Raw genomic sequence first — 57,671 nt, 5'->3', positions numbered from 1 at the left:
GTCTAAACCATTTATTATTCATGTTTTACGCCAGTGACCACAGTCCCAGAGCCTAGGTTTGAAGGAGCCATAACATATGTCTTTACCTTCCTATGTTTCTTTCTATGCTCCAACCATTCTGAAGCAAATATCCCTGCTATAACGAATAATGCTCCAAAATGGCCTTGTAGTGTTAATCGTTCACCTGCAAAGCTAAAAGCAAATATTGCAGCAAATAACGGCTCTAAGGCGTACATAATCCCAAGCTGAACAGGCTTAATATATTGTAATGCTATAGCTTGAGCGATAAAGCAAAACGCACCACATATGACACTGAGTGCGAATATAGCCACCCAGCCATCCATTGTCTGAGGTAAGGTTGGAGACTCAAAGAGCAATGAGAAGATAAGTCCGTATATCGCTGTAAAGCCTAATGATAAAAGTCCTACAGAGATTGAATCTACCTTTTTCACCATTTCCCCCGATACTAAAATATACAGCGCATTAAGGATCCCACCAGCCATACATAAAATATCACCTGGATGCATGCTTAACTCATTGTTTAAGGTAAGTAGCGCAATGCCAACAATGGCTAATAAACAACCAAATAGTTTACTTTGCTCTAATTTCTTATGAAACATAATCCTATTTAACAGTGGTGTAAAAATAACGGTAAGACCGACTAGAAAACCTGCATTAGAAGTGCTGGTCGTCTTTAAACCAAATAAAATAGACGCTACGACGCCAAACAAGATCATCCCTAGTAATGCGCTAAACCCAAGCATTTGCTTGTTAAAATGTAGCCTGAGACGTTTCAAGAAAAAAGCGCCAGCAATTAGAAAAGCAAGACTAAAACGTAAAGCAATGAGGTTAAATTCACCAATAGATTCTAGTCCCATCTTCATAAATAAGTAGGACGATCCCCATCCAAGTGTTACGAGCAAAACAAGTAAACTAGCTTTGTTAGCATTCAACTTTCATACGCATCCTTTAAGCAATAGAGTGTGTGGAAGTGTAGAGTGATAAGATGCGCTCTTCATTTTCCTTAAACAGTATACTTTAATTTTCTTCACCTGAATATTGAATTTTTTAGGTTATTTCGCTTTACAATATCAATATACTAGTGTACTATTTAACTATAACAGTAATACTAATGAGGTGAAGGTATGAAAAAACAGTTAGAGTTTGGGAAGTTATCAAGTGATTCAAACCATCTGAAGCTTGTGAATAATGTCAACGATGTGCATCAAAATGGTGCTATTAATGTAAATAATACAAATGATCATCATTTTGCTAATCATGCAGATATCGTGCTTGAAGTCGATCAGTTGTCGAAGCAAATTGGAAAACGTAAAATCGTAGATCGGTTGTCTTTTAACATTAAGAAGGGGCAAATTGTTGGTTTGCTAGGTCCAAATGGGGCTGGGAAAACAACGACGATTCGGATGATGGCTGGTCTAATTGGGATGACCGAAGGGGATGTACGCATTCATGGTCATAGTGTACGTCACTCGTTTTTAAAAGCAATTTCTTATGTTGGTGGAATTATTGAAAATCCTGAGTTTTATAGCTATATGTCAGGGTATGATAATTTGAAGCAATATCAGCGCATGAGTCCAGGGGTGACAGAGTCAAGAATTAAGGAAGTTTTGAGATTAATGGGACTTGAGGATGCGATGCATAAGAAAGTAAAGACCTACTCCTTAGGAATGCGCCAACGGTTAGGGATTGCCCAAGCTTTGCTCCATAAACCTTCTATTCTTATTTTAGATGAACCTACCAATGGATTAGATCCTGCTGGTATTCGTGAAATGAGAGATTATTTGAAAAAGGCCGCAAAAGAAGAAGGGCTTGCCGTGTTAGTATCCAGTCACCTTTTGTCCGAAATTGAGTTGATGTGTAATGAGGTTGTCGTGATACAGCAAGGGAAGCTGGTTACGGTGAAGCAGTTAGGTGAAGCGGCTCAAGTAAGGGAAGATGTTAAGCTAAGCTTACGTGTAGATCAGTTAGTAAACACAAAAACATTAATTGATTGTGCTCAAAATATGACAGTATTACATGTTGACCCAGAGCATGGAGAGTTAATAATTCAAATGCAAGATGCTGAGATTCCAAAGCTTGTACATTTGTTGGCAGCGCAAGGGATTGGTATTTATCGGATTCAAGAAAGTCGGGAAACGCTGGAAGATGAGTTCCTAAAATGGACTGGAGGTGAGATGCATGTCTAATTTTAATAACTTAGTCATTAATGAATGGCTCAAATTATTTAAAAAGCGTAGCTTTTTTATTCCATATGCCATAGTGACTGTGATCGTAGCCATTGTGTCATATTTTATAGTGGGCAGACAAATTGATTTTAATTTTTATATGAGTAATGCATTTTCAAAACAGACCTTTGTCACCTTTTTAACGATGTTAACTATTATTGGGACTGCAGGTATTGTGGCCTCAGAATATAGCTCTGGCACGATTAAATTTTTATTAATTCGCACACAAAGCCGTACTAAAATTTTAGCCTCTAAATATGTTACTGTGTTGCTTTACATGTTTTCTATATACGTATTTACCTTTGGCTTAACACTGGCTTCAGCACTACTATTTACAAACTATAATGCAAGCTCGATACAATGGGGTGCACTTGGAAGTACACTAGGTTATGCGTTAGTTTATACATTAGCTTATACGACAATCGCCTTTATGGTTGGCATTTTAACACGCTCATCAGCAGCTACGATAGGGTTAGGCATTTCGTTAATTGCTTTTGAAGGTTTGTTTTTATTCCTATTTTCTAAATATGAAATCTCTAAATATTTTATCCTGACGAACTTAGATTTAAGTATGTATAAAGAAGGCGCCAGACCCGTTTTCGCTGGGATGACACTGAATTTCTCCTTATTAATAATTTTTGTGTATCTTGTCTTGTTTCTTGCTACAAGCTTTGTTACGTTTAAAAAACGTGATGTTTCGTGATGGGAGCATTACACAAGGAAAGGAGCAAGCTGCATTGTGAGTATGGAATTCGATAATAACCTACCGATTTATTTGCAAATTATGAACAAAATTAAACGAGATATTGTAACGGGCACCTTAAAAGCTGGAGATAAAATTCCTTCTGTTAGAGAGCTGGCAGTAGAGCTGCAAATTAATCCAAATACGATTCAGCGTACATTTCAGGAGTTGGAGCGTGAGCAAATTGTGGAGACACGAAGAGGATTAGGAAGATATGTGACAAGTGAGGAAGCTAAAATTATGAATATTAAAAAAGAAATGGCGAGTGAGTTGCTAGAGGGCTTTATTCATGGCATGAAGGATTTGGGCTTTTCGGAGCAAGAGATTGTGAAGCTTGTGTCAGAAAGTGCGACCGACAAACGCTAAGAGAAGATAGTGTCGCAACAGATAGATAGTGTATAGATTGCTCCAAACAGAAATGCGAGAGAAATTCGGAACGATTCATCTATTGAAGAACTGAACTCTTGAAATATTGAAACAAATGAAAAAATTGAGAAATGAAGGATTGGGGGATAAAGATGGCAGAGCATTTGTTAGAGCTAAAAAATATAACTAAAAAGTATCGGGGCAAAACCGCCTTGTCTGACGTGAGCTTAGGCATTGGAGCAGGTAAAATTGTTGGACTGCTTGGTACGAATGGCAGCGGTAAAAGTACGCTTATGAAAATAGTAGCAGGTCTGATTCAACCTTCCAACGGTTTGGCTTATGCAAATGGAGTTAAGGTAGGTCTGGAAACGAAATCAAGCATTTCATTTATGCCAGACCACCCGTTAACAGAACCATGGATGAGGGTAAAGGATGCGATCGCATTTTACGAGGATTTTTATGAGGATTTTAATAAAGAAAAGGCAGCTAACATGCTTGCTTTCATGAATTTAAATCTAATGGATAAGGTGAGTACATTATCTAAAGGGATGAATGAACGTCTACAACTCACATTGGCAATGTCTAGAGATGCGAAGCTATATTTGCTTGATGAACCCATTGGAGGCGTTGATCCGATCGCTAGAGACAAAATATTGGATGCGATCCTTGAGTTTTATAACGAAGATAGTAGCATGATTATTTCCACACATTTAGTGAAGGATATTGAGCGGATTTTTGATGAGGTTGTATTTATTCGTGAAGGCAGTATTGTCATGCAAGAGGAAGTAGAGAGCTTACGACTTAAGCATGGTAAAAGTGTGGATGATATGTTCAAGGAGGTATTTGCATAAAATGCTTAAGCTATTGAAATATGACCTTAAACGTAATCTAAATACATTTGCAAGTCTATTTGCATTACTTATCATTTTGCAGGGTGCTGTAACCATCATCGGAAACACACGTCATTGGGATGATGTGATTATCGTATTTCTTATCCTAATGTTATATGCGCTAACTGGGGCGATGCTAGGAATTATGAGTGTAAATACGTACCGCAAAAACATTAAGTCATATAGTCGAAGACTTGTGCCCAAAAGACCGATCTGGCATGTGATATCTAGCTTGATATTAGGACTTGCTGCTGAGTTTGTATTGCTAATTATTATGCTTGTCCATACTCTAATATATTTAAGCTATGTTGGTGACTTAAACCGAGTGTTTAACTCCATTTCTATCTCATTTTCGGGTGGCGTATCGATCGTTGTGCAATTTGTTTTATTTTTCACTTTTATGTATTGCGCTATTGTATTGTCAACTACGATCGCAGCAAGTATAAAAGGAAAAGTAGGCGTATGGGTGGGGATTGGTTCGTATTTTGTAATTCAAATTATTTTATGGAAAGTAGAAACGATGATTCTTTCTGTCCTAGGATTTGATAGTGACTCCCCATTCCTTTTTATAAGAGAGTCTGAAGTAGTAGGTACTACCAGTCGTGCTGTTTTTAGTATTAATGGTCAATTAAGTGGAAGCGTAGCTTCGGTTATTATAGAATTCTTCTTTATAGCTTGCATGTTGTATGCGACATCCTGGTTACTTCGCCATAAGGAGCAGGTGTAATCAGGAACGTTGCGGTGAGAAACAGAAAAGGAGATTATTAAATTATGATAATTAGTAATTCCAAATGGATAAGTAGTAAAATCATCGTTTGCTCAATTTTAAGTATGTCATTACTGTCAGCGCCTTTAGTGGTGTCGGCAAGCCCCGGAGATCAGCTACAAGCATCACAAGCCCAAGGCAAAGCCACATCAGAATGGTGGCAAAAAAATGCACATCCCATTCCAATAACTGAGGGTAACGAAGCGGTTGATTTTAGTTTTCTTAAGCCGATTTTGCAAAATAAAAGGGTTGTGAGCTTAGGAGAGAACTTTCATCGTGTGAAGGAATATAGCAGTGTGAAGGTGGCAATGATTAAGTACCTCCATGAGGAGCTTGGTTATGATGTCATTGCATTTGAATCGGGCATGGCAGATGCTGCGGTTGTATCTGAAAATGCCACTCAGCTAGATGCAGATGTAATGATGGGGAGCTCTATTTTTCCTGTATGGCATTCAGAAGAAACTTTGGAGTTATTCCAGTATATCAAGGAGCAAGCTAAAGGCGATCATCCGTTGTACTTAGCAGGCTATGATATGCAATTTACTAGTTACGTTTTAACTAATGTCATTAGTATGACCTTAGCTAAGGTGGATGAACAGCAAGCAAAAAGCTTCAAGGATACAGACTTGCAGGCTATACAAGAGCTATATGCCATTCTTAATAAAAACGGTACGCTAGAGCAAAGTTCAAATAAGCAAGCTTACATTAAGGAAGCTAAAAAGTTAATTAACAAATATGTACCAGAGTACAAAAAGAGTATCAAATTTATGAAGGATCACCACAAGCAGTTATCTGCCTTATATCCCGATAATCCACATATGATTAATATTATGATTCGATCGATGTATGACCGTATTTCCTTTTTACGTATGATCACCTTAGAAGATAAGGCATCTTATGAGTTCCGTGATCAATTCATGTTCAACAATCTCCAATATTTAATGAATACCGTTTATAAGGACAAAAAATTTATACTATGGGCACATAACGATCATTTATCTAAAAATACATCTAAAAGCGAAATATTGGAGCAAGGGAAATGGAACACTAGCTTTAACAGTTTGGGAGAACGATTGCATCATCAACTTCAAGATCAATTGTATGTGGTTGGGCTTTTTATGAATCAGGGAGCTAGCGTTGCAATTACTTCCATGACGCCATTTAAGATTGAACCTCGTCCTGCGGGTAGTCTTGAACATACGATTATGCAAAGTGGGTATGACAATACATTTGTAGATTTGTCTGCACATAAGCAAAAGGATGAACTTAATGCTTGGATGTTTGAGCCGATTTATGCATCTGAGGATGGGTTAACGGCTGAGGTCATTAGTTCAAATGTGATGCGATTTGTACCAAAGGAACAATTTGATGGGATTATTGTTGTAAATCAGGTTTCAGCACCTACCTCGCTTAAAGAACATACTGAAGGTGAAAGTGACCATAAATAGGTAGATAATATAGATAAAAATAAAGAAATAGAAAATAGAAATAAATATAAAATAGATATGAAAAGTTTAGATCTTAGATATTGGATATTCCACTATTAAAAATATTGTGTTATAATTGGACCAATTGGTCTAGTTATGGGGGCGTATGTATGAACCGAGTACGTTCAGATGGGGAAGAAACAAAGCGAAGAATTTTGGATAAAACTTCTCAGTTAGTTATTCAAAAGGGCTATAGTATCTTTACGATGAATGAAGTATGTGAAGCTGCAAAGGTCAGCAAGGGGAGTCTATATCACCATTTTCCAAGCAAAGAGGAATTATTCCTTTATGTCATTAAGGATGACACAATGCGTTGGCTTGATGAGTGGAATCAAATGAAAACCAGCTTTACAAATATTGAAGAAAAGTGGTATGGATTTGCCGGGTATTATGCTAGTGATTTTCAAAATCCTTTGCTTCGTGAAATTGAAAATTTCGAACGTGGACGAGAAATAAGTGAAGATGTTAAACAACGTTTATTCGAAATTTGTTATTTAGGTTCACAGGCTTGTCGTGAGCTTGTGGTGGAAGCGCTGGAGCAAAATTATTTTCCGCCTAACGAGGTTGAGTATTATGTCGTATTAATTACTGCGATGCTTGAAGGGATTGGTAAGGTAAACGAAATGACAAGGGCTAATATGTCGCTTTCTCAATTGCAGCAGCAATATAGGCAAGCATTGTCTGTATTATTAAATGGAATTCGCGCCGGAGCTTCTTAACGGCGTTTCTTTTTAAGTTTAAGTAGACCGTCTAGTCAGTCCAATTAGCAATTTATTAATGGGGGAATACAAATTTATGTCTTTACTTCGTAGAAATCGAGGCGCATTATTGCTCCTCATGCTTAACATTTTTATCGCATTTATGGGAATAGGGTTAGTGATTCCGATTATGCCAAGCTTTATGAATGAGCTTCACATTAGTGGTCAAATTGTTGGCTTGCTAGTTGCGGCCTTTTCATTAACACAATTTTTAGTGTCCCCATGGTCTGGGCGATTATCTGACCAAATTGGTCGTAAAAAGATGATGATTATCGGTTTACTTATTTTTGCACTTTCAGAATTTGTGTTTGGATTAGCGAATGATGCTTGGTTATTGTTTATAGCGAGGTTCCTTGGAGGAGCTGGAGCGGCATTTATTATGCCCGCGGTTATGGCTTATGTTGCGGATATAACGACTGGAGAAGAGCGTGCCCAAGGCATGGGCTTTATTAATGCTGCAATTACAACTGGATTTATTATTGGTCCTGGGATTGGTGGATATATTGCGGAGTTTGGTATTCGTGTTCCGTTTTATTTTGCGGGTGTAGCGGGTATTGTGGCTGCTTTAATTACGATTTTTATTTTGCCCGAATCACTCACTGCGGAAAAAAGAGAGGAAATTAGAACCAATTCAAATTCAGCTCGTGAAAGCTTGTTTTCTCAGTTAATACGTTCTTACCGTGAACCTTATTTTATTAGCCTTGTGATCGTTTTTGTCATGGCGTTTGGCTTGGCTGAATATGAAACGGTGTTCGGATTGTTTGTGGATCATAAATTTGGCTTTACCCCTACAGATATTGCGTTTGTCATCACGTTTGGCTCAATCAGTGGTGCGGTGGTGCAGCTTACCATATTTAGTTGGTTACTTAATAAGTTCGGAGAACACAAGGTAATTGCAACCTGCCTACTCGTGGCTGGCTTATTTATTTGCTTAACTTTATTTGTAAGTGGTTTTTGGATGATTGTCGCTGTGACGTTTACCGTATTTTTAGCGATCGATATTTTAAGACCTGCTGTGGGAACACAAATGTCAAGAATGGCGGGGGAAAATCAAGGTTTTGTTGCGGGCATGAATTCAGCGTATACGAGCCTAGGTAACATTATTGGACCGATTATCGCTGGAGGTTTATTTGATATCGATATTAATTTACCTTACGTTGTAGCGGCTTCAATCCTTTTGTTATGCTTTGTGTTGGCATTATACAGTCGTAAAGTGATGGTTAAGCTTCAGTCTGGCGTGAAAAACGGTTAATAGAGAAATCAGACCGGTTAAGGGACTTAAATAAAACCCCTAGCTACTATAAATTCTGAAAAGAGTTTGCAGTAGCTAGTTTTTTTTTGAATATATTTATTTGAAACGGAAAAAAACTCGAAAGCCTCCAAGTCCTATAAGGAATACGATGAGACAAGTCCATGGTGTAAGGGTAAAGGTTGGTAACCAAGCTGATAAATAATACCCCAGGCCAGCAAAAATGACCGCTATTCCAATGTAGGCTCCTAACGCTTTTAGATCAAATGGCTTTATTGCTGGAGTCTGAGCAAGCTCACCCTCTTCATTTTCTTCCACAGGTTGCTCCAAAAATTTTGTAACCACTAATATAAGCAAGACTGAAATCCCACAAATCATAAATAAAAATGAAGTGCTAATCGAGATTAAACCTCCATCATTTCGCCATTTATTTAAAAAGCCCATCCCAGTATACATTGCAAATAAAATAGTTAATGCTGCCCAAGGAATCATTAAATAAAATTTGATTTTATCTTTTAGTGTACGTGGCTTTCGTTGTTCAACGTCTGCTAGTAATGTTTTAGCAAATTGCTCAAAATGAGTGCCGTATAAATCTGAGGCTAATTTGCCCTTGGCTTGATATTTTACGATTTCTTTGCCGATGCTTAAAATTAAACTCTCACGGCGTTGCGGTGTAACGCTGCTGTCTGTGTTCCGAATATGTTCAGAAATCGTATTAAAATGTTCCACATTTTCTGGTGACATTTTTTCTGTGATTAATGTGATCGCTTCTTGAATCGATATAGATTGAGACATATAGGCTTCGCTCCTAATTGACTGAATTATGGCTTATTGCACTAGCAGTAGTATAATGCAGGGGTTATATCATTACAAGGGAATACATGATTGATCGAACCAGGTAACAATGTGATATGAGCAAGGGTAGATCGCAAAGGAAAGAATAAAAACATTAATTTACTCCAACACTAAGAAGAGACTGGAGTGAAGGATTATGCAGTTTCTTTAACTTAGAAAGGAGCAAATAAAATGGAGCAACCAAGCAATGAAGCCACTCGTCGCTTTTTGTTAAATAGTCATTGCCGAGGTGAAGTTGAGCAATTAGTTTCTCAAGAGGAAGAGATTGAAACTGAGAGTGATACTGAGTTTAGTGGGGACTTAGGGGAAGATGGAAAAGAAGAGGTAGGCTTAACGAAGCAATACTTTTTGGAATATTATGAGTGAATTGACACCTCCCTATACAGGATGATAAACTACTTATAACTAATTCACATTAAATTCATCGGATTAATTATAATAGAGTCCTGTTAGGGAGGAAAAAAGTATGGAACGGCATATTGTGATTGGACATAAGGAGGAACAAATTACAGCTAGTATTCATTATCCTACTAACAAGAGACATACTGAAAGACGGTGTAAGGAACGTGTACCTCTCGTTATTATTTGCCATGGCTTTGTAGGGAGTCGAATTGGTGTAAATCGTCTGTTTGTCGAGTCAGCAAGAAGTCTAGCGGCAGAGGGAAGCTTGGTTGTTCGCTTTGATTACATTGGTTGTGGCGAAAGCAGTGGCTCCTACGGGGAGCATAGTGTGGATTCAATGATTGCGCAAACTAAATCGGTCATCGATTATGGATTAGGGATTGATGATATCGATCCTACACAGGTTTCTCTAATTGGTCATAGTCTTGGAGGAATGATTGCCTTACTCACAGCGGCACGAGATAAACGTGTTAAAAACTTAGTGCTGTGGTCGTCCGTTGGGTATCCGTTTAACGATATTGTTAAAATCACAGGCAGAGATGTGTATGATCAAGCCATAAAAAAAGGCAGTGCAGATTATTTAGGGTATCATTTGACTCCTACTTTTTTTGAATCTTTAGGGATGTATCAGCCGCTACAAGAAGCGCTAAAGTTTGCTGGAGATGTATTGGTTGTGCATGGCACATCAGATGAGGATATCCCTGTGGATTATGCATTTTTATATCAAAAAGTATTATGGATGCGTCAAGAGGGACGCTGTGATAAAGAGATCATCTTTCAGGGTGATCATACCTATTCCGTTGCAGAGCATCGGGCGCAACTGATTAATAAAACAAAATCGTGGTTAGGTGGGCTGGAGTCGGTGCAGAGTGAGTGGCAAAATTGGATGATTTAGTTTAGGGGCTAAATGCAGATAGTTCGTGGTTGACAACGTTGGGGATGGTTGCTACGAAACAGAGGGTTGCTCCGAGCGCTGTTAAAGTCCAATTGTTTAGAATTAACTTTATGTAGGTTGCAATTGGACTTTAAAGGCGCCCATTTCATTTCTCCGCAATCCCTCTGTTTCTGCGCTAGTCTGGGCTGGTTGTCAACCACTAACTTTAAAATCTAGAGCCTAAACTGAGGTAGGGCAGTAGTTTAGGCTGAGTTAGTGCTTTGGTGAGCGAAGGAGTGCTACAGTCCAAGAGGGTTGCTCCGAGCGCTGTTAAATTCCGATTCCTTTGAATAAATATAGAGGTGTTGTAATCGGACTTTAAAGGCGCCCATTTCATTTCTCCACAATCCCCCTTGTCCTTTCGCAACTCTCTGCTTTATCGCACTAACTTAGGTAGTTAATTGAGTCATGTAAGTTGGTGAGGCTCAGATAGTTTAAAGCTAGAGCCTAAACTGAAGTTGGGCACTAGTCTAGGCTTAAGAAGTTATCCTAATTCCTCTATTCTTTGTTAGAGTGTTAGGATAAGAAAACACCTTAAAAGGCTTTGTGAAAATTCAAAAAAATTTTAAAAAACATGCGCAAGTTAGTTAACTTGTGTTTTTTTGCGTGGAAAATAGGGCAAAACATCGTATAATGGAACAAATATGTCAATAATGGAGGATTATGATATTGAAATGGTTTAAGGGAAAAGGATGTATTTTGTTAATGCTGATGGTCTGTGTTGTGCTTTTATCTGCTTGCAGTAGCAAAGAAAAGGCCCAGCCCGTTACTCCAACACCTAATAATACGAACGAAGAGTCACAGATTAACGTACCTGAGCCTCCACCGCCAACTACATATACTGCCCCTTTAACGGGGTTACCCATCACGGAGCCATCTAATCGTCGTGCAATTACAGTTATGGTGAATAATGCCCCTCAGGCTAGACCACAAGCTGGCTTAAATGAGGCTGATATTATTTACGAAGTATTAGCGGAAGGTGGACTTACAAGATTAATAGCGATTTATCAAAGTGCGGATGTCGTCACTAAAATTGGGCCGGTGCGTAGCATTCGTCCCTATATGATTGAGCTTGGTGAAAGCTATCATGGTGTGCTTGCTCATGCGGGAGGAAGTACAGATGCGTATGCGATTTTGCAGCGGCAAAAGAAAGCTGATCTTGATGAAATCTATAATGCCAGCAAATTTTTTTGGCGTGATAAATCACGAAAGGCCCCGCATAATTTGTACACTAGCCTGGAAAAGCTGATAGAAGGAGCAAATTATCGAAAATACGATATGGACGATCAGGAAATCCCCACATATAAATTTCAAGATGAGGCTGTGGAAATTCAAGGCGAATATGCAAAACAATTTGATGTTAAATTTCAATTGAAAAAATATGTAGTTAGCTATAGCTATGATGAAGCAAGTAAAACGTATAAGCGATCTATTAATAATGCCCCACACGAAGACGCAGATACGAAGGAGCAGTTAAGTGCGACCAATGTTATCGTCTTAGGTGCAGATCATAAAACGTTGGATGATGTAGGAAGACTAAGTATAAACCTGGATTTAGGTGGGGATGCTATGTTATTCCAACATGGAAAGGTGATCAAAGGAACTTGGATACACAAAGCAGATGATGTTATTCGTTTTGTAAAAGACAATACTGAGTTGCCGCTTTACCCTGGGAAAACACATTTCCTAATCGTGCCGAACAATCCTGATTTTAACAGTCATATTAAAATCCAATAATTACTTAAATATAAAAATATTGTATTATTTTGTTATTTTGTAGTATGTTTTGTATAGTGCTAGCGTAAAATTTGCCAAAATGAAGTGAAATATTTACGACATTATGTCTTTATGTAAACTAGATGTGTTAAGATAATCAAGGTTATGTTAACAGCAGATGTTAGCATACACAATTAAGTAGAGGATGCACAGTGCTGTTGTGGCCACATCCTCAAATGTAAAGGGGTTAGCCAGATGCGAGCAAAGAAGAAGGACATTTTCTTTCAAACATTAGAAAATATGGCGGATACGATTGTACAGGCTGCAGATTATTTCGCGCAACAAGTATCTGATTTTTCTGATGTAAAGCAATTTGCCAAGCAAATGAAGGAGTTTGAATCTACATGTGATAGCTATACGCACACAATTATTGTCGAATTAAATAAGACATTTATTACGCCAATTGAGCGTGATGATATTATGAATTTGACAACGACGCTAGATGATGTCATTGACGGACTTGAGGCGACAACTACACGTTTTGTTATGTATCATTTGGACCAGCCTGATGAATATATTGCAAAATTTGCTGAGATTATGCGTATTTCTGCTTATGAGATCCAAAAAGCAATTCACTTATTGTCTCAAAAGAAATTGCTAGCGATCCGTGAATATACAATCCGCTTGAACGATCTTGAAAACCAAGGTGATGAGCTATTAAGACTGTGCATTACGGAATTATTCGCTAAAGTAACAGATCCAATTTTGTTGATTAAGAAAAAAGAGATTTATGAAAGATTGGAAACAACAACCGACGCATGTGAGCATGTGGCAAATATGCTTGAGTCCATCATCATGCGCAATTCTTAATTATTTGGGAGGTATAGAATTGCGCGGATAATTTTATAGAGAGAAAAAATCTGTGCAAATAGTTATGGATAGTACATTTATTATACTGTTGGTTATTACGTTGGCGCTTGGTTTTGACTTTATTAATGGTTTTCATGATACAGCAAATGCAATTGCAACCTCAGTTTCAACTAGAGCACTGAAGCCTCGGCGTGCAATTATGCTAGCAGCAGTGATGAACTTTTTAGGGGCGATCATGTTTACAGGTGTGGCTGAAACGATTGGTGGAAGTATCGCTGATCCTACAAAGCTTGATAATGGATTAGAGATTCTTATTGCAACTTTGACAGCCGCAATTATTTGGAATTTGGTCACATGGTGGTTTGGAATTCCTTCCTCTTCTTCTCATGCACTGATTGGTGCATTGGCAGGGGCTGTATACGTAGGCGCTGGAGTAGAAAAACTAAATTTAAGCGGTTTTACTTCAATCATTGAAGCACTACTTATTTCACCAGTTCTAGCGTTTGGGATTGGTTATATTGTGATGACCATACTCAAATGGATATTTGCATCTCGTAGTCCGCATACTGTAAATAAAGGCTTTCGTTCCATGCAAATTGTAACGGCCGCACTTCAATCGTTTACACATGGTACAAATGATGCACAAAAAGCGATGGGGATTATTACGTTTGCATTAGTGACTGCAAATTATCAGCAAACGATGCATGTTCCTTTGTGGGTTAAGCTAGCTGCTGCAACAGCGATGGCGTTAGGGACCTCCATTGGTGGTTGGAAAATCATTAAAACAATGGGAACTAAAATCTTTAAGATTGAACCGATTAACGGTTTTGCAGCGGATCTCTCAGCAGCATCTGTCATTTTTGGTGCTACGTTGATTCATTTGCCAGTTAGTACAACACATGCAATCACTTCATCTATTTTGGGCGTAGGTGCTGCAAAACGTTTCTCCGCAGTTCGTTGGTCTGTCGCAGGTCGTATTGTTATTGCATGGGTGATTACGATTCCAATTGTTGCTTTATTAGCAGGTGGAATTTACATGTTATTATTCTAAAATAGAGTTAAGAACCCATAGGGAAAGCCAATTGACTAGCGATTGGCTTTTTTTGAATGTAATCTGAATTAAATTTGAATTAAATTTTTGAACTGAATTGCCTGAGGAGGAGCAAGCGTGATCTCAATTTTGTCGATGAATCATAAGCATGAGCTTGAAATGGATGTACCGATTGAAGATATTCATGATACAACACGATACTTATGGAGCTGGATTGACTTTAGTGAGCCTACCCCGTCAGAGTCAGCTCTATTGTCTGATTTTTTTAATTTTCACCCTTTAGCCATTGAAGATTGCTTATATGTTTTGCAGAGACCTAAAATTGATTATTACGATGACTACCAATTCCTCGTCCTCCATGCCATTCGACCGGATTCATTAGCCAATATTGAGGTGAATTTGTTTATTGGTCACAACTTTATTGTGTCATATCACCATGCTCCTGTGAAGGAGGTCAATGAGGCATGGAATGAAATGATGAAGCGAGCACACGATAAAAAGCTTCATACTCATGGACCCTTTACCATAGCCTATACAATTATAGATGCACTGGTCGATCAATATTTTCCTTGTGTATATGGAATAGAAGATGAACTGGATGAGCTTGAAAAATGGGGCGCACATGAGTCTGTTGAAGTGTTAATGAAGCAGGTTTTTGAACTACGCGGGCGACTGTTAAAGCTCCGCAGAACGATTGTGCCTATGCGTGATATGATGTATCGAATATTAAATTCACAGCATGTCCAAAATGAGAAGGAGCAACGAGCCTATTTTTCAGACATTTACGATCATTTGCTGAAGTTATCTGAGATGATTGATAGTGATCGCGAAATGACAGCAGACCTAAGGGATTCCTATATCTCCTTAAACTCAAACCGAATGAACTCGATTATGAAAACACTCACTGTAATTACAACGATCTTTATGCCTTTGACGCTAATCGCTGGAATTTACGGGATGAACTTTTACAATATGCCTGAGCTTACGTGGAAGTATGGCTATATCAGTGTGCTTGCCATCATGGGGGGGCTTACGATTTGGATGATTACGTGGTTTATTCGCCGTGGATGGTTTAAATAGACTGAAAATGAGGTAGGGACTACCGTTCTTAAAGATTGAGCGGCGTCCCTATTCTCGTTTGAATATAAATTTTAAAAAACGAAGGGGTTAGATTTCTAACGCTTCTTTTTTGTTGGAGTAGTCCGTTTTTTGCGTTTTACTGGTGTCTTAGATTTCACTCCTTTTTTCGTTTTTTTACGTTTCCGACGTGGCTTGTATTCTGAGTAATCACTTTCATCGTCAGCGGCAGAACCTTTGCTACCGCCAGGTAATAAACCCGTAAGCATTTTTGCCATCGGAGCAAATTGTTGTACGGTTTGCATTACTTTTTGAACCTTTCCCATCGTTGCAATGATTCCTTCAACCCCACCCATACGTTCAATAAAGCCTTTAATGTCATTGATGTTTGGCATGGAGAAGCCACCGCTTTTTCCAGCGTTTGGTGCACTGCTTGGCGGGGTAAAGCTGCTTCCATACACTTGAGGTGAATAAGGTGTTATAGATGAAGCTTGAGCCTTCATCTCGAATCCTACATCAGGCTGATTAATACCAGGATATTGACCTGATGGATAGGATGAAGGTGTTGCGCCGCGATAGGGCGTATTATAATGTGGCATTTTATCACAGTCCTTTTCCTATAGAATAGGCGTTTGTATATTACACTGTATGTTGGAGCAGTGATAAACGTATGGACGAATGACCCGGTTTTGTTAGGCAGATGCGGATTTGGGCAGTTATTCTTTACAGCGTGAAATCGTTAATGCTTGAAATTGGGGATGCTGCTCAGGTACAATGGAGGTATAGTACTAGTTATTTATAGGGGATGATTATCCAGTGCAGCTAAAGAAGCTAAATGATAAAAGTATCGATCAATTATTTGAAGCCATTTTAACCTTAAAGGATATTGAAGAGTGTTATACATTTTTTGATGATTTGTGTACCGTAAATGAAATTCAATCCTTATCCCAACGCTTAGAGGTTGCACGTATGCTTGGTAAGGGCAATACCTACAACCAGATTGAGGCAGAAACAGGTGCAAGTACAGCAACGATCTCTCGTGTAAAGCGTTGCCTTAATTATGGAAATGATGGGTACAAGATGACGTTGGAGCGTTTGGGACGTTAAGGACGTTAAGGGCAAGCAGGAAATAAGAAGTAAGATAGAGATAAGTTAAGCCAAAGGGTATAAACATAACACACCTAAGTATAAAAGGGATTTTCCTACTTACTGCTGAGGTGTGTTTGCTTTGTTTTCTGCGTTCTGTATTCTCTCTTTGTTTTATCATATTTTAATATTTTTATTGCTGATCATGTCTCAAAATAGCTAGGAGTGGTTAACAATACTAATGGAGATAAAAAAAGAGTTTGATTTAATTGATTTCTTATTAATTAGTAATGTGACTGGATGTTCGTACGATTATTTCATATAATGAAATCATTGATATTTTGAAAACAGGTGGCGTGCATGATATGGATATGAAAAGAGCTAGGTTGATTTATAACCCAACCTCAGGAAAAGAAGAAATGAGACGGATCTTACCAGATATTCTTGAGAAGTTGGATCAAGCTGGAATTGAAACATCTTGTCATGCAACGACAAGTGAAGGCGATGCGACACGAGAAGCAGAGCTTGCGGTTGAGCGTGGTTATGATATTATCATCGCCGCGGGTGGAGATGGAACGCTAAATGAAGTCGTTAATGGGTTAGCAGGTAAAGAGAACCCACCTCCACTAGGCATATTTCCGTTAGGCACAACAAACGATTTTGCTAGAGCATTAGGAATCCCGAAAAAATGGGAGGATTTTTGTGACTTAATTATTAACAACAATACAAAGCCGATCGACATTGGTAAAGCCAATGATCGCTATTTTATAAATATTGCTGGTGGTGGCTCATTAACCCAGCTTAGCTATGAAGTGCCAAGTCGTTTGAAAACGATGATTGGACAACATGCCTATTACATGAAAGGCATTGAGAAGATGGTTAATTTATCACCTATTGATTTAACCATTAAGGCAGAAGGTTATGATGAGATGTCAGGTGAATTTATGCTCTTCTTAATTGCCAATAGTAACTCCGTTGGTGGGTTTGAGAAGCTTGCGCCAAACGCTTCCATTGATGATGGTTATTTTGATGTCATCGCCGTGAAAAAATGTAATTTAGCAGAGTTTATTCGCCTTGTCACCTTGGTTGTGCGTGGAGATCATTTTAATGACCATCGTGTCATTTATCTCAAAACAAATCGGATGGAGGTTTCCTCCCCTAATAAGGTGGAAATTAACGTAGATGGTGAATTAGGTGGAGAGTTGCCGGCTGTATTTGAAGTGTTGCCTAGGCATTTAAGCATTTTTATGTAAGGTTGAATGAAATTGAATGAATAAGATGAAACCTTGAAAGTCTATACGGTAAAGTAAAACAATCGAATTATAGTATAGATGTGTAAATGTGTAGTTGATAGAAGAAATATGACATGTTCCCCTGTCAGGATTGACGGGGGTTTTGTATGTAATAAATTTAAGGAAAGAAGTGAACGGTTTTTCATGAATAAGCGCCGGGGAAATGAAGCAGGAAATAGAGGGAAATCAGAGAACTCAGGAAATTCTAGAAACGAAAAAAACGCTGGAAATGCAGGAAATGCAGGAAACGAAAGAAAAGTAGGAAATGCAGAAAAGGCAGGAAATGCTACGAAAAGACAGGGACAAGATTCCAAACAAAGTTTGAAGGCTAAATCTAAAGTAGAATCTAAGGCAGATACTAGGGAAAAAACTAAGGCAAATGGTAAAGTAAAAGATAAAGTTAAAACTAAAGGGAAGACTCAAGGGAAAGCTCAAGTAAAAAATAAGGCTAAAACGATGAAAAGCCACGTTTTTAACAATTCTAAAATTTCTGATACTGTATTTGCTGATTTACCGGTTGCTAAAAATGATACCTGCGTTATTGAAATTATTGGGATGAACCATGATGGTGAAGGTGTAGGGCGTGTAGAGGGTTACACGTTATTTGTATCAGGTGCACTACCCGGTGAGCAGGTGGAGGTTAAGGTCCTTAAAACGAAAAAGCAATATGGTTATGCCAAGCTCCTTAACGTACTGCAAGCAAGCCCTGAACGGGTGACTCCACCTTGTGACATCTATGAGCAATGTGGAGGCTGTCAGCTTCAGCATTTAAGTTATCAAGGGCAGCTAGACTGGAAACGCCAGCATGTGATTGATGCGTTAGAGCGAATTGGGAAGTTATCTGTGGCAAAGGATTTGGATACAGATTTAGCTACAGGTAAAGGTGAAGATACAGATACGGGCTTAACTTTAAGTGTCACCGCATCATTAGAAGCATCATTAGTAGACGGAGTTTCAGAAGGGATAGTAGGGTTAGAGGGGATAAAAGTGCTTCCTACACTAGGGATGGCAGAGCCTTGGCGTTATCGCAACAAAGCACAGGTTCCGATTGGCGTTGCTCCAGAGCGTAGTTCGCGTAGTACTCATAGTACTCATAGCTCTCTAGAAAACTCTCTTATCGGTGGTTTTTACGCTAAAGGTTCGCACCGCATCATTGATATGGAGACGTGTCTCATTCAACATGAGCAAAACGATGATGTGATCGCTCATATTAAAGAGATTGGTAGAAGCCTAGGTATCGCTCCTTATAACGAAGAAACAGGACAAGGACTGTTGCGCCATGTCGTTGTACGGATTGGGCGGACGACAGGTGAGATTATGGTGGTGCTTGTGACAAATGGGGATCGGATTCCTAAGGTTGAGGAATGGATACAGGCGATAACTTCTCAAATCCCGCAGGTGATAAGTGTATGTCAAAACGTGAATACACGTCGTACAAACGTCATTTTTGGTGATGTGACAAGAGTTTTATGGGGACGTGAAGTCATCTATGATTATATTGGCAACGTGAAGTTTGCCATCTCCGCTCGCTCCTTTTATCAGGTTAACCCTGAACAGACAGAAGTGTTATATCAGAAGACGGTTGAGTATGCTGGTTTAACTGGCAATGAAACGGTGATTGATGCGTATTGCGGGATCGGGACAATCTCTCTCTTTTTAGCCCAACATGCGAAGAAGGTATATGGGGTTGAAATTGTACCAGAGGCGATTGAGGATGCTCGTGTGAATGCGGAGTTAAATGATATGAGCCATGTTCAATTTGAGGTAGGAGCATCTGAGGATGTTATCCCTCGTTGGAGGGAGCAAGGCGTTGAAGCCGATGTGATTGTGGTTGATCCACCTCGCAAGGGCTGTGATGCGAAGCTCCTTGAGACGATTCTGGAAATGAAGCCAAAGCGAGTGGTTTATGTGAGTTGTAATCCTGCTACGCTAGCACGGGATTTGCGTGTGTTGGAGGATGGGGGATATAAGGCGGTTGAGGCGCAGCCTGTGGATATGTTTCCGCATACGACGCATGTGGAGTGCGTGGTGAGGTTGGTTAGGAACTAATAAGTCATAAATTACACTGTTTATTTCTTGTTCGGAACGACATGAATATATGTTAAACACAAAAAAGCAAAAACTCCTTATTCTTTTATTACCCTACTTTGTAACAGACTCGACTATATTGTGCACTGATTGTCGTATGGAAAAACGCACCCTTTGATAATATCGATGATGAAAGGAGGTTATTCAATGGATTCTTTAAAAAGTATGAACCATGCATTGGCATATATTGAAGAGCACTTAACAGAAGAAATTGATTATAGTGAAGTATCAAAAATGGCTTACTGTTCAGAGTATCATTTTAAGCGGATGTTTTCTTTTTTAGCAGGCATAAGTTTATCAGAATATATTCGGAGAAGAAGACTGTCGTTGGCTGCACTTGATTTGAAAGATAGGGATTTGAGAATAATTGATGTGGCTATCAAATATGGCTATAATTCGGCTGATTCATTTTCCCGTGCATTTCATGCCCTGCATGGTATCCTCCCTTCTGAGGCAAGGAGTGAGCATATACAATTAAAAGCTTATCCTCGAATGACCTTTCAATTATCAATTAAAGGGAGATGCGAAATGAACTATCGTATCGTTGAGAAAGGATCTTTTAAGATAGTAGGATTTAAGAAGAGAATTCCAATTATTTTTGAAGGTGTCAATCCAGAGATTGCAAAAATGACTAAACTTTTAACACCGGAGGTTATTACACAATTAAAAGCAATTTCAAATGTAGAGCCAACAGGTATTATTAGTGCTTCTGCTAATTTCTCGGAAGGAAGGATGGAGGAAAAAGGAGAATTAGATCATTATATTGGAGTAGCAACATCAAATAATGAAACTATAGATTTTGATATATTAAAAGTTGATGCTAGTGCCTGGGCAGTGTTTGAAGCTATTGGACCATTCCCAGAAACACTTCAAAATGTGTGGAGTAGAATATACTCAGAGTGGTTTCCGTCTTCAGGATATGAGGTAGTTGAAGGGCCTGAAATTTTGTGGAACGAGAGTCCAGACACTAAAAATCCAAAGTATCGAAGTGAAATCTGGATTCCAGTAAAGAAAAAAGACTATTAATTACATCAATGTTAATGATTGAGGGCGCTCCTAGTAAGAGTGCCCTTTTCTTAAGCAGTAAGATTTGTGAATATGTTCCCGAGAACGGACATACGCAAATGAGCTTAATTGAACAATGTCCTCTTATGATAGGGTTTTTAGGAAGTATGCTTTTCTATAATACCTTACTTAATGAGAAATCAGGAAAGCTTTATCTCCAGCTCCTTCAACACTTTATTGAATAGAAGAGGTTGTATTTCAGGATAAGTCAATTGTGAAGGTAAATGGTTGAATACACGTAATTCTCCTATTTCACTATTTGGCAGTTTGCCAAGCTCGGACACTTCCGAATAAAACAGCATCCCAAAGGATTCCTCCTTCAAATCATGTTGTACAGAATAAATACACACGGGAGTAATTGTAAAGGAGGTTGCTCCTGTTTCTTCAAAAAGCTCGCGTTCGGCTGTCTTGTCAATTCCTTCATAGGGATCACGCTTCCCGCCAGGTATTTCCCAAGTTGTACGTTTTTTATGTTTTACCAAAATCCACTCTCCCTTAAATCGGGACACAACTACAGCGTATTTTAAACTTTCATCCTTAACAGAATCTAATTGAAAAAAATGAACCTTCATACAATCACCTCTCTATAAAGTTATTTATCTCGGGCTTCCATATTTTATTAATTATAAAATAGTCGAAAAGTTAAAAACTATGATTTTTTTGGTATCTTCTATGACCAGTGGGTGATTAGATCACATACAGCAGTAGAGCTGTCCGTTATAATAAAAATGTCAGGTTGGAACACATCGTCGCCAGTGTCAAGGGATTTTAAAAGGCTTGACTTTGACTTCGTTTCGCATTTTATAATCTGAGTAAGAGGGGAGGCCCCGGGATGAGCAATTTAAAGCAGTTCGTTATGATAAAAAGCCAAAGAATAGAAAAATACTCCTACAGGTCTAAGGTGTTATTGTATGGTTAACTTAGCTTCTCTTTATCAACCGCTAACAGCTCAGGCAACTACGTTTAATGGATATACTCCCTGTGATCCTCTAAAACCTTATATTGCGAATTATTGGGGAACAGGAGTTTCTCGGGATGAACAAAGTTTGGAACCTTTGCTAGTCATTCCAGATACCTGCATGGATGTTATTTTTGATATTAACCACACAACTGGTTTTGTAAATGGTCAATTATGCGGCATGGGTGAAACGGCTTTTACATTTATTCCTGTACAAACAACAGATGTTACGTCGCGTTTTGCAATACGATTCTACTTTTGGAGCATTCATGCTTACTGCGATTTTCATCTGCGCGAAACAGTTCATAGCTATAATGACATTGACTTGTATTTTAAGGATTGGAAACCATTTTTTACTGAAATGCTGCTCGACACACTTACGATGAAGGAAAGAGTTATAAAAGCAGATCGTTTTCTCCTGTCAAAACTGGATTTATCCAAGCAAAATAGTTGTGTTATGAATGCACTGTACTATATATTGAAAAGTCGAGGCTCATCTGGTGTGAAAGACGCCTGTGCTTATGCTTGCACTAGTCAGAGACAGCTTGAACGCCTCTTTCAGGAATACATAGGAACTACCATTAAGAAAACGTCCAACCTCGTGCGCTATCAGAATCTATGGCACGATATTGTTTTTCAAAAGCATTTTGATGCGCAGGAAGCTGTACTCAAATACGGTTATACCGATCAGTCACATTTAATAAATTCTTTTAAAAGCTACCATACGATGACACCTTTAGAAGCTCTGAAGAAAATTCATTGAGGGTATAATTTTATGTCGATTTTTTACAATACACAATATTTAAGCAGTGATAAGATATTCCTGTAAAAATTATATAGTCGGAGCATATGCGATGAAGACAGACTGACGCTTATGGCTTATGGTTGATATACATATTAATTTTGATTAACCTAAGCAAACTGCGTAAAGTATATGACTTTCCGCGAAAAGGAGTAGAAGATGGAATTCATTAATCCCCCAATGGAGTCCCCGGAAAATGTAATACATCAAACATATTACAGTCAGTTTATGGCTAGGGATATTGGCTACAATATTTATTTACCACCTGGTTACAAAGAGAATAGTGAAAAATACTCAGTTTCATATCATTTACATGGATGGACCGGTAATGAATCATCTGAAGTGTGGACAATGGAAAAAATATATAAAAACAAATCGGAAATTACAGTGTTTCCAAACACTTCACCGGTTATCGAAAAATATGAGAAATTGCCTATTGAGTTCATGTTTATTAACGAGTTGTTACCGCATATCGAAAGCGAATACAAAACGAAGACAGCCCGTAGTGGTAGGTCAATTTCTGGTTTTTCGATGGGCGCAGGTATGGCATTTAATTATGCCGTTAAATATCCTGAATTATTTTCTACGGTAACAGCTTACGCAGGTACATATCACCATTATTATCACAAAGATTCTGGTACAGTGGGGGCTGATCCGAAGAAGGCCAATGAGCTGTATACAGATATGATGACAGAAGAAAGATATTTTGAGGATGGCAATATTTTGTGCTCGATAAGACAAAATGCAGAAAAAATCCGAGGCAGCCTCGATATAAATTTGCATATTGGAACGGACGATATATTGTTCTGTGATAATGAGATTTTGCATTTGTACTTAGATTCATTACACATTCCGCACAAGTACAACATATTTGAGGGCGCGGGACATGAACTGAAGCAAATTCTATAAATAAAGTATGAAGTATGAGTTGGCTTGCCAACTGGTTATGTGTCTCTGTGCTGCTATTTCAAAGCTACAAGCTCACTTGTATGGCTTTATAAAATCTGATTAATGAAGGAATATACAGGATGAAACTAGGAGCAACCTTATATATAAAAAATACCATTGAAGCTGTGGCGCTTTACACAGAAGCTTTTGGACTAAACTTGGGACACCATGAGAAATTTCCAGATGGCACATACATGCATGCATCATTACTTAGAAACGGACAAGAAATATTTGCTGTTAGCGAATCACATAATGATAACTTGGTTAATCTCATGCTCGCCTCATCATTAGAAGGATCACGCCCTACTATGAGCTATGGGATTAACTTTGAGAGTGAACAGGAAGTAAAAAGGGCATATGAGATGTTAGCGAAGGATGGAAAGGTGCTATTAGAGATGGGGTCCCTTCCATGGAGTTCCTGCTGTGCTGAAGTCGTTGATAAGTACGGGGTATACTGGTATATTGCAGTTTAGAAAAATACCAACCAATGATACTTCCTCGTTTTCTTAAATAGAAAAGTTTTACGAATTAGGCATAGCTAAATAAAAATTTGCTTCCCATCTTGTAAATGAACTGCTAGCTATTCATGTTGAAATGAATACGACCTGAATATTGGACCGCCCATCACCAGCTTTTTGTTGCTGGCTATAGGCGGTTATGTGATATCGTCAATGAGAAGCTGAATTTTTCCTCCATGACCAGGCCACCATCGGAATAAGCAGCAAGGACATCAAACCTCCGGCTAGAGAAAGCATGGAATAGCCAACGTCAGCCATGACCATACCAGATAAAGCGCCACCGGACGCACCGGCCAGCGCAATCAGCACATCGACTGTGCCTTGTGTCTTCGCGCGAACCTTCGGCGTTGTGGAGTCGATAATGGCCGCCGTTCCGCTAATCAGGCCAAAGTTCCAGCCTAAGCCGAGAAGCGCCAACGCCACAATAAGCAAGGTCATAGATTCGCCTGGTGCAAAAGCCGCGGTCAAACCCGCTAGTAGCAGCGTTACACCTGACGCATAAGACATAAAGGTGCGGCCAAGCTTATCCACCAGCACGCCAGTCAACAGGGAAGGCAAATACATGCACGCGATATGGATACCGATCACCAGACCTGCATCACCAAGACTATGACCATGCTGCTTCATATGAATAGGAGTCATGACCATAATGCCTACCATTACGATTTGGGTCAGCACCATCACCGTTGCTCCCACAATAAGTCCTGTTCGGTTATGGGCCATCTCAGGGTGGCTTGCTTCTCCCTTAGCCTGAAGATTTTTGCCGCCTTTCACCTGCGACTCTTTATTCAATCTTTCCCCTTCGTCAATCGCCTTGGCAACGATAAACGGATCAGGGTGAAGAAACAGTAGTAGCACGAGACCTGCTATCAAATAGGCAGCTGCCGCTAGAATAAACGGCCCCGACAAAGCAGGAAGACCGATGAAGACCGCCATGCGGCCAGTCGGCTCTACCAGATTGGGACCTGCCACTGCACCAATCGTCGTAAACACCAGTGCTGTACTAATTGCTTTAGCCCGCTGATGTGGCAGTGCCAGATCCGTACCCGCATATCTAGCTTGCAGATTGGTTGCCGTGCCCGCTCCATAAATCAACAGGGAAACAAACAACAGTGCTATTTGTTCCCAAAGCGCGGCAAACACAACGCCAGCTGCTCCGACTCCACCCGCTATAAATCCTGCAGCCAGCCCGATTCTGCGCCCAAATCGCTGTGATAACCTTCCCACGATAAACGCCGCTGCCGCGGAGCCCAGCGTAAACAATGCTGCGGGGAGGCCAGAAAGGCTGTCGTTGCCCAGCATGTCCTGTGCTAGTAGCGCTCCGACCGTAAGCCCAGCAGCCAGCCCCGCTCCTCCGAATATTTGTGAGACAACAACAAGCCATAATGTTTTTTTATACAGCTTTTTCTGCTTCTTAGGCGATTTTACATACTCATTTACTATATCAGAGCGGACTTTTTGCCGTTTCGGAGCTATTGATGTTTGGTTATTCATATGCATTCTCCTTTTCGGCATCCCTGCCGCTAATTATAATCTCAATCCAATATCTGAATTATAATCATATAAGCCAAACCTCTTCAATCCCTCAAAGTTGGGATAGTTATTCCAGGCTGATCTACAACAGATGAACAGATGCATCTAAAGGAGAACCGACTGGTCAACAAAGAAAAACGACACCAGTTCCGATATCGTGAATAATGATAATTCTTATATTGGCATTAATCCATTTTAGTACGCTTCAAAATTAGAAAAAATGAATTTTGAATTTTATCATAATAGCGATAAAATAATGATATGTAAAGGAGGGGGCGGTATGCCGCTAATAAGGCCTGTATCTGATCTGCGAAATAATTTTATAAGATATTAAAAATCGTTTATGAGAGCCGTGAGCTAGTTTTTATTACAAAAAATGGATATCACGAAAAAATACTTTGATAATAAATAAAACCTAAAAGGTTACCTCATTTTAAACAAGATTATGAAAGTGCCTTTGACCATTATTGATCGACTCTGTGTTATGTTCTAATCAGTCGTTTCTTTAGTTCAATCTATATAGGAGTGACTTCCATGATTATTAGAAAAGCCGAGATCATTGACTTACTACAAATTTTGCAGTTATACGCCCAGCCTGATATGGATAACGGAAAGATATTGTCTGTGGAAGAGGCGAAGATAATTTTTGAGCAAATGAAATTATATCCGGATTATAGTATCTATGTTGCTGAATTGGATAACAAGATTGTTGGAACCTTTGCGCTTGCGATTATGGACAATTTAGCACATATGGGCTCAAAAACCGGATTGATTGAGGATGTGATTGTATCATCTGAGCTTCAAGGCAAAGGGCTTGGTACTAAAATGATGCAATATGCCATCGAGATATGCAAGGAAAAATCTTGTTATAAAGTTAGCTTATCAAGCAATATAAAGCGTGAAAGTGCTCATGAGTTTTATAAAAATATTGGGTTTAAAATTCATGGGTATAGTTTCTTAACTGAAATCGAATAGGATACTTTGTGGAGTGTCTATCATTTCTGATTTAGGTATCTTTTTATTTGAGACGGATTGTAAAACTTGGCTTGACAATCCGTCTGATAAAGAAGTTGTGCCAATGGGCTTTTGTTTATAAATTCATATCACACATGTAGTTGCCCAATCAGTCCACTTTGCATTTGGCTTATTCTATCTGTCATGATGCATTTGTCCGTTTTCTCTCTTAAGCTCATAAGCTACCTGTTAAATTGCCAGATAAGGTTGTATTATCCGGCAGTGTGAGTTCATACATAATTGGACCACTGAACAAAGTGCCTGTCAGCCTACCAACTTTAGGTGTGTAAAAAAAGGCATCCAGCATGGCATCAAACAGGCATACTGCCGCAACTCCTCCTGCAAAGGCTCCAACCAGTCCTCCTAATATACCACCTATAACAGCTCCAAGATCCTCCATGATCCAGCCAAATAAGAAAGTACCTCCCACCTCTCCTAAAAGGCCTCCTCCTAAAGCGCCTCCCACACTTACAAGAATCTCCGCTCCTGCTCGTATTTTATCCTGTTTTTCCACTAATTGCCAAGTGATCACTCCTAGTGTGAAGACAATTAGAGCAGTACCAAAATAACGCATATATGATAAAAGCTTTAGTTTATCCTTACCTGCATACCTCACTACATACGATTCCAGGTTATATTCCTTGCCTTCAATAAAATTATTAAATGTTTTTTCCTTGTATGCAGCCGCATTTCCCCAAACATCTGATGTTTTCTTCGCCCACTCTTGGATAGATTTATTAATCATATCATAGAGGTCCTCTTCTGGATCGAGAATATCAGCAAAATGGGTATTTCTAAATCTCCCAGTTTCAGGATGGTAATCAAATAATTTAATTGAATTACTTATTTTATTTAGATATTCCGCCCTAAGTTTAAAATTCTTAATAGTTTCATAGGAGAATACAACTCCTGCTCTAGCCGCCTTCCATATATCCTGTACCAGTGTGTCCTGTTTGTCTTGGCTCTCCCCGGACTGTTGCTTCTCCATCTGCAGCAGATTGTTAGCTTCTTCATAGGCCTTAGCACAATTCTGTAAATCATTAATCTGGGCCTGTGGTTTGTTATAGCGGAACCGTTCTATGGTATTCACTTCATTGATATATAGAGCATCAATCAGTGCTTGAGTGTCATCAAAATCTAAGGTATAGTTCATCTTCGTTCCATTCCTTTCTTATTATCTATTATCTATAAGCGCAAATTACTCCTGTATAAATGGACCTTAGTTTAAGAAAGGTTCTGCTATTCCTCAGTTAAGAAATAGCAGGTCTTTCGCTGCCTCGATAGAATTAAATTAGGCCTTTCTAGTAACAGTATATTGGGCGATGGGAGACGTAGCCAACCCTATCATCGAGTTAACAACAAACGTGCCGTTATCAGTATTAGAACTAATTCCTGATGATGTCAGCTTGCTCTCCACATCACTCCATCGTTGTACACCTGGCCAGTAATCTTTGCTTTTAACATCAACATAAGAACTATTGTCTCCGATATAAGGATTGTCCCAAGCGAACAAGAAGTCTGAGCCTGAATCTCCTCTAAAAACCACGCAGCCCACTGAGCCAGTAAAGATTCCTGACTTTACATGCAAAAATACGCTGTATTCTCCATTAGCTATTGTTAGATCAAAGGGATATTTTTCCGTCTCGCCTGACCAGTCCTTATTGGCCTGATATCTTAGTGTCTCTCCGCTGGCATTAAATATCATTACCAATGTGCTGGCTCCTTGCCCATATTCATTTTTCATTGCATTGACAGCCTTTATAGCTGCCATCTGGAGCGAATCTCCTCTGGAATCTGTTGCCGTTAACTGCTGCATGGCTACCTTGGATAAAATGAGCGGTGTTATATTTGCTTCTTTTACATATTGCGGATAACTTTTTACTACATCGCTATTAACTTCATTTCCAATTATCATTTGTATCCCCCTTGATTTTTGATAATATAAATTATGCTATACTAGTCCCAGTGGTGTATTAAATGGACACTTTGGAGTACAAGTATGTAAAAATCTCGGGCTGCCACTTTACTGGCTACTCGAGATTTTTACATTAACTATTCTGATTTTGGGGGGCACATCATGGCTAAAAACGATAATATGCTGGCAATTTTGTGGATGCTCAATTCAGGCGTTAAAATGACTGCAAAACAGATTTCCGAAAAGTTAGAGATCAATATTAGAACAGTTTATCGGCATATTGATGCACTATGTGCCAGTGGAGTGCCTATCATATCCGACCCGGGTCATAATGGCGGGTATAGTTTGCTAAATAATTTTATTAGAGCCCCTCTGCTGTTTGATATGGAGGAAAAAAAGGCACTGCTGCAAGCGGCTGTTTTTGCAAAAGAAGCTGGATACCCTTTGAGTGAAGCATTAGATCAAGCAACTACAAAGCTGAAAATGTACTCAAATGAGGCACAAGTAAGTTTGCTTAACCATCATTTAGAAGGATTTGAAGTTATAAATCATGCGGTAAATGCTTCTATTCAGCCAGTGCTGACAGAATTAGAGCAGGCTGTTGAAAAGGAATTGTCGGTAGAAATTGATTATCGCACAGGCCGTGATGAGCAACTAAAAAATCGGAGGATAGACCCCTATGGAATGGTTTACTGGAACGACAAATGGTATACAGTTGCATATTGCCACCTAAGGAATGGAATACGAAGCTTTCGCGTAGATCGGATTTTATCAATCAAATGTTCGCAAAACATATTTACACGTCCCGAAGCTTTTTCGTCCCGACAATTTTTTATGAACAACCTATTACCTGATTTAGTGAGTAAGCAGGGGTTAGTCTCTTTAATTATTGAAGGCAAGCCAGATGCGTTGAATGAATTAGGTTTGCATTGGTTTTTAGGTCATCATTTGAAGGAGCGAACTTCTGATCAAGCTATCTTTTTGTTTGAGGAAAAATCAATTCATGATCAGGTTCCTTATTTTCTCTTATCCTATGGTAAATCCATTAAAGTTATCGAACCACAGAGCGTGAGAGAAAGACTTGTTGCTATTGCATCAGAGTTAATGGAATATTATCAACTTTAATAACTTCACTGACAGCAGGTGTCAGTGAAGTTGTTTTATATTTAGGATAGTCATTGATTATCGACTGAGGGTTGATATACCTTGATAAATAGATAATGGGGAGAAATAACAAAATGAATGAATTAATGAATGAAACAATCAATGGAAAAATGAATAATACAGTATATCTTTATGTATTTGACACCATGTCAGACTGGGAAATTGGCTACTTAACTGCCGAACTGAACTTAGGACGATATTATAAAAAGGGACTTGCTCCATTAAAAGTAGTGACGGTTGGAATTGAAAAGACGCCTGTAACCACAATGGGTGGATTGAAAATTTTGCCTGACATTAAACTGGATGAGTGTAATATTGAAAGTATAGATGTATTGATTTTACCTGGTGGCAATACATGGACAGAAGCCATACACCAACCCGTTTTAAATATCGCCGAGAAGTGTCTAAAGGAAGGGATATTGGTTGCAGCGATTTGTGGGGCTACAATGGGGCTTGCTCAGTCAGGCTTGTTAAATTCACATTGGCATACAAGCAATGACCTGGAATATCTTAAAATGATCTGCCCTAATTATGAGGGTGAGAAGTATTACAAAATGGAGTCAGCAGTAACAGATGGGAATCTGATTACCGCATCTGGGATAGCTCCGTTGGAATTTTGTATGCACGTCTTGAAAGTGCTGGACGTGTTTTCATCAAACACATTAGATGCTTGGTATAAGCTTAATAAGACGCATGAATCCAAATACTTTTATGAGCTGATGAGTTCAATTCAATAAAGAGTTAAGTTTTTTCTGCCTTAGAGGAGCAAAAGTAAAAGCACCTTCGTTCACATATGTGGGCGAGGGTGCTTTAGTATTATCATGGAAACAGAACCAGGAGGGATTCCTTTAGGTGTGGATTTTCTGATAAGAACAATATAATATTTAATAAACATAAACAAACAAACCAGCCAAACTGTATTTTTAAAATTTTTAAATAGTTTAGGTTAAGGAGTCGTTCTATTTGAAAAGAAAAAGAAAATATATAAAGATAACCAAATTAATTCTAATAGGTATTATTCTACTTCTGTTAGTCGGATTGGTGTTTCCAACATGGACACCTCGAATTGCGGGAGAGCATAGCGTAAGTATTTTAAAGCAGATCAAGATTAATGGCACTGATCATGAAGTCATGATTAGAGGAGAGGACAGACGGAATCCCATTGTTATTTTTGTTCATGGTGGTCCTGGTAGCTCTGAAATTCCTTATGTACGTAAATATCAAGATTTACTAGAAAAAAACTTTACAATTGTGCACTATGATCAACGTGGAAGCGGGAAGTCGTATCACTTTTTTGAGGATTACTCTAACTTGTCTACAGACTTGCTTGTGGATGACTTATTGGTTTTAACAGATTATGTTACGAAGAAATTTGAACAAGAAAAGGTATTACTGATAGGTCATTCTTTTGGAACGTATATTGGGTTACAGGCAGTTGAAAAATCACCTGACAAGTTTTCGGCTTATATTGGGATTGGACAGGTTTCCGATCATCAAAAAAGCGAGTTAGATAGCTTGAATTATTCTATTGAACAAGCAAAGCTAGCAGGGAATTTAAAAGATGCAGAACAACTAGAAAAGCTTCGAAGTTCTATCCAAAAAGGGGAGCAACTTACACCAAGAGATATGGTTAGAAAATATGGCGGAGCAGCGAGACTCATTGATGATAATATGGATTATTATCAAGGGTTTCTCTTAAATCCCGAGTATAATTTGCTTGATGTTATTCGCTATTTAAAAGGCGTTTCATTATCTCAGAAGATTTTGTTAGTTGAAGAATCAAAAAATAACATTACCAAAATTGTTGATAAAGTAGATATACCTGTTTATTTTGTGATGGGCCAATATGATTATATGACATCTGTTAACTTAGCAAAAGAGTACTTTGACGTACTACAAGCGCCGAAAAAGGAGTTTGTCATTTTTAAAAACTCTGCTCATTATCCACAGTTCGAGGAGAAGGAGCAATTTGCCCAATGGTTACAACAAACATGGAACCAACAATGATATTAACCTACCATACTGCTAGCCAAATAATTTAACTATGGGTAAAAATCTTGAGTGATTGGAGTTTAGAATTATATGAAAATAAATGTATACACATTAAATGCTTTTGCTAAAACAAAAGAAGGGGGAAACCCCGCAGGTGTTGTGATGAATGCAGATTTCTTATCTGAGGATCAAATGAGAAAAATTGCTGCTGTTCTTGGATTTAGTGAGACTGCTTTTGTAATGCAATCCAACGTGGCAGATTTTAAAGTGAGATTCTTCACACCAAATGAAGAGGTAGACTTATGTGGTCATGCTACGATTGCTACCTTTTATGCAATGTCTAGCCTGAATTTGTTAAAGCAAGGTAAATATGAGCAGGAAACTAAAGCAGGGATACTTGGGATTGAAATTCATAACGAAAATTTTGTGATGATGAATCAATCTATACCTGTATTTTCCGAAGTTTTAGATAAAGATGAAGTAGCTGATTCCTTGAATATTAGTCAATCCCAAATTTCAGAAGACTTGTTAGTTCAAGTTGTGTCAACGGGACTTCGGGATATTATGGTTCCTGTAAAAAGCATTGAAATTTTAGATGCGATCAGACCAGATATGAACAAAATAAAAGAAGTCAGCCAGAAGTACAATGCTGTTGGATACCATGTTTTTTCTTTGGAATCTTTACATGGGGCTAATGCTTATTGTAGAAACTTTGCTCCCTTATATGGTATTCCCGAGGAATCTGCCACAGGAACATCAAGTGGTGCACTTGGCTGTTATTTGTACCATCATGGGAAAATCAACGAGAAGCAAGCTGCAAACATTATTTTTGAACAAGGTTATTCTATGAAAAAGCCATCTGAAATCAGAGTTTCCTTAGCTATAAAAGAAAATAAAATTTTCGAAGTTAAAGTCGGAGGGAAAGCGATGAATTTGAACTTAACGGAGATCGAATTATAGAAATAGTTAGGGATATTCCTTCAAACCCACAAGCCCGTGTGAGTGGTATTATTTTTTGTATTTAGGGCACATAACCGAACTATTTTTCGAAGTTTCAATTTTGAATTTCGTAATAGTTCGGTTGAGTTATTGTCCTAGCCTCTTGTGAATCAAGTATTTAATGCGTCAATACCTTTAAGCAGCACCTCAAAGGTATGTTCAAATGTGGGCCGGAGTCGCTCCATTAGTTGGTCTACTGTTTCTTCAGAGCTGGCGTAGGTGGAAATGATCCCATTAAGTGTGAAGAAGTATATCCTCGAATACATTAGTGAGCGTTCTGATAAGGGGTCATTATTCAGATAAGCTGCAATAACATTTCTGAGTTTGGAGAACAAGTTGTTACGTAATTGATTTAGCTCCATTTCTGGTGAAGGATGATCTACTCTTATTGACTTCACATTAAAAAATAAACTGTACATATTACGGTGAGTTAAACAGAATTCAATCATTAATAGGCTCATCGTTTTTAATTGGGCTTCAGGATATGGCTCTGTTGCAAGTAATTGATCCATACGCGCCATGAGAGACAATAATGGAGGCATAGATAGCTGATGGAGCAAAACCTCCTTGTCTTTAAAGTAAATATATATCGTTGTATGTGAACAGCCTGCTTCCTTGGCGATTTCCCGCATGGTAACCGCATCATAGCCCTTAGTAGAGAAAAGCCTTCCCGCTGCTTGCAAAATATTTTTTTTGGTTTCGGCTGATCGAATTTCTTGCTTGGAAGCCATCGATCATGGCACCCCCTTAAAATAAATCAATTGCACTTGAAATCAACGTTACCATAAGAACAGTCCCCAGCACAACCGAAGAGAGCAAGGCAGTTGTTTTTCTTTGTCCTGTAGATGTACTTTTGGATGTACTTTTCAGAGCAAAACGGAAATGCATAATAATCCCTACAAGGATGAATAGAAACTCTAACAAAAAGGACAACCAAGCAAATCTCCAGACGCCGAAGCCAAGAAAAGGCAGGTTTCCTAAATTCCCTGGCAGCAGAACCATGTCTGCTCGATGGACCACAACATCAAGAATCCAATGACTGAATACCACGCCACTCAAAACAATTCCCGCCTTTATCCCCCAACGCCACCGACCAAACCATCCTGCCAAGAACGATAATAAAAGAGCTACAACTAGTGAATGTGAATAATCTGCATGAATAATCAACTTCCCGTAACCACTACCATGAATAGTCTGATCCATCGTCTCAATATCGCTTAGTAAAAGAGGCATAAAGGCTAAATCAAGAAGTTGTGTCCCTACCATCAAAGCCCATAGCGGTACCTCAGGCGCCTTCGCTTTTACAGCAGCTGCTAATCCAAAATGTCCAGCAAACATCGCTTCACTCTCCTGTGTATATATTATAACCAATGGTTACTAACCGTTGGTTATAATATATGGGATAGGATTAGCAGTTGTCAATATAAAAAATATAATTTGGTGTTAAACCGTATAGCTGTTGGCTTGTTGTGTGATTAAGGATATAGGGAAAATAATACGATGGGTGAAGAGCTCCTCTTTTTTTATTGACAAAGAAAATAAACTGTAACATAATGTACTTATACAATAAGTACACTAAGTACATTAAAGTTCGATAAGGTGGTTTATGTGGAGATAATAATTAGCAGCAATACAAGCAAGCCTATTTATGAACAAATAACCTCGCAAATTAAAGCCATGATTATGAATGGGGAGCTAAAGACTGGTGATCCAATTCCGTCTATGCGTTCACTTGCCAAATCCATTCATGTCAGTGTTATTACAGTACAAAAAGCGTATGAAGATTTGCAGCGGGATGGATTTATAGAAACAACGGTTGGGCGGGGGAGCTTTGTAGCGGCAAGGAATAAGGAGTTTATTCAGGAGGAGCTACAAAAAAAGGTTGAAGAATATTTAAATCTGGCGGCGGGAACGGCTCGAACTGGGGGTATTCCATTGCCAAAATTGATCGAATTGCTAACTATATTTTATACGGAGGAGTAGTTATGACCTACAGTTTAGAAATTAAAAATCTAACCAAAACATATCCAAATTCAGATTATCGTCTGGATCATGTTTCGTTTGCAATTCCTCGTGGAACGATTATGGGCTTTGTAGGCGAAAATGGAGCGGGAAAAACAACAACGATGAATGCTATTTTGAATACGATTAAAAAGGATAGCGGGACTATAAAAATCTTCGGTCGAGAAATGGACGACAAGGATAAGGAGATTCGGGAGCAAGTGGGTGTTGTGTTTGATGCAGACAATTTCCCCGAATTATTAACACCACTTCAGCTGTCTAAGGTGATGGCGGGCACTTATACGCAGTGGGATCAGCTCTTTTTTCTGGAAACTGCAAAGCGATTTAATTTGAATACAAGAAAAAAGATTAAACAATTTTCGCGGGGAATGAAAATAAAGCTGGCCCTTACGGTAGCTCTATCGCACCGACCTCAGCTCCTCATTTTGGATGAAGCGACCTCCGGTTTGGACCCAATTGTCAGGGACGAAATTTTAGGGGTATTTCTGGAGTTTGTCGAAGACGAAAATCATTCTATTCTAATGTCTTCCCACATCACGAGCGATTTGGAGAAAATTGCCGACTATATCACGTTTATTCATCAAGGGAAGGTACTTTTAACCGAGAATAAAGATGTGTTGCTTTATGAATATGGAATTGCCCGTTGCAAAGCTGAACAGTTTCAGCTCATTGATCGTGCGGACATGATGGCCTATAAAAAAAGGGATTATCAAATCGATGTACTAGTAAAGGACAGAAAGGCCTTCGGACAAAAATACAGTGGGATTATTGTAGATACAGGAAGCATTGATGAAATTATGCTTTTACTAATAAAGGGGGAGCATTAAAATGAAAGGTTTGCTAGCAAACAACTTTTATTCTACGCAGGAAAATATCAGGCTGTCACTCATTATCGCTTTAGTTGTGGCGATCGCAGCACTTTTTCTAAAGGAGGCTTCCTTTATTCCTATGATTATTGCAATTCAGATCTTTGTTTTTGCCACTAATCTGGGTGCATCGCTGAAGATGGATGCAGCTTCTAAATGGAACAAGTTTGAAATTACCTTGCCGGTTACAAGAAGAAACATTATAACTGCCAAATATATATCATTTCTATTTTTGATTTTAATTGGGGTTGCGACAAGCCTGATTACAGTGGCGTTTCAAGGTTTGTGGGGCGAACTCAATTCTAAAATGATAATCTCAGGCTATGGATATGGACTGCAGCTGTCCTTTTCGACCATTGCAATTGTTTATCCACTTATTTTGAAGCTGGGAGCGGAAAAAAGCGAAACCTTGCTGTTTGCTGCAGCCGGATTATCTGTTGGTCTGCGGCTACTAGTCTGGTACCTCTTATTTTTGTCCGACAAGACTACCAATTTTAAAAGCTCAATTATCGTGGATTATGTCTCTTTAGCTTTGGCATTACTTATGTTTGTATTATCCTATTTCCTATCTGTACGAATCCATCGAAACAAGGAATTTTAGAATAAACAAAACGATACTCCGAAAGGATTGAGGCTTGAAATGAAATTTGGCATAAAAATACAATTAGAAAAATTAACGGTGTTGTTTTTAAGCTTTATTTTGTTGTTTGTATTGTCGACAGGTGGCGCGCCAGCGCAGGCAGCAGCATCCTCTGTGTATCTTGCGCTTGGAGATAAAGAAATCGCCTTTGATCAGGGACAGCCATATATTGAACAGGCCACTACGATGGTTCCGGCTAAAGTCTTATTGGAAGGACTGGACTATGAACTGAGCTGGGACGCGGCGACCTCTACTCTACATGCATCGAAAGGGAAGCTTTCTTTTGAACTGAAGCGTGGTCAAAAGCAGGCTATGGCAAATGGCGAAGGTTATGTGCTGAATGTTGCCCCAAAAATCGTGGACGGCATTTTGTATGCGCCACTCCGCTTCCTGGCTGAAAATGCCGGTTATCGCGTTGGTTGGGATGCCGCAAATCGTGCCGTGTATCTTGAACGGATGGACAGCAAGGGCTTTTTTTGGAAGGTGGAAAAGGACGGGTCGGAGCTGTATTTGCTTGGTTCTATTCATGTTGGCAACGATTTATTACACCCAATGCGCCCGGAAATAAATGCGGCGTTTGCCAAGTCCAATAACCTGGTTGTTGAAATAAACATGGATGCTCCATTGAACGAGCAGGAGTTAGAAAAGATTAAAAATCTAAAGAATTATCCCGTTAACACCAACTTGGCTAATCATATTGATGCTGATACGTATGTAAAGCTTCAACAGATTTTTAAGGAAAATGGAATACCAGAGAGTGAATATGGTTCTTCTAAGGCATGGTGGATATATATTCAGCTATATGGACTCAAAATGATATCTGATGGTTATGAAACTGGCCTTAGCATTGATAATTATTTCTTGCAAAAAGCGAAAGTAAACGATAAGTCTGTGCTTGAACTGGAATCACATTATTCTCAATATGCAATGTTGAGCAACTTCTCGGATGAGCTTGCAGCTTCCTTGTTGAAGCAGAGAGTTGAATCCTTTTATCAACCAGACAATGACATTAAGCCTATGATAGATGCATGGGTTAATGGAGACGATAAATTTCTGGTGGAGGATTTGGTAAAAATGATGGCCGTTCCTGAATATTATAAGGGCGTGATCCAAGACCGTAATGTCGGAATGATTGATAAAATTGTAGGTTATCTGGAAGATGGTAGTAAGAACACCTACTTTATTGTTGTTGGTGCAAGTCATATGCTGGGTCAGGATGGAATAGTAACCAAACTGAAGGAAAAAGGTTACACTGTTACTCGCTTGTAGGTTTTGATACAGTAATATTTTTTGCATTATAGTAATCCATTATAGCCTCAGTTGCCTGCTCCTATAGAGAGTATGAATGGATATCTAGCGATTTTTGTTTATTTCGTTCTCTATAAATTGTTTTGCAACAAACATAGCTTGAATGATGGGTTCATGGCGGTTAAATTGTGAAGTTCCTTTTTCATATTTACTTTGTGCTTTAGTAGTCTTATTGATGATGGAAACCACAGGAGGTAAAGCCTCTCTCACATCTTTATTTGTATATTGTATTTTTGTATCTGTATTATCTCCTAGAATAAGCGCTTTGGAAATACAAAGTGCTTTAATTCTATTTTTTAGGAGCGAATCTTGAGAGGTTCCCTCTAAAAACTTAATTTGCATTTTTTCGCATTTAGTAATGGTAGTAGAGATTAAATCAACTGCATTTTCCAGTTGTTCTTGGTTAAATGTTTTCATGAAACCTCCTTATCAGATTATTGTGATTTGTTTGTATAGAATATTGTGTATCTTGGTCTTTTATTATCATTATATAATAAATACAATGCTATTCCATCATCTTTCCACAAGGAATAATCAGATATTGACTTCAAGAAAATTGAATATAGTGCGATGAACAGACTCGTCTTTTTATAGAAGAGGGTCTATTTATTCTGATCCGATTAAGCTCATAAAATAGGGTTAAGAAATATGCTTGAAAACTTCGTCCATATACTCTACGATTCGTGGGTGTGATTTTATAAATAATTCAAATATAATTTTCTAAGGAAAGGAGGCGTTGGCTTGGATCAAGTTAAAATCGGAAGATTTATTGCAAAATTGAGAAAAGAGAAAAATTTAACTCAGTATGAATTTGCTGATATTCTTAGAATTAGCAATAAAACCGTAAGTAAATGGGAATGTGGAAACGGTATGCCTGAATTATCCCTCATGATGCCGATTTGTGAAATTCTCAATATCAATCTTAATGAGTTATTTTCAGGAGAGAAGCTGACTGATGCTGACTACAAACAGAAAGCTGAGGAAAATATGATGAAGCTGATAGAAGAAGCGGAGAACATCAAAAAGAACATTGTTGGTGGTGAAGTTTTAGGTAAAGTCGCTAATGTTGATATGAATGTGAGTGAAGCCCATAAAACGAATATTGAGTTTTGGGATACAATTGGGAGTGAGTTTTTGGGTGTAACGGCGTTACCGAACTGGGGAGGTTATTTACCATCTGAGGAGAAATTGAACCTACTTGGAGATTTATCACATAAACGTGTGCTTGAAATTGGCTGTGGCAATGGTCGCTCCTTAAAATATGCTGCTGATTTAGGGGCAAAGGAATTATGGGGACTCGATATATCTGCAAATCAAATTGATAGAACAGATCAGTATCTTCAGACCCAAAGCATTAGTGCCAAGCTCATTTGTTCACCTATGGAGGATGAATGTGGGTTGCCAGTTGATTATTTTGATTTAGTTTACTCTGTATATGGCATTGGTTGGACAACAGACTTAGATCTAACGTTTAAGCGTATATATTCTTATTTAAAAAAAGATGGAGTCTTCGTTTTTGGGTGGTCACATCCGATTCATAAATGTGTGTCAGTTGAAGAGGGGAAGCTTGTTTTTAGTAATTCTTATTTTAATGAAGAATGGTATTGTGCTGAAATGAGCGATAAGGAGATTATGCTTTCTAATCGTATGTTGAGTACATATATTAACGCTTTGGCTAGAAATGGTTTTGCTGTTGAAGCACTTATCGAAGAAACGGACAAAGAAAAAGCAATGGCATCCCATCATGATTTTGGCAGAAAGGCTTTAATGTTACCAACGGCATTTGTCATTAAGGTAAGAAAAATGTAGGCTTTAGTGATCGAAACTGGACAGTTTTATTTATAAATCAAGTATTGCTTATGGTACAGTTCAGCATATTGAAGGAGTAAAATTATATTTTTCGAGGAGCGCGAATTGAAAAAAGTAATGGTTATAATTCTAATGGCATTTGTTGCTTTAAACGGCTGTAGTATAAGAGAGAGAGACGTTTTTCCGGGTGAAGAAAATATTCAACCGTATATTCAGAAGGTATTAAGTATGGGGGAAATACCTAACTTTGATTATTCTCCGTCAATAGAAGACCTTTTTATAAATGCTTTTAAGGTAAAAATGTTCGATTTGTACATGGAGGACTTGAAACTCGCAATGTCAGCTGATGGTTTATTGGCAGATAAAAACTGTATTATTTATTTGCCTATTAGTCAATTAGCTTCGATTTGTGATGGGAAAACTAGGCTTTACATAGATAGAAAGCTGATTAATGAGTTTAATTCTAATGATAAAAAAGGGAAATCTTATTTTCTGCTTGGAGAAGCTTTAAACAAAAGGATAATGGACTATGTTCTAAATTCTAATGGCTTTCCAGATTCAATTCGTGGTAAGCAAATCTACACGCGTTTTTATATGAAGCAAGAAGATTGGTTAAGTGCAGTAGCTGATAAAGATCCATTTAAATATTTGTGCCTAGATGTTTATATTGAATAACACATGTTGAATAACCAAAAAAAATAAGGTAAAAAAGTGAAATTTAAGCTTCGATTTCACTTTTTTTCAGAGGCTTAGGTTATGTTCCAGCCTCCATTAATATACAAATCTGCGCTGCGCCCAGTAGCTAAACAAAAAGATAGAGATTTCAGTCAAAATTTTGGCGGCGAGTAAAGGGATGATCAGTTTTTCGTTGTAAAAATACAACAAACCGTAGTTAAGCAGCAAAACCAGAAGTACGAGCAAGAAATATTTGGGTAACGATTTCTGTACCTTCGAGTTTCGACCTGAGGAGAAAACATATTTACGATTCACTGTATAGTTGAACATAGAGCTACACAGTCTTGCCGCAACCACCGAGAGGAACAGATTGTGAGTAAAATACTGTATGAAGAACAATAAACCAAAATCAATCAAAGCCGATAACAACGAGGACATACTGAACATGAGAATAGGCAGATAGATTCGGAATGAGTCGGCAAGAGGACGGAAATGAGATGATTCATTATGATCTAGATAGACAGTATCAATGAATTCCTCGGTTATCTCATATCCTTCTTTATGCGCCGTAAGCAGCATATTCATCTCATATTCAAATCGTTCTCCTGGAATCTGGCACAGCCAGTCCAGCATCTCATACGGGAATCCACGTAATCCTGTCTGTGTATCGTACACCTTGCTGCCTGTTGATAGCGAAAATACGGAACGGGTAACAGCATTGCCAAAACGACTGCGAGCGGGAACCTTACCTGTAAAACGGCGGCTGCCTAGCACAATTCCAGGATTGGTTTGAGTAAGTAGTGTCTCAAAAATTCTATGAATATCATGTGGCAAATGTTGCCCGTCACTGTCTGCACACACCACCCCGCCTTGCAGCGCATGCTCTTTAATATGCTGAAAGCCTGTTTTAAGCGACCGTCCTTTGCCTTGATTCACTTCGTGAGTCAATACTGTACATCCGTAGGCCTCAGCTGTCTCGAAAATTCCCCGATATTCTAGTCCACTACCATCATCCACGATGACAATGGGACCTAGCTTAAATGTCTGCAACTGCAACACCAGATTTAATAAACGAACGTCAGGTTCATAGGATGGAATGAGAATTGTCATGTTAGTTTCCCTCCGTCAAATATAAAATGTCACTCACGCCTCGCTCCTGGTTACGCCCTAGGGGATTGTTAACCACTCTGCCCATGAAATACATCGTAGATGAACCTCCACCGTCCAGGTTATACGCCTCGGTGGCCCCCAGGTCTTTCATCGTCTGAGCTAGCTCAGCAAGTGTCATTCCACGGCTGTTATCCTGTCTTCCATCTACCACCACAAACACAAAATGGTTTGGAGCAATCATGCCAATGGCTGTTCGGGGATTTGACTTCTGAATCGAACGGTTGCCAAAGTTATTGTCTATTTTGACATTGTTGAAGTCACTTGTGATTTCCCCGTTTTGTACCAAAATCGGTCCAAAGGAAAACGTATTTGTTGCCCCTTTTTCTAGTAGTTCTGAAGAAGTAATCTCATTTTCGCTATACGATTTGATTGTCCCGTCGTCAAACAATGCTAATGCATCTCTTGTTGGACTGTCGCGATACAGCACTCCATTACGGATAATGACACCGTCGTTACGAAATCCGTAGTAATCTCCATTAACGGCAAAGATCGCATTGTTAGCTGTAGCAATCTCCGAGGTTTTTTCCGTAATATTTCTTCCAAAGCTATTGTCGGCGAATGCACTTCGCAAACTGCTTGCATCCTTCGCCTCTACATCAGCCACATAATACGTGATCTGATCCGAGCTTGAACCTGTCTGCACCTTCTGAATCTGGATCTTTAAATCATCACTGGTATAATTCCAATCATCCGATGTTGCATGCACGTCCGTTGATGTCGTAGTAGAGGTGCTAGTATCGGAAGTTGTAGTACTTGTAGTTACCGGGTTGCTATCAGCAACAACGACCTCTACATGTGGGATCAGATAGCGGTCAGCCAAACTGTAAACGATGCTCCCAACCGTCAGTACCACAACGAGGGTTATTGTAAGCCACCTTTTTTTTCGTGAATTTGAAGCTATTTGTTGATTTTTCCGAGTTGATTTTTTAAACAGATTCATCATGTCAAGCTCACCTCTTCAGTTATGTTCTAGTGCTATATTAGGCGAGATAACTTAAATGAATCTGAAACCGAAGAGGGAAGATAATACGTTATGGATAGGAATTGGATTCGTAATTAGTAAAATGGAGTGGTTAGCAGAAAATATGGAGTATAAGATAGGTTTGTGAAGGTAGTTTAGTATAGGGGATATTGGGAGGGGTTCTAATGATTTCAGTTATGACATTATCAACTGTGAGTCTTTTGGTTTCTTCGGGCGATGGGTGATTTTAAAATAACATGTACGATTAATTTGTTTTGATTTAAAGCATGGTGCAATGCATTGATCTATATTCAGAAGGAGAGTAACCAAATCTTTTTTTATACATTCTGCCAAAGTGTGTGATATCAGAAAAGCCAACCCTCTCCATAATTTCAGAGACAGGTAATCGCGTTTCTTGGAGCATTTTTGATGCTAAATACAGTCTTAGTCTAATAAGATAGTCCATTACGGAATAACCTGTAATCTCACGAAATCTTTCTGTTAGCGAGGTTCTATTGATATGAAATTTATCGGTAAGCTCCTGTATCGTTATTTTGTTCATATAATTTGTGTATAAATACAGAATGATCTCTTTGATTTCTCCAGGGTCTTTTTCAAGCTTTAGGCCTTCAAGGGACTCATCAATAATTAATAATCTTGATAATAAAAATAACATTTCGATGAGGTAGGTTCTGCTTCTACAGGGCCAATCATAATCCAGTTGAATATCTAACGCACTTTTTATGTTTTCAATAATATTACTGATTCTGTTTGCATTGCTGGGACCTAGATGTAGCAGACCTATAAATTCATTATTTTTTCTTAAAAATGGATTTAACCAGTATAAATCTTGAATTTCATTTACAGATAGCCCATGATCAGAGGCTTTAAATAGCCCATTGTTAGATGCTTTAAGTAGAGGGAAATCGAAATGTTGATTAATAATTTGAGGATGAAAGAGGAGCGCTGTACATTGAAGAGAGACTTCTGATTCCAATAAAAATGTGTCACTTTCATTCAGGCAAAGGGCAGACGGAGCTACGAGGATGTGCTTACGATGATTAAGATTAAGTATTCCAGTACCAGAGCTAATAAAAATCATCTTATAATGATCTCGCGATTCTGTACCATCACAGAAGCAATTTTCATTGGTATGGTAGATAGGAAGCTGATAGCCTTGATAAAATTTCCTACCCTCTGTGAAATACTTACCCATAAAACGCCTCCTGAGCAGTCATATGTTTAATTATATCACTGCTCAGGAAAACAATATATAACTAACTATTATTTACCAAGTATTTTTAATGCTTCACACAGCTTTAATCCGAAAGCTACTGACGCATCTGGATTTTTTCCCGTAACAATATTACCGGATACCACAACCTCTTTGTCCTCATATTTTACGCCATTGCTTGTTAATTCCTTAATCCCATCACTCCATGGGAACATGGTAGCTTTTTTATCCTTGAGGATGCCTGCTCGTGCCAAAACTGGTGGTGCTGCGCATATTGCTGCGATAATCTTTTTTTGCTTATTTGCATCCTTCACTAGGCTCCTGAGATCCTGATCCTCCCACAGGGTACCGATCACTCCCGTGCCACCAACGATAACGATTGCATCATAATCCTTTGATTTTGCATTGGCGATCATAATATCAGTGGTATAGGTTGATCCATTTAATCCTAGTGCTTTTGATGATGTACTTGCTACAGTTACATTCGCTCCGTTTAGCTCAAGTAACGTTTTTGGAGCGTACAACTCTATATCCTCAAAATCCTTTGGAGCGACGACCATAAGTACATTTTTAGTGAATTTTCTAATTTTCAACGCGTCACAGATCGCGATTCCGAAGCTAGTGGATGCATCAGGATTTTTGGCTGTTACTATATTCCCATCCGTAACCGTCACCTCATTTACATAGATTGCACCTCTTGAAGTAAGCTCCTTTATTCCATCCTCCCAAGGGAACATGGTCACGGTTTTACCCTTTAAAATTCCGGCCTTAGCAAGAGCTGGGGGAGCTGCACACATAGCGGCTACGATTTTATTTTGATTATTAAATTGCTGAATCAGTGTTCTCAGTTCTTCGTTATCCCATAAGGTCCCGATCACACCAGTTCCACCTGGTATCACGATGGCATCGTAGTCATCCACCTTTGCATCGCTAATTTTGATGTCTGGTTTTATTTTAAATCCATTAAGACCAATCGCTGTATCCGTTGTTATGCTAGCTAGAGTTACCTGTGCACCATTAGCCTTTAAAATTGCCATCGGTTCAATAACTTCACAGTCTTCAAAATCCTTTGGCGCAATCACCATAAGCACTTTTTTTGTTGTAAATGCTTCAGATGGTTCTTTTGCACTGACGGTATTGATTGAGCCACTTCCCAAAGCACCAAGTACCATAAATGAACTCATTACTAAACAAATGACGGTTATAAATACTTTCTTCATTTCTACGACCTCCTTTTGGTATCCATAGCTTAGCAAATATAAATTTGACTTGTAATAGCGCATTGTCAGAGGTTTTCGGTGTATTAACAGGAAAATAGACCTAGACCATTGATAAGGGAGGAAAAGAAACAGTATCAAACTGCTCCTAGATTTGTATATACTTGCTATATAATGAGTGTGAAAATGTAATGAACTTGGTTCATATCATAACAAGGGGGATTTGTAATTATGGTAACATTATTTGAAGTTACGTAATCAATGTAAAGCAGAGATGGAAAATCATGAGGAAATGTTTGCAGAACCGATGGGAAATGAGATCATTTAATGATTATAGGTATTATAGATTTGATTTCACTATGGGGGAGTGATTGAGAAAATGAACAGTAGAGATAAGGATTTGAAAAAGGGCAATATGTCAGAGGTGTATAGAGATGGGGACATTATTTATAGAGATATAAAACCCCAAAGCAAAACGATTTCTAGATTGCTTTTACATCTCGAGAAGAAGGGGATTCCATTTACGCCTCGCTTTCTGGGCACTAAAAATGTAAATCAAGAAATGCTTAGTTTTGTAGAAGGTGAAACGATTGAAGATTATCCACCCCAAAACGACATTCAAAGTAAAATGATGACGATTCAATTGGCTGCTAAAATGTTAAGAGAGTATCATGATGCCACCTTGGATTTTGAGAGACGTGATGAAGATATCTGGTTTTTGAGTTATGAAGGTAACTTGCAAAAGGAAGTGATTTGTCACAACGATTTTGCGCCTTATAATGTGACCTTTAAACATCATAAGCCAATCGGCTTGATTGATTTTGATACTGCATGCCCTGCTCCAAGGATATGGGACATCGCCTATGCAGTTTATCGATTTGTACCCCTCAGTATGGAGGTATATGATCCTAATACAAGCAAATATCGAAAATATGATAAAACACTGGACTGCTCAGAAAGAGGGTTATTACTCCGCACTTTTCTTGATGCTTATACGAGTGGTATTGAAGACGTTACAGGGGTTAAAGGAGTCACAGGAGCTGAAGGTAAAGCTGTGTTAGATGTATTAGAAGTATTACAAAATGTTATTATGCGACTAGAGGCTTTGGTAAAGCTTTTTGATGAGGAATGCAGTAAGAGAAATCTTGTCTTTATTAAAATGAAAGAGGAAGGACATCAACAGTTATATATAGATGAGATCGCATTTATAAAAGAAAATATGAGCGATTGGACATAGATCATGAAGATAGAGCTTTTTTGACACCTATCTAAAGATTTGCTAAGATAATTAAAACTATTTAATTAAATATATTTAACTAAATGTGTTTAACTATATTGAGAGGTACTAAAAAATGATAAAAAATGCTATAGCCTATATTGCAAACCAACTATGGATGCAATCGATTAACAATATTAACGCTCAGTTAAGTGAGTCAGAGGCTAAAAGGTTTAGTAGCCAAGATTATTACTACCTCACAACCATTTATTATATGGAAGGTCCTAATTTTTCGGAGGTGGCAGAGAGATTAAATTTAACAAAGCCGGCAATATCGGCGATCGTAAGTAAATTATCCAAGATGGGATTAGTCAAAAAAGTCCAGTCTGCGGAAGACAAGCGTATGTTTTATATGTATTTAACTGATAAAGGGAAAAAAATTGTTGAGGGCGATGAAGTATTATACGAAAAAATAGAATCATTGATTAAAAATACGATTGATGATGAAAATAAGTACAAATTTTTCGAAAGCGTTGTTAGGGAAATAATCAAAAAACTATAGCATTTAAAAACATGAACATGAAATGATTTTGTGGAGGAATTTCAATGTCCAAAAATTTAGAGGGTAAAACGGTAGTTATCCTTGGTGCAACTGGTGGGTTAGGCTCAGGTTTTGCAAAAATATTTTCGGAAAAGGGTACAAGGCTTTTTTTAGTAGGTAGAAATGAGGAAACGCTTAACGACTTGAAAGCGAACTTGAATGGTGATATCACTATAGCCACATCTAATTTAACTGACCTTAGCACACTTGAACAATTATCAAACAAGATCACGGAGTGGTCATCAGAAGTTGACTTAATTATTAATGCAGCAGGTTATGATGTGCGAAAATCATTAGAAGACCATAGTGCTGACGAAATACAAAAACTAATAGAGATCAACCTTTTAGGAACGATACTAATTACAAAAGCGTTGCTCAAAAATTTGAAGGATGAAAAGGGAAATACAATCATTCATATTGGAGGATTCTCTGACGGAAGGATGGCTTTCCCATATTATTCAGTTGATGTGGCTACGAGATCGGGTGTATTTTCGTTTATTGAATCAGTAAATAGAGAACTTGAAATAGAAGGTAAGGATATAAGAGTAACCTACTTTTGCCCAAGTCCAGCAGACACCGCGGCTGAGAGACCTTTTCATAATTTGTGGAGAAAAATGGGGATAAAGATTGTACCTGTCGAAGAGGTAGCTCAAGAGTTAATAAGAACTTATGAGAAGAAAACTAACGTAGGTATTATGGGAGGGATAACAACAAGGGTATTCGCAAAGCTTAATTCAATAATGCCAAGGTTAGCAGATTTTATCGTGATGAAAAAGTATGGGAAAATGCTAAAAGAATATTTATACAGTAGCCATGAATCCAATAAATTAATTGAATCAATTAAATTAAATAAATTAAGTCATCGAGAAAATGATGATGAGTTAAAAGTGAAGACACCAAGTCAAGTAATGAATAAAATTGCTTTGGTGCTTGTTATACTTTCATTTTTGCTGTATGGATTAGCGATTTTGGTTCCGTTTACGTCCCTGTCACTTGCTTATAAAACTACATTAGTACCTGCATTCATTATAGTAGGTGAGATCGTTTGGTGGATTGGGATCGCCATTGTTGGGAAACAGGTAGTGACAAAATATAGGAAGTATTTGAATCCTTGCAGTTGGTTTGGATGTAATAGTAATAAGTCATTTTAAAAAATTAATGTTATGTGAGTTGTGAATACTCGTTTATGTTGATGGATATCTAGGTTGCAGGACACCTATTCGATGCTTAAGGTGAAATATGATGTGGGGGAGCCCAATGCTAGAAAAAGCACCAACAAAGGAACAATTATTTTGTTTACTTGGACAGCCTTTATACGAGGTTTGGGTATCGTTAAATCATTTTATTGAATCAAAGTATGAAATGGACCAGTTATGGAACGATGGTGGCAAACATTGGACCTATGAGTATAAATATCGTAGGGGTGGGAAAACACTTTGTACCTTGTATGCAAAGGAAAGTGTGTTTGGACTGTTAATTATATTTGGTAAGCAAGAAAGAGAGAAGTTTGAAGCTAATAAAGAAGACTATTCCGCACAAATACAGCGTGTGTATGATGAATCTACAACCTATCATGACGGAAAATGGATGATGCTCCAATTGGAAGATAGATTTCTTTTTTCTGATATAGGAAGATTATTACAAATTAAACGTAAACCTAACCGAAAATAAGGGCTTACTTCCAGAAAGTATAGTGAGCTAAAAGGCTAGTAAGGGTGTAAGGTTATTAGTTCGCTTCTATATCTGGATTAATATAACTAGTTGTCTCTAAAGTGAGCAAAGCACACCAAATCTAACTTTCAGTGTGCCTTGCTCAGTTAATTTCATAGTACTATTTTGTAGGAATATACCACTCTATTTTCTTATTTTCTTGAAGCTCTGACGTAAAGATTTCAAATCTAGGCTTGGACAAGTCAATGTTATATTTATCTTGATTTTCTGGTGAGCAAACCTGTTCCCAAAAATCACCGATAAATGCTGCTTCAAATGAAAATACTACATACTCTCCTTTAGGAATGGTATAACTAATCATCCCCTCTGGAACCAAACTAGTCTCAGTTACCTCAACAGCAACTACAGGAGCAGGAGTACTTCCCTCCACAACCATATACTGATGTTGATTTTTCCTATTTGTAATTTCATCTGATCTTGCACTAAGCAGGTCAAATAAAGCATCTTCCTCATCTAAGCTGTTACCCTTAAAACCAACTAATGTTACCGCTTCCAATTCATTAATGCGAGTTTGAGCAAAATTATTTAAAATAGTCAAAATAAACCTCCTTATATTGAGTATTTATTCTAGTTTAAAATATTAGGGGCGGAATGTAAATAATGATGAAATAATGTACAAAAAATCATATCCCTTTTTCCAAAAAGCTCTATAATTTAGGAAAACATTCTCATCTAATTCAGAATGATAAACAATAAAACACATGGGTCCCGGAGAGGTGGTGGTGAAATGAGTGAAAGCGATATTAGCGACATTAGTGGCATTATGGGCATTAAAGCGATTTTAAAATTAAATATGATGAGGAGATGCTTTCATGAGTTACAACCCCGAAATCCCAAGGAACAGGTACGATAACTACGAAGATCGTGAATGGACTCGGCTTGAAAAAGACGGACACGGAGAACTTCTTTACCATGTGCATTTGGATATACTGAAGCGGTATATTTCTCAGGACAATAAGGTTTTAGAAATAGGTGCTGGTTCTGGTCGATACACCAAAGATCTTGTGAAGATGTGTGATGAACTAACTGTAGGGGATATTTCTACACATCAGATCGAATTTAATAAATCGAAAATGAAAGAACTTTCATTGTTTGATCAAGTGAAGTTGTTTTGTGTAGTAGATGTGCTGGATATGGGGGAATTTGAAGATGCCTCATTTGATTGCATTGTGTGTATTGGTGGTGTAATTAACTACCTTTTGGATAAAGAGAAAGACGGAATAAATGAAATGTTAAGAGTGCTAAAGCCAGGTGGAATCTTAATTGTAGGTGCGATGAGTTTTATCGGTGCCTCCCTTTATTATTTAGATGGTATCAGATATGAAAAAGATCAATTTGGTCTTGAAGCTACAAAGTGGATCTTTAATACAGGCGTGCAAGATGAGGAGCATTATCCTGTCCTAAGTAAGCATTATGTTCATATGATGAGAAGCTCTGAAATGGATGCCTTATTTGCTGATTTTCCTGTCACTGTAAAAGAGCGAAGCTCTGCTGGATTATACACACAAGCTGGTGATACTGCATTAGAAAATGCTAGACAAGATAAGGAATTTTGGGAGCTTGTTATCGAAAAGGAAATTGCTTTTACTAAACTGCCAGGGACGCTTGATTGTGGAATGAATTTGATTTATGTGGTAGAAAAAGATAAGTAATTTCGCTTTGTTAAAAACTAGAAGGTAAATAAAAAAATATAAATGTTGTTTATCTGCCTCATGATAGTAAGTACTCATGGGGCTTTTTTATGCTATAAAACTCCAATATAATTATTTGTATTTATATCTTTAGTAGGAAAAATATCACTCTTATAAAGAGTTCTACTGAATTTAACTTTTATGGCTGATGGTATTTTATTCTAGTAATTAGAAATAGAAATTTGAATGTGCAGAGTTAAAGAGTAAGTAGAAGTTTTGTCAAAAACGATTTTTAATTAAATGAATGAATATTAATAATAGTCCCTTGTTCTAGAAATAGTAAATCTTTTTTAATAAAAATGGTACAATATTGAAAAAGAAGGCCTATGTTTATTTTACAGATAGTGAAATTAGATAATTTATATATAAAGAAACAATATAAATACATACAAATCATTTTTACAGTTTTCAAGTATTACTGAAGCTGGGTCACATACAAACAGTTACTCTATCTTTTAATTTGGTGAGATATAGGGAAAATATTAATGAATAGATTGTAGCAAGCTGTATCGCTTAAATAAGTTAGGAGGAGTAGAAATGTCGAATCCTGAAAGTGAAATTGTAATACCTGATGCAGCTCCGTTAATTAATTCGTTACGAGCAATAGGGTATGGTATTGAAGCAGCAATTGCTGACATAATTGATAACAGTATTGATGCTAATGCTTCTGTAATAAAAATAGATATGGTTTGGGAAAGTGATATGAGTTATGTTCGAATAGAAGATAATGGTTCTGGGATGAAAGAAGCAGAACTGACACTTGCTATGAAGATTGGTTCTACAAACCCTAATAATGAAAGAAAGAAAGGGGGACTAGGTCGATTTGGCATGGGATTGAAGACAGCTTCTTTTTCATTGGGAAAACGGTTAACAGTTCTAACAAAAATAAGGGAACAGTTCTGTACTCGTTGTTGGGATTTAGATTATATAGAAAAAACCAATAAGTGGAGCTTACTAAAAAAACCATTTGATACACAGTCGAGAGGAATATTAAGATCTATAGAAAATATATCAGGAACTGTGGTATTAATTGAAAACTTAGATAGAGTTGTTGAGGAACCGTATACCCCAAAAAAAGTTCAAAAGTTTTTTAATAAAATTGGTGTAGTGGAAGATCACTTAGCTATGGTTTTTCATAGATTTCTAGAGGGACCAAATAAAATACAAATATACTTGAATGGTAATAAGATTCTACCATGGGACCCTTTCTCAAGCAAAGAAATTGCCACTCAGGAGCTACCTCCTGAATCTGTATTGATTAAAGATGATATTGTTACGATACAACCATACATCCTTCCACACCATACTAAACTTACACTAACAGAATATGAAAAAGCAGCAGGACCTAAAGGATGGTTGGAACAGCAAGGTTTTTATATTTATAGAAATAAGAGATTATTAGTGGCTGGAAGCTGGCTACATCTCTTTGGTCGTGAAGAATCATATAAGTTGGCTCGAATAAAATTAGATATAACAAATATGTCGGATTTTGCTTGGCAGATTGATATAAAAAAATCAAACGCAAAACCCCCACAGGAGTTAATAAGTATACTTAGAAAAATTGGTGAAAAAGCAAGGAAAAAATCGCATGAGGTTTTTTACCAGAGAAGTGTAAGTAAAACTCCTGGAAATAACATGACAAATGATTATGTATGGGAGCAAGTTTCAACAAAAACTAATTCTTATTTTCGTTTAAATAAAAATAATAGCTATTTGAAAGACCTTTTTGATTCTAAAGAAGATTATATAAAAAAATTAAAGTTTTATTTATTTCATGTTGAGGAATACTGTCCTGTAAATCTAGTTTCATTTAACATCAATCAACCAACGGCAACAAGAGTAGAGGAAATAACGCCTGAACAGAAAAATAAAATTAAAATGCTCATAGATATTTTTAGAGAGAATAACTATAGTTTGGATGAAATTATGGAACAATTGGCTAACTACAATAGTTTTAGTTTTCATTCAATCGAAGAATTGAAAAGTATAGTTTACGAGATAGTAGGAGGCCGTTATGTATAATGATGCTAGAGATACAGCACTTAGAATCCTAGAAAAACTTAATATGGAGAACATAAACCTCATTGATGAAGTTGTTAAAGCTATTGATAAGGCTAGAGTTGTATTTGAGTTGGATGAAGAAGAGAAGACACAATTAAAAGAAGATCTAATAAAAAGCCTCAATATAACAATGACGCATAAGAGTATATTGTTAAATCACGATGATAGCGAACATATACCTTGGCTACCAGCAAAGAAGCATTCGATAAAATTTAAATACTGGAATAGGTATAAAAAATATCTTTTGTCAGAAAAAAAGTGGTCACTTAATGTTGTGAATTCACTTGACGATACTAGTGAATCTATCATTGAACTTTTGGAAGATCCATCAGTGGAAGGCAGAAAATACGATAGAAGAGGATTAGTTGTTGGGTATGTACAATCTGGTAAAACAGCAAACTATACAGCTGTAATAAATAAAGCAGCTGATACTGGATTTAAATTAATTATTGTTCTTGCAGGTATGCACAATGATTTAAGATCACAAACGCAGATGAGATTGGACGAAGAAGTACTTGGTTATGAAACTAGTAAGGAAAAGCTTAAGAATGCATCAGAAAACCAAATGAACGCTATTGGTGTAGGTAAGCTTTTTGGAGAGAACTTCTTTGAATTGTTCTCGTTAACTACAAGGGATCAAAAAGGAGATTTTACTGCAAGCAAAGCAAAAGTGAATATACAACCAAAGGTTCAACCACTTTTATTAGTTGTAAAAAAGAATGTGAGTGTATTAAAAAGTATTTTAAAGTATTTTAGAACAACGAGTCCTTTAGCTAGACTTAGTCATCCTAATGCTCTTTTTAAGACAGTACCTAACATACCGTTTCTTATGATTGACGATGAAGCGGATCAAGCATCCGTAAATACAGCAGACATCTATGATGAAAATGGTGATTTGATACCTGACTATGACCCATCAAAGATTAATATGTATATTAGAGATATATATAATACCTTTGAACAACGAGCATACGTTGGATACACTGCGACTCCCTTTGCAAATATCTTTATTAACCAATATGGATCAACCAATCAACATGGTGATGATTTATTTCCTAAAGATTTTATTATTAACCTTCCTAAACCTTCGAATTATGTTGGTCCATCAGAATTTTTCTTATTAGATTCGGAGGATGAGGTATCTTCAAAACCACCATTGATAAAAGAGATACAGTACCATGAAGAATTTCTACCATTTAAACATAAAAAAGATCATGAGCCCTACACTCTACCCACCTCCTTAGTAGAAAGTATATATGCCTTTATAATTGCAATTACTATTAGAAAATTAAGAGGCCAAATAAATGTTCATAACTCAATGTTGATCCATACAACCAGGTTTAAAGATGTTCAAAAAAGAGTAAAAGACTTAGTTGTAGAAGAGATGAGAGACATAAAAAATGATGTTAAAAATAGCAATAAAGTGGGCCCGCATTACCTAGGAATGAAATCATTTTTTATTTCTGAATATAATTCTAGAAAGCTTGCTGATATAAGAGGTAAATTTCCTAATCATTTTGACGATAATTTAGAGTATAGCATCACTTGGGAAATGATGGAAAATGAGTTGAATGCAACTATTAACTCTATTAAGATTAAAGAGATTAACGGTAATAGTAAAGATTCGCTAGAATATAACGATTACAAAGAAACTGGTTTAAATGTTATTGCAATTGGCGGAGACAAGTTATCAAGAGGTTTGACTCTAGAAGGATTGACTGTCAGTTATTATTTACGAGCTAGCAAAATGTACGATACCCTTATGCAGATGGGAAGATGGTTTGGGTACAGACAAAATTATTTAGATGTTTGTAGAATTTTTACAACAGGAGATATTATATCTTGGTTTCAGCACATTGCATCTGCAACAGAGGAACTAAGAGGTCAATTAGATTATATGGCAGAGATAAAAGCAACGCCTATGGAATTCTTACTAAAAGTACTATCCCATCCAGATATGTATATTACAAGTACATTGAAAATGCGCTCTGCTAAACAGATAAAAGTGGACTATAGCAATGAATTGATCCAGACAACAGTGTTTCCTATAGACAGTAGCGACTTTCATGAGAAAAATTTCGATGCAGTATCAAGGCTTGTATTAGGTATTCAAGATATTTATACAAAGAGGTTTAACCCAGATTTAAGGGTGAATTCTGGGAAAAATAATCACTATTATTGGGAACGTGTAGGATATGAAAATATAGTAAATTTTTTAGAGGAATATAAAACCGTTTCTTCTGCGTCTAGGGCAAACAGTAAAAGTTTGTCAAAATATATAGAAAAAAGAGCGGAGGAAAAAGAACTGTTAAATTGGACAGTGGTTCTGATTAATGTTGGCGAAGATAAAGCAGAGTTTGCTCATTTAAAACTAGGAGAAGGTATTAGACGTACAGGAATAGAAACAAAGGGCAGAATAGGCTTTACATCAATAAAGACTTTAACTTCTGCCGGTCATGAATTTTTTGACTATAATGATGAGCAATACAAGAAAGCTCAAAAAATTCTTGTTCTAGAAAAAGGGAAGAGGAATAAAAACGCTGCTTCCAAAAAAGCTCGGTCCATACGTAAACCTGAATATGGTCTGTTGATTCTGTACCCTTTATGCCATGAACCACTTGACAAATACACATTTACTCAAGGGAACAAACCATTTGGTTTTGCAATTTCCTTCCCTGAAAGTAAAAGTAAAAATACTGATGTTGACTATGTTGTTAATAGTTCACTTGCTGAGGATGAGGAATATTGGAACAAATTGGATTAACATATAAAGAGATAGATAATAGTGTCACTATTAGTTTATTGCTAGAATCACAATTAAAAGCAAGACTCATAAAAGATCTTGAGTTTACATCTATTTTCCTTGCGATAAATACAGAACATAAGAGACTTTTTCTCTTAGGATTAAACAGAATCATTGAAAAAGATACAGTTGATAAATTTCCAACTTGGAATGGTATAAATATATATCAGAAGAAGATGTTTAACCCACTTACAAACAGGGAAGGTTGGTTCTTGGTTTTTGAACAGCAGGATTTAATTGCTAATGAAATTTTTGAATACCTTGTTGAGGATATATTAGAGTTCATTATTGATTCTACGAATTTAACTCAATTACAATCTAAATTAAAAAAGGTATTATTTAAGTGGCAGGAATTTTTTTCTAAGAACGGTGTAATAGGAATATCAGAACATCAACAACAAGGGCTTTTAGGCGAACTTACATTCATATATCAAGCGTTACAATCCACTAATAGTCCAAGAAAAATAATATCATCTTGGTATGGCGCAGAAAGGGAGAAAATTGATTTTCAGATGGAGAATGTTGGGGTTGAAATAAAAACATCAAGCGCCGGAAAACCATACAGAGTAACAATTAGCGCTGAGGACCAACTAGAGACCTTCCAAGAAATTGATCTATATCTTTACTGTATTATGCTTGAGCGGTCTAAAAGATTAGGCGTTTCAATATTAGATATAATTAAAGATATTAGGATATTACTTAATGATTCTCCTGATATATTACTTGAATTCAATAATAAGTTATTTGCTTCTGGGATTATTGAACCTAACTTAAGTGAGGAAAAATTAATAAAATTTATTATCAAAGATACCTTCTACTTTAAGGTTGAAAACGAATTTCCTAGAATTACAAAAAGTATATTACCTATAGGTATCTTAAATGTTAAATATCAGCTCTCATTAGATAGTTGCAAATCATTTCAAGTTCAGGAAGAACAATTTCTATATAAGGTAAGGGAAGTCATCTGATGAAACTAGAAGATTTTATTACTGTATTTTCTGAAGAGATAGATAGTCAATATGATAACAATTCAAATCCAGAACAATTTTTTGTAGAAAAGATGGGAGAATATCTTTCGGAGAATGGAATTATTGCAGATATAGAGTTGAGTTTTGGTCAAAAATCTGGTCAAGGGTTAAAAGTCAATGCCTATTCTTATAATGAGGAGCAAGAAACTTTAATAATTTTCATAGCAGAATATGATAGGTATAAGTTTGGGAAAACCATTAGTAAGTCTAGTGTTGAAAAAACACTAAGGAGAGTTGTCAAGTATTACTCAAAATCTATATTTGGTATGAAAAATGAAATGGAAGAAACAGCGGAAGATTACCCACTTGCTCAGTTTATTTTTGAACAACATGGTAAAGCAATTAAATCTGTTGAGTTTTTTCTTCTTACAAACTATTTATATAAAGCGAATGAGAGAATTATACTTCCAGAAATTGAAGGAATGAAAGTAAAACATCATATTTGGGATATCGAAAGACTTTATCAATTGATTAATGAAACTCAGGGCTTAGATAATATCGAAATCAATTTTAAAGCACAATTTGGTAAAACTTTTGAGCTGTTAAAGGTCCCTAATAATGAAAATTCCCATTTTGAATGTTATATGGGTTTTATACCGGCTGAATTGTTAGCGTTGTGTTATGAAATGTGGGGACAACGGCTTATTGAAAGGAATGTACGCTCTTTCTTACAAGCAAGGGGAAATGTTAATAGAGGAATAAGAGATACCCTCAGAAAAAATAAGGAAATGTTTGTCGCTTATAATAATGGTATTTCAACGGTTGCAGAATGTGCGATATTAGAAGAAGTTTCTGAGGGTTCTAATCTTTTTAACGTTAAAGAATTTAAAGGTTGGCAAATTGTTAATGGTGGTCAAACAACTGCTTCAGTTTTTCATGCACTAAAAGAAGGAATAGATTTATCAGATGTTTTTATTCAAATAAAGTTGACAGTAGTTCAATCCCATATCGGCATGAATAACATGACAGCAAAGATCTCAGAATATGCAAATACACAAAATAAAATATCTATGTCAGACCTAAAAGCAAATCATCCTAGTTTGATAAATCTAGAAGCTATTTCAAGAACTACTTGGATTCCGTCAAGTGAAGGTACAAAATCTAATTCTAAATGGTTTTTTGAAAGAGCAAGAGGGCAATATCTAGTAGAAGTTAATAGACAAACTACACCGGCCAAAAAGAAAGCTTTTCAAAAAGAAAATCCTAAAAATAAGGTACTCAGTAAAACAAATATTGCTAAATATTATATGTCGTGGAACCAATATCCTCACATTGTTAGTAAGGGGGGGGAGACAAACTTTGAAGCTTTTATCAGTCTCTTAGATGAAAAAGCTATTAGTGTAGATTCGGTATTCTTTAAAGAAATTGTGGCAAAAGGGATCTTATTTGATACATGTGACATGATAATCAAAGAATTAGATTTCCCCGGTTACAAAGCAAATGTAATAACCTATACTATCTCAATGTTATCCAACATCTATAAAGAAAAGTTGGATTTTCTAAAAATATGGGAACAACAAAGTATCAATTCAAGGATTCAAAATAACTTGAGGCTGATTGCCTCATACACTTGGAGACATATTACCAATCCGCCAATAGCAGGGACTAATGTAACCCAATGGTGTAAGAAAAAAGAATGTTGGGAAAAATTTGTTGATGAGCAAAAGTCAGAAATAGACAAATATATAAAAGAAGCAGTTCATTATGAACTGCACCCTGTCAAGTAGACAGTCTAAAAAACAAAAAAACGTTATGATTGTATCCCCTCTGTTTCTAAACTCTGAGGGGATAATTTTTTATCCTACGGCTGCTTGTCGATATTCGTTTGGAGAGCATCCGTTAAGTCGTTCTGTAT

Annotated in this window: 57 protein-coding genes; 42 read left to right on the top strand and 15 right to left on the bottom strand. The window is 37.4% G+C overall.

Going from position 1 to position 57,671, the window contains the following annotated elements:
- Window positions 1–14 precede the first annotated feature (14 nt).
- Window positions 15–953 (bottom strand): DMT family transporter, encoded by a 939-nt coding sequence (locus tag J2Z32_RS05880; RefSeq protein ID WP_210088250.1) that lies wholly within the window; start codon window positions 951–953, stop codon window positions 15–17.
- Window positions 954–1,145: 192 nt separating this feature from the next.
- Between J2Z32_RS05880 and J2Z32_RS05875 the strand changes: the two genes are divergently transcribed.
- The 8 genes from J2Z32_RS05875 (at window position 1,146) to J2Z32_RS05840 (ending at window position 8,507) form a co-directional block, all read left to right on the top strand.
- Window positions 1,146–2,207 (top strand): ABC transporter ATP-binding protein, encoded by a 1,062-nt coding sequence (locus J2Z32_RS05875; RefSeq protein ID WP_210088249.1) that lies wholly within the window; start codon window positions 1,146–1,148, stop codon window positions 2,205–2,207.
- A complete protein-coding gene (locus J2Z32_RS05870) occupies window positions 2,200–2,949 on the top strand; it encodes an ABC transporter permease (protein WP_210088248.1) in 750 nt (249 codons plus the stop codon). Before J2Z32_RS05875 ends, J2Z32_RS05870 begins: the two co-directional genes overlap by 8 nt.
- A 36-nt stretch (window positions 2,950–2,985) precedes the next feature.
- Window positions 2,986–3,354 (top strand): GntR family transcriptional regulator, encoded by a 369-nt coding sequence (locus J2Z32_RS05865; RefSeq protein ID WP_210088247.1) that lies wholly within the window; start codon window positions 2,986–2,988, stop codon window positions 3,352–3,354.
- A 152-nt stretch (window positions 3,355–3,506) separates the two neighbouring features.
- Entirely contained in the window at window positions 3,507–4,205 is a 699-nt protein-coding gene (locus J2Z32_RS05860) for an ABC transporter ATP-binding protein (protein ID WP_210088246.1), read from the top strand.
- A gap of 1 nt (window position 4,206) precedes the next feature.
- Window positions 4,207–4,971 carry a hypothetical protein gene (locus J2Z32_RS05855; RefSeq protein WP_210088245.1) on the top strand — a complete coding sequence of 255 codons (765 nt, stop codon included), beginning with the start codon at window positions 4,207–4,209 and terminating at the stop codon, window positions 4,969–4,971.
- 44 nt (window positions 4,972–5,015) lie between these two features.
- Window positions 5,016–6,458, top strand: coding sequence for an erythromycin esterase family protein (locus J2Z32_RS05850; RefSeq protein ID WP_210088244.1), 1,443 nt, complete (start codon window positions 5,016–5,018; stop codon window positions 6,456–6,458).
- A gap of 149 nt (window positions 6,459–6,607) precedes the next feature.
- Entirely contained in the window at window positions 6,608–7,216 is a 609-nt protein-coding gene (locus tag J2Z32_RS05845; RefSeq protein ID WP_210088243.1) for a TetR/AcrR family transcriptional regulator, read from the top strand.
- A gap of 76 nt (window positions 7,217–7,292) precedes the next feature.
- Entirely contained in the window at window positions 7,293–8,507 is a 1,215-nt protein-coding gene (locus tag J2Z32_RS05840) for an MFS transporter (RefSeq protein ID WP_210088242.1), read from the top strand.
- A gap of 96 nt (window positions 8,508–8,603) precedes the next feature.
- Here J2Z32_RS05840 and J2Z32_RS05835 read toward each other — a convergent pair whose 3' ends face one another.
- Window positions 8,604–9,299: a DUF1129 family protein gene (locus tag J2Z32_RS05835; protein ID WP_210088241.1), complete on the bottom strand. Its 696-nt coding sequence runs from the start codon at window positions 9,297–9,299 to the stop codon at window positions 8,604–8,606.
- Between the two features lie 231 nt (window positions 9,300–9,530).
- On the opposite strand from J2Z32_RS05835, the gene J2Z32_RS05830 reads away from it, so the two are divergent.
- From J2Z32_RS05830 to corA, 6 genes are all read left to right on the top strand, one after another.
- Window positions 9,531–9,725 carry a hypothetical protein gene (locus tag J2Z32_RS05830; RefSeq protein ID WP_210088240.1) on the top strand — a complete coding sequence of 65 codons (195 nt, stop codon included), beginning with the start codon at window positions 9,531–9,533 and terminating at the stop codon, window positions 9,723–9,725.
- 100 nt (window positions 9,726–9,825) lie between these two features.
- Complete coding sequence (locus J2Z32_RS05825; RefSeq protein ID WP_210088239.1) at window positions 9,826–10,656, top strand: alpha/beta hydrolase family protein; 831 nt, start codon at window positions 9,826–9,828, stop codon at window positions 10,654–10,656.
- Between the two features lie 708 nt (window positions 10,657–11,364).
- Window positions 11,365–12,432 carry a DUF3048 domain-containing protein gene (locus tag J2Z32_RS05820; RefSeq protein ID WP_342453919.1) on the top strand — a complete coding sequence of 356 codons (1,068 nt, stop codon included), beginning with the start codon at window positions 11,365–11,367 and terminating at the stop codon, window positions 12,430–12,432.
- Between the two features lie 234 nt (window positions 12,433–12,666).
- On the top strand, window positions 12,667–13,281 hold the full coding sequence (locus J2Z32_RS05815; protein ID WP_210088238.1) for a DUF47 domain-containing protein: 615 nt from the start codon (window positions 12,667–12,669) through the stop codon (window positions 13,279–13,281).
- A gap of 64 nt (window positions 13,282–13,345) precedes the next feature.
- Window positions 13,346–14,332: an inorganic phosphate transporter gene (locus J2Z32_RS05810; protein ID WP_210088387.1), complete on the top strand. Its 987-nt coding sequence runs from the start codon at window positions 13,346–13,348 to the stop codon at window positions 14,330–14,332.
- Window positions 14,333–14,449: 117 nt separating this feature from the next.
- Window positions 14,450–15,412 (top strand): magnesium/cobalt transporter CorA, encoded by a 963-nt coding sequence (corA, locus tag J2Z32_RS05805; protein ID WP_210088237.1) that lies wholly within the window; start codon window positions 14,450–14,452, stop codon window positions 15,410–15,412.
- A gap of 95 nt (window positions 15,413–15,507) precedes the next feature.
- On the opposite strand, the gene J2Z32_RS05800 is transcribed toward corA, so the two are convergent.
- Window positions 15,508–16,008 (bottom strand): hypothetical protein, encoded by a 501-nt coding sequence (locus tag J2Z32_RS05800; protein ID WP_210088236.1) that lies wholly within the window; start codon window positions 16,006–16,008, stop codon window positions 15,508–15,510.
- A gap of 217 nt (window positions 16,009–16,225) precedes the next feature.
- On the opposite strand from J2Z32_RS05800, the gene J2Z32_RS05795 reads away from it, so the two are divergent.
- The 4 genes from J2Z32_RS05795 to J2Z32_RS05780 all read left to right on the top strand — a co-directional run bounded on the left by J2Z32_RS05795 (window position 16,226) and on the right by J2Z32_RS05780 (window position 20,901).
- Window positions 16,226–16,516 (top strand): YerC/YecD family TrpR-related protein, encoded by a 291-nt coding sequence (locus J2Z32_RS05795; RefSeq protein ID WP_210088235.1) that lies wholly within the window; start codon window positions 16,226–16,228, stop codon window positions 16,514–16,516.
- A gap of 350 nt (window positions 16,517–16,866) precedes the next feature.
- Window positions 16,867–17,748, top strand: a complete 882-nt coding sequence (locus J2Z32_RS05790; protein WP_210088386.1) for a diacylglycerol kinase — start codon at window positions 16,867–16,869, stop codon at window positions 17,746–17,748.
- Window positions 17,749–18,243: 495 nt separating this feature from the next.
- Entirely contained in the window at window positions 18,244–19,836 is a 1,593-nt protein-coding gene (rlmD, locus tag J2Z32_RS05785; RefSeq protein ID WP_245251256.1) for a 23S rRNA (uracil(1939)-C(5))-methyltransferase RlmD, read from the top strand.
- Window positions 19,837–20,022: 186 nt separating this feature from the next.
- Complete coding sequence (locus J2Z32_RS05780; protein WP_210088233.1) at window positions 20,023–20,901, top strand: AraC family transcriptional regulator; 879 nt, start codon at window positions 20,023–20,025, stop codon at window positions 20,899–20,901.
- Window positions 20,902–21,080: 179 nt separating this feature from the next.
- Here the strand turns inward: J2Z32_RS05780 and J2Z32_RS05775 are convergent, their stop codons facing one another.
- Window positions 21,081–21,512, bottom strand: coding sequence for an NUDIX hydrolase (locus tag J2Z32_RS05775; protein ID WP_210088232.1), 432 nt, complete (start codon window positions 21,510–21,512; stop codon window positions 21,081–21,083).
- Between the two features lie 339 nt (window positions 21,513–21,851).
- Between J2Z32_RS05775 and J2Z32_RS05770 the strand changes: the two genes are divergently transcribed.
- The 3 genes from J2Z32_RS05770 (at window position 21,852) to J2Z32_RS05760 (ending at window position 24,121) form a co-directional block, all read left to right on the top strand.
- Window positions 21,852–22,661 (top strand): helix-turn-helix domain-containing protein, encoded by an 810-nt coding sequence (locus J2Z32_RS05770; protein ID WP_210088231.1) that lies wholly within the window; start codon window positions 21,852–21,854, stop codon window positions 22,659–22,661.
- A gap of 198 nt (window positions 22,662–22,859) precedes the next feature.
- Window positions 22,860–23,609 carry an alpha/beta hydrolase gene (locus tag J2Z32_RS05765; RefSeq protein WP_210088230.1) on the top strand — a complete coding sequence of 250 codons (750 nt, stop codon included), beginning with the start codon at window positions 22,860–22,862 and terminating at the stop codon, window positions 23,607–23,609.
- Window positions 23,610–23,728: 119 nt separating this feature from the next.
- Window positions 23,729–24,121, top strand: a complete 393-nt coding sequence (locus J2Z32_RS05760) for a VOC family protein (protein ID WP_210088229.1) — start codon at window positions 23,729–23,731, stop codon at window positions 24,119–24,121.
- Between the two features lie 195 nt (window positions 24,122–24,316).
- Here J2Z32_RS05760 and J2Z32_RS05755 read toward each other — a convergent pair whose 3' ends face one another.
- Window positions 24,317–25,660 (bottom strand): MFS transporter, encoded by a 1,344-nt coding sequence (locus tag J2Z32_RS05755; RefSeq protein WP_245251235.1) that lies wholly within the window; start codon window positions 25,658–25,660, stop codon window positions 24,317–24,319.
- A gap of 573 nt (window positions 25,661–26,233) precedes the next feature.
- Between J2Z32_RS05755 and J2Z32_RS05750 the strand changes: the two genes are divergently transcribed.
- Window positions 26,234–26,674: a GNAT family N-acetyltransferase gene (locus tag J2Z32_RS05750; RefSeq protein WP_210088227.1), complete on the top strand. Its 441-nt coding sequence runs from the start codon at window positions 26,234–26,236 to the stop codon at window positions 26,672–26,674.
- 214 nt (window positions 26,675–26,888) lie between these two features.
- Here the strand turns inward: J2Z32_RS05750 and J2Z32_RS05745 are convergent, their stop codons facing one another.
- The gene (locus tag J2Z32_RS05745; protein ID WP_210088226.1) at window positions 26,889–27,866 is read right to left on the bottom strand and encodes a hypothetical protein; all 978 of its coding nucleotides are present in this window, start codon (window positions 27,864–27,866) and stop codon (window positions 26,889–26,891) included.
- 138 nt (window positions 27,867–28,004) lie between these two features.
- On the bottom strand, window positions 28,005–28,628 hold the full coding sequence (locus J2Z32_RS05740) for a hypothetical protein (RefSeq protein ID WP_210088225.1): 624 nt from the start codon (window positions 28,626–28,628) through the stop codon (window positions 28,005–28,007).
- A 162-nt stretch (window positions 28,629–28,790) separates the two neighbouring features.
- Here J2Z32_RS05740 and J2Z32_RS05735 point away from each other — a divergent pair, with 162 nt between their 5' ends.
- From J2Z32_RS05735 to J2Z32_RS05720, 4 genes are all read left to right on the top strand, one after another.
- The gene (locus tag J2Z32_RS05735; protein ID WP_210088224.1) at window positions 28,791–29,753 is read left to right on the top strand and encodes a helix-turn-helix transcriptional regulator; all 963 of its coding nucleotides are present in this window, start codon (window positions 28,791–28,793) and stop codon (window positions 29,751–29,753) included.
- Window positions 29,754–29,902: 149 nt separating this feature from the next.
- Window positions 29,903–30,529: a type 1 glutamine amidotransferase family protein gene (locus J2Z32_RS05730; protein WP_210088385.1), complete on the top strand. Its 627-nt coding sequence runs from the start codon at window positions 29,903–29,905 to the stop codon at window positions 30,527–30,529.
- 226 nt (window positions 30,530–30,755) lie between these two features.
- Window positions 30,756–31,799, top strand: coding sequence for an alpha/beta fold hydrolase (locus J2Z32_RS05725; RefSeq protein WP_210088223.1), 1,044 nt, complete (start codon window positions 30,756–30,758; stop codon window positions 31,797–31,799).
- Window positions 31,800–31,874: 75 nt separating this feature from the next.
- The gene (locus J2Z32_RS05720; RefSeq protein ID WP_210088222.1) at window positions 31,875–32,744 is read left to right on the top strand and encodes a PhzF family phenazine biosynthesis protein; all 870 of its coding nucleotides are present in this window, start codon (window positions 31,875–31,877) and stop codon (window positions 32,742–32,744) included.
- A 149-nt stretch (window positions 32,745–32,893) separates the two neighbouring features.
- Here J2Z32_RS05720 and J2Z32_RS05715 read toward each other — a convergent pair whose 3' ends face one another.
- Window positions 32,894–33,514 (bottom strand): TetR/AcrR family transcriptional regulator, encoded by a 621-nt coding sequence (locus J2Z32_RS05715; protein WP_210088221.1) that lies wholly within the window; start codon window positions 33,512–33,514, stop codon window positions 32,894–32,896.
- Window positions 33,515–33,530: 16 nt separating this feature from the next.
- Window positions 33,531–34,121, bottom strand: a complete 591-nt coding sequence (locus J2Z32_RS05710) for a permease (RefSeq protein WP_210088220.1) — start codon at window positions 34,119–34,121, stop codon at window positions 33,531–33,533.
- A gap of 270 nt (window positions 34,122–34,391) precedes the next feature.
- Here J2Z32_RS05710 and J2Z32_RS05705 point away from each other — a divergent pair, with 270 nt between their 5' ends.
- From J2Z32_RS05705 to J2Z32_RS05690, 4 genes are read left to right on the top strand one after another with little or no spacing between them, the layout of a single operon-like run.
- Entirely contained in the window at window positions 34,392–34,766 is a 375-nt protein-coding gene (locus J2Z32_RS05705) for a GntR family transcriptional regulator (protein WP_210088219.1), read from the top strand.
- A 2-nt stretch (window positions 34,767–34,768) separates the two neighbouring features.
- On the top strand, window positions 34,769–35,632 hold the full coding sequence (locus J2Z32_RS05700) for an ABC transporter ATP-binding protein (protein WP_210088218.1): 864 nt from the start codon (window positions 34,769–34,771) through the stop codon (window positions 35,630–35,632).
- Between the two features lies 1 nt (window position 35,633).
- Complete coding sequence (locus tag J2Z32_RS05695; protein WP_210088217.1) at window positions 35,634–36,272, top strand: ABC-2 transporter permease; 639 nt, start codon at window positions 35,634–35,636, stop codon at window positions 36,270–36,272.
- A gap of 39 nt (window positions 36,273–36,311) precedes the next feature.
- The gene (locus J2Z32_RS05690; protein WP_210088216.1) at window positions 36,312–37,580 is read left to right on the top strand and encodes a TraB/GumN family protein; all 1,269 of its coding nucleotides are present in this window, start codon (window positions 36,312–36,314) and stop codon (window positions 37,578–37,580) included.
- A gap of 84 nt (window positions 37,581–37,664) precedes the next feature.
- Here J2Z32_RS05690 and J2Z32_RS05685 read toward each other — a convergent pair whose 3' ends face one another.
- Window positions 37,665–38,036, bottom strand: coding sequence for a hypothetical protein (locus J2Z32_RS05685; protein WP_210088215.1), 372 nt, complete (start codon window positions 38,034–38,036; stop codon window positions 37,665–37,667).
- A 324-nt stretch (window positions 38,037–38,360) separates the two neighbouring features.
- Between J2Z32_RS05685 and J2Z32_RS05680 the strand changes: the two genes are divergently transcribed.
- Window positions 38,361–39,428 (top strand): methyltransferase domain-containing protein, encoded by a 1,068-nt coding sequence (locus J2Z32_RS05680; protein WP_210088214.1) that lies wholly within the window; start codon window positions 38,361–38,363, stop codon window positions 39,426–39,428.
- A gap of 105 nt (window positions 39,429–39,533) precedes the next feature.
- Window positions 39,534–40,103: a hypothetical protein gene (locus tag J2Z32_RS05675; protein ID WP_210088213.1), complete on the top strand. Its 570-nt coding sequence runs from the start codon at window positions 39,534–39,536 to the stop codon at window positions 40,101–40,103.
- A 96-nt stretch (window positions 40,104–40,199) separates the two neighbouring features.
- On the opposite strand, the gene J2Z32_RS05670 is transcribed toward J2Z32_RS05675, so the two are convergent.
- The 4 genes from J2Z32_RS05670 to J2Z32_RS05655 form a co-directional block, all read right to left on the bottom strand.
- Window positions 40,200–41,162 (bottom strand): GtrA family protein, encoded by a 963-nt coding sequence (locus J2Z32_RS05670; protein WP_342453924.1) that lies wholly within the window; start codon window positions 41,160–41,162, stop codon window positions 40,200–40,202.
- 52 nt (window positions 41,163–41,214) lie between these two features.
- Window positions 41,215–42,216, bottom strand: a complete 1,002-nt coding sequence (locus J2Z32_RS05665; protein ID WP_210088211.1) for a phosphodiester glycosidase family protein — start codon at window positions 42,214–42,216, stop codon at window positions 41,215–41,217.
- A 298-nt stretch (window positions 42,217–42,514) separates the two neighbouring features.
- Window positions 42,515–43,450, bottom strand: a complete 936-nt coding sequence (locus J2Z32_RS05660; RefSeq protein ID WP_210088210.1) for an AraC family transcriptional regulator — start codon at window positions 43,448–43,450, stop codon at window positions 42,515–42,517.
- Window positions 43,451–43,518: 68 nt separating this feature from the next.
- The gene (locus J2Z32_RS05655; RefSeq protein ID WP_210088209.1) at window positions 43,519–44,688 is read right to left on the bottom strand and encodes a DJ-1/PfpI/YhbO family deglycase/protease; all 1,170 of its coding nucleotides are present in this window, start codon (window positions 44,686–44,688) and stop codon (window positions 43,519–43,521) included.
- A 376-nt stretch (window positions 44,689–45,064) separates the two neighbouring features.
- Here J2Z32_RS05655 and J2Z32_RS05650 point away from each other — a divergent pair, with 376 nt between their 5' ends.
- The 4 genes from J2Z32_RS05650 (at window position 45,065) to J2Z32_RS05635 (ending at window position 48,173) form a co-directional block, all read left to right on the top strand.
- Window positions 45,065–45,922 carry a phosphotransferase enzyme family protein gene (locus tag J2Z32_RS05650; RefSeq protein WP_210088208.1) on the top strand — a complete coding sequence of 286 codons (858 nt, stop codon included), beginning with the start codon at window positions 45,065–45,067 and terminating at the stop codon, window positions 45,920–45,922.
- A gap of 115 nt (window positions 45,923–46,037) precedes the next feature.
- A complete protein-coding gene (locus J2Z32_RS05645) occupies window positions 46,038–46,463 on the top strand; it encodes a MarR family transcriptional regulator (RefSeq protein ID WP_210088207.1) in 426 nt (141 codons plus the stop codon).
- A 44-nt stretch (window positions 46,464–46,507) separates the two neighbouring features.
- Window positions 46,508–47,653 (top strand): SDR family NAD(P)-dependent oxidoreductase, encoded by a 1,146-nt coding sequence (locus J2Z32_RS05640; protein WP_210088206.1) that lies wholly within the window; start codon window positions 46,508–46,510, stop codon window positions 47,651–47,653.
- Between the two features lie 106 nt (window positions 47,654–47,759).
- Window positions 47,760–48,173, top strand: a complete 414-nt coding sequence (locus tag J2Z32_RS05635; RefSeq protein ID WP_210088205.1) for a DUF3788 domain-containing protein — start codon at window positions 47,760–47,762, stop codon at window positions 48,171–48,173.
- A 160-nt stretch (window positions 48,174–48,333) separates the two neighbouring features.
- Here the strand turns inward: J2Z32_RS05635 and J2Z32_RS05630 are convergent, their stop codons facing one another.
- Window positions 48,334–48,771 carry an effector binding domain-containing protein gene (locus J2Z32_RS05630; RefSeq protein ID WP_210088204.1) on the bottom strand — a complete coding sequence of 146 codons (438 nt, stop codon included), beginning with the start codon at window positions 48,769–48,771 and terminating at the stop codon, window positions 48,334–48,336.
- 189 nt (window positions 48,772–48,960) lie between these two features.
- On the opposite strand from J2Z32_RS05630, the gene J2Z32_RS22500 reads away from it, so the two are divergent.
- The 6 genes from J2Z32_RS22500 (at window position 48,961) to J2Z32_RS05605 (ending at window position 57,543) form a co-directional block, all read left to right on the top strand.
- A complete protein-coding gene (locus tag J2Z32_RS22500; RefSeq protein ID WP_280921108.1) occupies window positions 48,961–49,086 on the top strand; it encodes a hypothetical protein in 126 nt (41 codons plus the stop codon).
- Entirely contained in the window at window positions 49,046–49,885 is an 840-nt protein-coding gene (locus J2Z32_RS05625; RefSeq protein WP_210088203.1) for a class I SAM-dependent methyltransferase, read from the top strand. Before J2Z32_RS22500 ends, J2Z32_RS05625 begins: the two co-directional genes overlap by 41 nt.
- 576 nt (window positions 49,886–50,461) lie before the next feature.
- Window positions 50,462–51,946 (top strand): ATP-binding protein, encoded by a 1,485-nt coding sequence (locus J2Z32_RS05620; RefSeq protein ID WP_210088202.1) that lies wholly within the window; start codon window positions 50,462–50,464, stop codon window positions 51,944–51,946.
- A complete protein-coding gene (locus J2Z32_RS05615; protein ID WP_210088201.1) occupies window positions 51,939–54,749 on the top strand; it encodes a Z1 domain-containing protein in 2,811 nt (936 codons plus the stop codon). The genes J2Z32_RS05620 and J2Z32_RS05615 overlap by 8 nt, the downstream gene beginning before the upstream one ends.
- Window positions 54,731–55,756, top strand: coding sequence for a PD-(D/E)XK motif protein (locus tag J2Z32_RS05610; RefSeq protein ID WP_210088200.1), 1,026 nt, complete (start codon window positions 54,731–54,733; stop codon window positions 55,754–55,756). The genes J2Z32_RS05615 and J2Z32_RS05610 overlap by 19 nt, the downstream gene beginning before the upstream one ends.
- Window positions 55,756–57,543 (top strand): AIPR family protein, encoded by a 1,788-nt coding sequence (locus tag J2Z32_RS05605; RefSeq protein WP_210088199.1) that lies wholly within the window; start codon window positions 55,756–55,758, stop codon window positions 57,541–57,543. Before J2Z32_RS05610 ends, J2Z32_RS05605 begins: the two co-directional genes overlap by 1 nt.
- Window positions 57,544–57,671 lie beyond the last annotated feature (128 nt).

Source organism: Paenibacillus turicensis (assembly GCF_017873435.1).
Taxonomy (GTDB): domain Bacteria; phylum Bacillota; class Bacilli; order Paenibacillales; family Paenibacillaceae; genus Fontibacillus; species Fontibacillus turicensis.
The sequence above is the reverse complement of the archived record's forward strand: the minus strand, read 5'-3'. Positions and strand labels throughout refer to the sequence as shown.

Bases quoted from the DNA above. Each gene is read 5' to 3' on its own strand.
- J2Z32_RS05640 (WP_210088206.1), top strand. From the start codon at position 46,508: ATGTCCAAAAATTTAGAGGGTAAAACGGTAGTTATCCTTGGTGCAACT.
- J2Z32_RS05645 (WP_210088207.1), top strand. From the start codon at position 46,038: ATGATAAAAAATGCTATAGCCTATATTGCAAACCAACTATGGATGCAA.
- J2Z32_RS05710 (WP_210088220.1), bottom strand. From the start codon at position 34,121: ATGTTTGCTGGACATTTTGGATTAGCAGCTGCTGTAAAAGCGAAGGCG.
- J2Z32_RS05625 (WP_210088203.1), top strand. From the start codon at position 49,046: ATGAGTTACAACCCCGAAATCCCAAGGAACAGGTACGATAACTACGAA.
- J2Z32_RS05790 (WP_210088386.1), top strand. From the start codon at position 16,867: ATGAAAAGAGCTAGGTTGATTTATAACCCAACCTCAGGAAAAGAAGAA.
- J2Z32_RS05765 (WP_210088230.1), top strand. From the start codon at position 22,860: ATGGAATTCATTAATCCCCCAATGGAGTCCCCGGAAAATGTAATACAT.
- J2Z32_RS05840 (WP_210088242.1), top strand. From the start codon at position 7,293: ATGTCTTTACTTCGTAGAAATCGAGGCGCATTATTGCTCCTCATGCTT.
- J2Z32_RS05720 (WP_210088222.1), top strand. From the start codon at position 31,875: ATGAAAATAAATGTATACACATTAAATGCTTTTGCTAAAACAAAAGAA.
- J2Z32_RS05830 (WP_210088240.1), top strand. From the start codon at position 9,531: ATGGAGCAACCAAGCAATGAAGCCACTCGTCGCTTTTTGTTAAATAGT.
- J2Z32_RS05650 (WP_210088208.1), top strand. From the start codon at position 45,065: ATGAACAGTAGAGATAAGGATTTGAAAAAGGGCAATATGTCAGAGGTG.
- J2Z32_RS05815 (WP_210088238.1), top strand. From the start codon at position 12,667: ATGCGAGCAAAGAAGAAGGACATTTTCTTTCAAACATTAGAAAATATG.
- J2Z32_RS05735 (WP_210088224.1), top strand. From the start codon at position 28,791: ATGGCTAAAAACGATAATATGCTGGCAATTTTGTGGATGCTCAATTCA.
- rlmD (WP_245251256.1), top strand. From the start codon at position 18,244: ATGAAAAGCCACGTTTTTAACAATTCTAAAATTTCTGATACTGTATTT.
- J2Z32_RS05750 (WP_210088227.1), top strand. From the start codon at position 26,234: ATGATTATTAGAAAAGCCGAGATCATTGACTTACTACAAATTTTGCAG.
- J2Z32_RS05605 (WP_210088199.1), top strand. From the start codon at position 55,756: ATGAAACTAGAAGATTTTATTACTGTATTTTCTGAAGAGATAGATAGT.
- J2Z32_RS05835 (WP_210088241.1), bottom strand. From the start codon at position 9,299: ATGTCTCAATCTATATCGATTCAAGAAGCGATCACATTAATCACAGAA.
- J2Z32_RS05660 (WP_210088210.1), bottom strand. From the start codon at position 43,450: ATGGGTAAGTATTTCACAGAGGGTAGGAAATTTTATCAAGGCTATCAG.
- J2Z32_RS05870 (WP_210088248.1), top strand. From the start codon at position 2,200: ATGTCTAATTTTAATAACTTAGTCATTAATGAATGGCTCAAATTATTT.
- J2Z32_RS05780 (WP_210088233.1), top strand. From the start codon at position 20,023: ATGGATTCTTTAAAAAGTATGAACCATGCATTGGCATATATTGAAGAG.
- J2Z32_RS05810 (WP_210088387.1), top strand. From the start codon at position 13,346: ATGGATAGTACATTTATTATACTGTTGGTTATTACGTTGGCGCTTGGT.
- J2Z32_RS05685 (WP_210088215.1), bottom strand. From the start codon at position 38,036: ATGAAAACATTTAACCAAGAACAACTGGAAAATGCAGTTGATTTAATC.
- J2Z32_RS05850 (WP_210088244.1), top strand. From the start codon at position 5,016: ATGATAATTAGTAATTCCAAATGGATAAGTAGTAAAATCATCGTTTGC.
- J2Z32_RS05775 (WP_210088232.1), bottom strand. From the start codon at position 21,512: ATGAAGGTTCATTTTTTTCAATTAGATTCTGTTAAGGATGAAAGTTTA.
- J2Z32_RS05760 (WP_210088229.1), top strand. From the start codon at position 23,729: ATGAAACTAGGAGCAACCTTATATATAAAAAATACCATTGAAGCTGTG.
- J2Z32_RS05800 (WP_210088236.1), bottom strand. From the start codon at position 16,008: ATGCCACATTATAATACGCCCTATCGCGGCGCAACACCTTCATCCTAT.
- J2Z32_RS05855 (WP_210088245.1), top strand. From the start codon at position 4,207: ATGCTTAAGCTATTGAAATATGACCTTAAACGTAATCTAAATACATTT.
- J2Z32_RS05620 (WP_210088202.1), top strand. From the start codon at position 50,462: ATGTCGAATCCTGAAAGTGAAATTGTAATACCTGATGCAGCTCCGTTA.
- J2Z32_RS22500 (WP_280921108.1), top strand. From the start codon at position 48,961: ATGAGTGAAAGCGATATTAGCGACATTAGTGGCATTATGGGCATTAAA.
- J2Z32_RS05770 (WP_210088231.1), top strand. From the start codon at position 21,852: ATGGTTAACTTAGCTTCTCTTTATCAACCGCTAACAGCTCAGGCAACT.
- J2Z32_RS05665 (WP_210088211.1), bottom strand. From the start codon at position 42,216: ATGATGAATCTGTTTAAAAAATCAACTCGGAAAAATCAACAAATAGCT.
- J2Z32_RS05655 (WP_210088209.1), bottom strand. From the start codon at position 44,688: ATGAAGAAAGTATTTATAACCGTCATTTGTTTAGTAATGAGTTCATTT.
- J2Z32_RS05730 (WP_210088385.1), top strand. From the start codon at position 29,903: ATGAATAATACAGTATATCTTTATGTATTTGACACCATGTCAGACTGG.
- J2Z32_RS05715 (WP_210088221.1), bottom strand. From the start codon at position 33,514: ATGGCTTCCAAGCAAGAAATTCGATCAGCCGAAACCAAAAAAAATATT.
- J2Z32_RS05695 (WP_210088217.1), top strand. From the start codon at position 35,634: ATGAAAGGTTTGCTAGCAAACAACTTTTATTCTACGCAGGAAAATATC.
- J2Z32_RS05700 (WP_210088218.1), top strand. From the start codon at position 34,769: ATGACCTACAGTTTAGAAATTAAAAATCTAACCAAAACATATCCAAAT.
- J2Z32_RS05860 (WP_210088246.1), top strand. From the start codon at position 3,507: ATGGCAGAGCATTTGTTAGAGCTAAAAAATATAACTAAAAAGTATCGG.
- J2Z32_RS05635 (WP_210088205.1), top strand. From the start codon at position 47,760: ATGCTAGAAAAAGCACCAACAAAGGAACAATTATTTTGTTTACTTGGA.
- J2Z32_RS05690 (WP_210088216.1), top strand. From the start codon at position 36,312: ATGAAATTTGGCATAAAAATACAATTAGAAAAATTAACGGTGTTGTTT.
- J2Z32_RS05875 (WP_210088249.1), top strand. From the start codon at position 1,146: ATGAAAAAACAGTTAGAGTTTGGGAAGTTATCAAGTGATTCAAACCAT.
- J2Z32_RS05740 (WP_210088225.1), bottom strand. From the start codon at position 28,628: ATGATAATTGGAAATGAAGTTAATAGCGATGTAGTAAAAAGTTATCCG.
- J2Z32_RS05845 (WP_210088243.1), top strand. From the start codon at position 6,608: ATGAACCGAGTACGTTCAGATGGGGAAGAAACAAAGCGAAGAATTTTG.
- J2Z32_RS05755 (WP_245251235.1), bottom strand. From the start codon at position 25,660: ATGAATAACCAAACATCAATAGCTCCGAAACGGCAAAAAGTCCGCTCT.
- J2Z32_RS05615 (WP_210088201.1), top strand. From the start codon at position 51,939: ATGTATAATGATGCTAGAGATACAGCACTTAGAATCCTAGAAAAACTT.
- J2Z32_RS05745 (WP_210088226.1), bottom strand. From the start codon at position 27,866: ATGAACTATACCTTAGATTTTGATGACACTCAAGCACTGATTGATGCT.
- J2Z32_RS05825 (WP_210088239.1), top strand. From the start codon at position 9,826: ATGGAACGGCATATTGTGATTGGACATAAGGAGGAACAAATTACAGCT.